This window comes from Methanoregula sp. (assembly GCA_041645435.1).
Lineage (GTDB): Archaea > Halobacteriota > Methanomicrobia > Methanomicrobiales > Methanospirillaceae > Methanoregula.
Genome location: JBAZQB010000005.1, coordinates 170,122 through 227,792, shown reverse-complemented (window position 1 = coordinate 227,792; position 57,671 = coordinate 170,122). Strand labels below are relative to the sequence as shown.

56 protein-coding genes (2 of these 56 only partly in view) are annotated in these 57,671 nt (G+C 44.6%); 19 read left to right on the top strand and 37 right to left on the bottom strand.

Translation table 11 applies throughout. The features are described 5' to 3' along the window. The 3 genes from neuC to WC593_12095 form a co-directional block, all read right to left on the bottom strand. Window positions 1-430 carry the start of a UDP-N-acetylglucosamine 2-epimerase gene (neuC, locus tag WC593_12105; GenBank protein ID MFA4825885.1) on the bottom strand. 713 nt of this gene lie to the left of the window's left edge, so only the first 430 of its 1,143 coding nucleotides appear in the window; its start codon is at window positions 428-430; the stop codon falls past the left edge of the window. Further along, a complete protein-coding gene (gene neuB, locus WC593_12100; protein ID MFA4825884.1) occupies window positions 427-1,419 on the bottom strand; it encodes an N-acetylneuraminate synthase in 993 nt (330 codons plus the stop codon). Before neuB ends, neuC begins: the two co-directional genes overlap by 4 nt. 156 nt (window positions 1,420-1,575) lie before the next feature. Further along, window positions 1,576-2,721 (bottom strand): methyltransferase domain-containing protein, encoded by a 1,146-nt coding sequence (locus tag WC593_12095; protein MFA4825883.1) that lies wholly within the window; start codon window positions 2,719-2,721, stop codon window positions 1,576-1,578. Window positions 2,722-3,172: 451 nt separating this feature from the next. On the opposite strand from WC593_12095, the gene WC593_12090 reads away from it, so the two are divergent. Genes WC593_12090 through WC593_12080 form a run of 3 tightly spaced genes read left to right on the top strand, consistent with a single transcriptional unit; the run spans window position 3,173 to window position 5,751 of the window. Beyond that, window positions 3,173-3,928 carry an imidazole glycerol phosphate synthase cyclase subunit gene (locus WC593_12090; GenBank protein MFA4825882.1) on the top strand — a complete coding sequence of 252 codons (756 nt, stop codon included), beginning with the start codon at window positions 3,173-3,175 and terminating at the stop codon, window positions 3,926-3,928. Beyond that, a complete protein-coding gene (hisH, locus tag WC593_12085) occupies window positions 3,925-4,524 on the top strand; it encodes an imidazole glycerol phosphate synthase subunit HisH (GenBank protein MFA4825881.1) in 600 nt (199 codons plus the stop codon). The genes WC593_12090 and hisH overlap by 4 nt, the downstream gene beginning before the upstream one ends. A 9-nt stretch (window positions 4,525-4,533) precedes the next feature. Next, window positions 4,534-5,751 carry an N-acetyl sugar amidotransferase gene (locus WC593_12080; protein ID MFA4825880.1) on the top strand — a complete coding sequence of 406 codons (1,218 nt, stop codon included), beginning with the start codon at window positions 4,534-4,536 and terminating at the stop codon, window positions 5,749-5,751. Between the two features lie 6 nt (window positions 5,752-5,757). Here WC593_12080 and WC593_12075 read toward each other — a convergent pair whose 3' ends face one another. After that, window positions 5,758-6,582 (bottom strand): radical SAM protein, encoded by an 825-nt coding sequence (locus tag WC593_12075; GenBank protein ID MFA4825879.1) that lies wholly within the window; start codon window positions 6,580-6,582, stop codon window positions 5,758-5,760. A gap of 453 nt (window positions 6,583-7,035) precedes the next feature. On the opposite strand from WC593_12075, the gene WC593_12070 reads away from it, so the two are divergent. The 3 genes from WC593_12070 to WC593_12060 all read left to right on the top strand — a co-directional run bounded on the left by WC593_12070 (window position 7,036) and on the right by WC593_12060 (window position 11,764). Beyond that, window positions 7,036-7,158 (top strand): hypothetical protein, encoded by a 123-nt coding sequence (locus WC593_12070; protein ID MFA4825878.1) that lies wholly within the window; start codon window positions 7,036-7,038, stop codon window positions 7,156-7,158. Window positions 7,159-8,234: 1,076 nt separating this feature from the next. Continuing rightward, window positions 8,235-10,277 (top strand): radical SAM protein, encoded by a 2,043-nt coding sequence (locus WC593_12065; GenBank protein ID MFA4825877.1) that lies wholly within the window; start codon window positions 8,235-8,237, stop codon window positions 10,275-10,277. 269 nt (window positions 10,278-10,546) lie between these two features. Continuing rightward, window positions 10,547-11,764: a hypothetical protein gene (locus tag WC593_12060; GenBank protein MFA4825876.1), complete on the top strand. Its 1,218-nt coding sequence runs from the start codon at window positions 10,547-10,549 to the stop codon at window positions 11,762-11,764. A 164-nt stretch (window positions 11,765-11,928) separates the two neighbouring features. Here the strand turns inward: WC593_12060 and WC593_12055 are convergent, their stop codons facing one another. The 3 genes from WC593_12055 to WC593_12045 all read right to left on the bottom strand — a co-directional run bounded on the left by WC593_12055 (window position 11,929) and on the right by WC593_12045 (window position 13,587). Next, window positions 11,929-12,069 carry a hypothetical protein gene (locus WC593_12055; protein ID MFA4825875.1) on the bottom strand — a complete coding sequence of 47 codons (141 nt, stop codon included), beginning with the start codon at window positions 12,067-12,069 and terminating at the stop codon, window positions 11,929-11,931. A 178-nt stretch (window positions 12,070-12,247) separates the two neighbouring features. Then, window positions 12,248-12,937, bottom strand: a complete 690-nt coding sequence (locus WC593_12050; GenBank protein MFA4825874.1) for a cyclase family protein — start codon at window positions 12,935-12,937, stop codon at window positions 12,248-12,250. Next, on the bottom strand, window positions 12,934-13,587 hold the full coding sequence (locus WC593_12045) for an HAD-IA family hydrolase (protein MFA4825873.1): 654 nt from the start codon (window positions 13,585-13,587) through the stop codon (window positions 12,934-12,936). Before WC593_12045 ends, WC593_12050 begins: the two co-directional genes overlap by 4 nt. Before the next feature lie 291 nt (window positions 13,588-13,878). Here WC593_12045 and WC593_12040 point away from each other — a divergent pair, with 291 nt between their 5' ends. Then, entirely contained in the window at window positions 13,879-14,733 is an 855-nt protein-coding gene (locus tag WC593_12040; GenBank protein ID MFA4825872.1) for an FkbM family methyltransferase, read from the top strand. 735 nt (window positions 14,734-15,468) lie between these two features. Further along, the gene (locus tag WC593_12035) at window positions 15,469-16,479 is read left to right on the top strand and encodes a radical SAM protein (GenBank protein MFA4825871.1); all 1,011 of its coding nucleotides are present in this window, start codon (window positions 15,469-15,471) and stop codon (window positions 16,477-16,479) included. A 71-nt stretch (window positions 16,480-16,550) separates the two neighbouring features. On the opposite strand, the gene WC593_12030 is transcribed toward WC593_12035, so the two are convergent. Genes WC593_12030 through WC593_12010 form a run of 5 tightly spaced genes read right to left on the bottom strand, consistent with a single transcriptional unit; the run spans window position 16,551 to window position 20,855 of the window. After that, window positions 16,551-17,300, bottom strand: coding sequence for an SDR family NAD(P)-dependent oxidoreductase (locus WC593_12030; GenBank protein ID MFA4825870.1), 750 nt, complete (start codon window positions 17,298-17,300; stop codon window positions 16,551-16,553). Further along, complete coding sequence (locus WC593_12025; GenBank protein ID MFA4825869.1) at window positions 17,293-18,033, bottom strand: hypothetical protein; 741 nt, start codon at window positions 18,031-18,033, stop codon at window positions 17,293-17,295. The genes WC593_12030 and WC593_12025 overlap by 8 nt, the downstream gene beginning before the upstream one ends. Then, complete coding sequence (locus WC593_12020) at window positions 18,030-19,037, bottom strand: radical SAM/SPASM domain-containing protein (protein MFA4825868.1); 1,008 nt, start codon at window positions 19,035-19,037, stop codon at window positions 18,030-18,032. The genes WC593_12025 and WC593_12020 overlap by 4 nt, the downstream gene beginning before the upstream one ends. Then, window positions 19,015-19,926: an NAD(P)-dependent oxidoreductase gene (locus tag WC593_12015; GenBank protein MFA4825867.1), complete on the bottom strand. Its 912-nt coding sequence runs from the start codon at window positions 19,924-19,926 to the stop codon at window positions 19,015-19,017. Before WC593_12015 ends, WC593_12020 begins: the two co-directional genes overlap by 23 nt. Then, window positions 19,923-20,855, bottom strand: a complete 933-nt coding sequence (locus WC593_12010; protein MFA4825866.1) for an NAD(P)-dependent oxidoreductase — start codon at window positions 20,853-20,855, stop codon at window positions 19,923-19,925. Before WC593_12010 ends, WC593_12015 begins: the two co-directional genes overlap by 4 nt. A 105-nt stretch (window positions 20,856-20,960) precedes the next feature. Here WC593_12010 and WC593_12005 point away from each other — a divergent pair, with 105 nt between their 5' ends. Continuing rightward, the gene (locus tag WC593_12005; protein MFA4825865.1) at window positions 20,961-22,784 is read left to right on the top strand and encodes a hypothetical protein; all 1,824 of its coding nucleotides are present in this window, start codon (window positions 20,961-20,963) and stop codon (window positions 22,782-22,784) included. A gap of 866 nt (window positions 22,785-23,650) precedes the next feature. Beyond that, window positions 23,651-24,670, top strand: a complete 1,020-nt coding sequence (locus WC593_12000; protein ID MFA4825864.1) for a glycosyltransferase — start codon at window positions 23,651-23,653, stop codon at window positions 24,668-24,670. Window positions 24,671-25,435: 765 nt separating this feature from the next. On the opposite strand, the gene WC593_11995 is transcribed toward WC593_12000, so the two are convergent. The 6 genes from WC593_11995 to WC593_11970 all read right to left on the bottom strand — a co-directional run bounded on the left by WC593_11995 (window position 25,436) and on the right by WC593_11970 (window position 32,951). Beyond that, window positions 25,436-26,380, bottom strand: coding sequence for an NAD-dependent epimerase/dehydratase family protein (locus WC593_11995; protein ID MFA4825863.1), 945 nt, complete (start codon window positions 26,378-26,380; stop codon window positions 25,436-25,438). Between the two features lie 187 nt (window positions 26,381-26,567). Further along, on the bottom strand, window positions 26,568-27,446 hold the full coding sequence (rfbA, locus tag WC593_11990) for a glucose-1-phosphate thymidylyltransferase RfbA (protein ID MFA4825862.1): 879 nt from the start codon (window positions 27,444-27,446) through the stop codon (window positions 26,568-26,570). 123 nt (window positions 27,447-27,569) lie between these two features. Beyond that, on the bottom strand, window positions 27,570-29,591 hold the full coding sequence (asnB, locus tag WC593_11985; GenBank protein ID MFA4825861.1) for an asparagine synthase (glutamine-hydrolyzing): 2,022 nt from the start codon (window positions 29,589-29,591) through the stop codon (window positions 27,570-27,572). A 26-nt stretch (window positions 29,592-29,617) separates the two neighbouring features. After that, window positions 29,618-30,685: a UDP-N-acetylglucosamine 2-epimerase (non-hydrolyzing) gene (gene wecB, locus WC593_11980; GenBank protein MFA4825860.1), complete on the bottom strand. Its 1,068-nt coding sequence runs from the start codon at window positions 30,683-30,685 to the stop codon at window positions 29,618-29,620. A 107-nt stretch (window positions 30,686-30,792) separates the two neighbouring features. Then, a complete protein-coding gene (locus WC593_11975) occupies window positions 30,793-32,040 on the bottom strand; it encodes a nucleotide sugar dehydrogenase (GenBank protein MFA4825859.1) in 1,248 nt (415 codons plus the stop codon). Next, window positions 32,022-32,951 (bottom strand): SDR family oxidoreductase, encoded by a 930-nt coding sequence (locus tag WC593_11970; GenBank protein ID MFA4825858.1) that lies wholly within the window; start codon window positions 32,949-32,951, stop codon window positions 32,022-32,024. The genes WC593_11975 and WC593_11970 overlap by 19 nt, the downstream gene beginning before the upstream one ends. A 432-nt stretch (window positions 32,952-33,383) precedes the next feature. On the opposite strand from WC593_11970, the gene WC593_11965 reads away from it, so the two are divergent. After that, window positions 33,384-33,572, top strand: a complete 189-nt coding sequence (locus tag WC593_11965; GenBank protein MFA4825857.1) for a CxxC-x17-CxxC domain-containing protein — start codon at window positions 33,384-33,386, stop codon at window positions 33,570-33,572. A gap of 134 nt (window positions 33,573-33,706) precedes the next feature. On the opposite strand, the gene WC593_11960 is transcribed toward WC593_11965, so the two are convergent. Further along, a complete protein-coding gene (locus WC593_11960) occupies window positions 33,707-33,979 on the bottom strand; it encodes a DUF1294 domain-containing protein (protein ID MFA4825856.1) in 273 nt (90 codons plus the stop codon). A 458-nt stretch (window positions 33,980-34,437) separates the two neighbouring features. Further along, the gene (locus tag WC593_11955; GenBank protein MFA4825855.1) at window positions 34,438-34,959 is read right to left on the bottom strand and encodes a YkgJ family cysteine cluster protein; all 522 of its coding nucleotides are present in this window, start codon (window positions 34,957-34,959) and stop codon (window positions 34,438-34,440) included. A 60-nt stretch (window positions 34,960-35,019) separates the two neighbouring features. Between WC593_11955 and WC593_11950 the strand changes: the two genes are divergently transcribed. After that, entirely contained in the window at window positions 35,020-35,547 is a 528-nt protein-coding gene (locus WC593_11950; protein ID MFA4825854.1) for a hypothetical protein, read from the top strand. Between the two features lie 25 nt (window positions 35,548-35,572). On the opposite strand, the gene WC593_11945 is transcribed toward WC593_11950, so the two are convergent. Then, complete coding sequence (locus tag WC593_11945) at window positions 35,573-36,007, bottom strand: tellurite resistance TerB family protein (protein MFA4825853.1); 435 nt, start codon at window positions 36,005-36,007, stop codon at window positions 35,573-35,575. Window positions 36,008-36,131: 124 nt separating this feature from the next. On the opposite strand from WC593_11945, the gene WC593_11940 reads away from it, so the two are divergent. Continuing rightward, window positions 36,132-36,512 (top strand): type II toxin-antitoxin system death-on-curing family toxin, encoded by a 381-nt coding sequence (locus WC593_11940; GenBank protein ID MFA4825852.1) that lies wholly within the window; start codon window positions 36,132-36,134, stop codon window positions 36,510-36,512. Between the two features lie 80 nt (window positions 36,513-36,592). Here WC593_11940 and WC593_11935 read toward each other — a convergent pair whose 3' ends face one another. Together WC593_11935 and WC593_11930 are read right to left on the bottom strand one after the other, a co-directional pair. Next, on the bottom strand, window positions 36,593-37,486 hold the full coding sequence (locus tag WC593_11935; protein MFA4825851.1) for a PhzF family phenazine biosynthesis protein: 894 nt from the start codon (window positions 37,484-37,486) through the stop codon (window positions 36,593-36,595). A gap of 28 nt (window positions 37,487-37,514) precedes the next feature. Then, on the bottom strand, window positions 37,515-37,922 hold the full coding sequence (locus WC593_11930) for a cupin domain-containing protein (GenBank protein ID MFA4825850.1): 408 nt from the start codon (window positions 37,920-37,922) through the stop codon (window positions 37,515-37,517). Between the two features lie 140 nt (window positions 37,923-38,062). Between WC593_11930 and WC593_11925 the strand changes: the two genes are divergently transcribed. Continuing rightward, the gene (locus WC593_11925; protein ID MFA4825849.1) at window positions 38,063-39,316 is read left to right on the top strand and encodes a hypothetical protein; all 1,254 of its coding nucleotides are present in this window, start codon (window positions 38,063-38,065) and stop codon (window positions 39,314-39,316) included. 727 nt (window positions 39,317-40,043) lie between these two features. Here the strand turns inward: WC593_11925 and dinB are convergent. Continuing rightward, window positions 40,044-41,174 carry a DNA polymerase IV gene (gene dinB / locus WC593_11920; GenBank protein MFA4825848.1) on the bottom strand — a complete coding sequence of 377 codons (1,131 nt, stop codon included), beginning with the start codon at window positions 41,172-41,174 and terminating at the stop codon, window positions 40,044-40,046. Window position 41,175: 1 nt separating this feature from the next. Further along, on the bottom strand, window positions 41,176-42,351 hold the full coding sequence (locus WC593_11915) for a hypothetical protein (GenBank protein MFA4825847.1): 1,176 nt from the start codon (window positions 42,349-42,351) through the stop codon (window positions 41,176-41,178). Window positions 42,352-42,512: 161 nt separating this feature from the next. Between WC593_11915 and eif1A the strand changes: the two genes are divergently transcribed. Further along, window positions 42,513-42,842 carry a translation initiation factor eIF-1A gene (gene eif1A / locus WC593_11910; protein ID MFA4825846.1) on the top strand — a complete coding sequence of 110 codons (330 nt, stop codon included), beginning with the start codon at window positions 42,513-42,515 and terminating at the stop codon, window positions 42,840-42,842. 127 nt (window positions 42,843-42,969) lie between these two features. On the opposite strand, the gene WC593_11905 is transcribed toward eif1A, so the two are convergent. The 3 genes from WC593_11905 to WC593_11895 form a co-directional block, all read right to left on the bottom strand. Beyond that, the gene (locus WC593_11905) at window positions 42,970-44,031 is read right to left on the bottom strand and encodes a hypothetical protein (GenBank protein MFA4825845.1); all 1,062 of its coding nucleotides are present in this window, start codon (window positions 44,029-44,031) and stop codon (window positions 42,970-42,972) included. A gap of 598 nt (window positions 44,032-44,629) precedes the next feature. Beyond that, window positions 44,630-46,834 carry a tetratricopeptide repeat protein gene (locus WC593_11900; protein ID MFA4825844.1) on the bottom strand — a complete coding sequence of 735 codons (2,205 nt, stop codon included), beginning with the start codon at window positions 46,832-46,834 and terminating at the stop codon, window positions 44,630-44,632. 75 nt (window positions 46,835-46,909) lie between these two features. Further along, complete coding sequence (locus tag WC593_11895) at window positions 46,910-47,614, bottom strand: hypothetical protein (protein MFA4825843.1); 705 nt, start codon at window positions 47,612-47,614, stop codon at window positions 46,910-46,912. A gap of 103 nt (window positions 47,615-47,717) precedes the next feature. Here WC593_11895 and WC593_11890 point away from each other — a divergent pair, with 103 nt between their 5' ends. After that, window positions 47,718-48,935, top strand: a complete 1,218-nt coding sequence (locus tag WC593_11890; GenBank protein MFA4825842.1) for an MFS transporter — start codon at window positions 47,718-47,720, stop codon at window positions 48,933-48,935. Window positions 48,936-49,284: 349 nt separating this feature from the next. Here the strand turns inward: WC593_11890 and WC593_11885 are convergent, their stop codons facing one another. Beyond that, the gene (locus WC593_11885; protein ID MFA4825841.1) at window positions 49,285-49,896 is read right to left on the bottom strand and encodes a YbhB/YbcL family Raf kinase inhibitor-like protein; all 612 of its coding nucleotides are present in this window, start codon (window positions 49,894-49,896) and stop codon (window positions 49,285-49,287) included. A 160-nt stretch (window positions 49,897-50,056) separates the two neighbouring features. Here WC593_11885 and WC593_11880 point away from each other — a divergent pair, with 160 nt between their 5' ends. Further along, window positions 50,057-51,133 carry a CorA family divalent cation transporter gene (locus WC593_11880; protein MFA4825840.1) on the top strand — a complete coding sequence of 359 codons (1,077 nt, stop codon included), beginning with the start codon at window positions 50,057-50,059 and terminating at the stop codon, window positions 51,131-51,133. Here the strand turns inward: WC593_11880 and WC593_11875 are convergent. Then, a complete protein-coding gene (locus WC593_11875) occupies window positions 51,054-51,644 on the bottom strand; it encodes a ribonuclease III domain-containing protein (GenBank protein ID MFA4825839.1) in 591 nt (196 codons plus the stop codon). The two genes, WC593_11880 and WC593_11875, sit on opposite strands and share 80 nt — an antisense overlap. Before the next feature lie 276 nt (window positions 51,645-51,920). Here WC593_11875 and WC593_11870 point away from each other — a divergent pair, with 276 nt between their 5' ends. Continuing rightward, on the top strand, window positions 51,921-52,376 hold the full coding sequence (locus tag WC593_11870; GenBank protein ID MFA4825838.1) for a ferritin family protein: 456 nt from the start codon (window positions 51,921-51,923) through the stop codon (window positions 52,374-52,376). Window positions 52,377-52,510: 134 nt separating this feature from the next. On the opposite strand, the gene WC593_11865 is transcribed toward WC593_11870, so the two are convergent. The 5 genes from WC593_11865 to WC593_11845 all read right to left on the bottom strand — a co-directional run bounded on the left by WC593_11865 (window position 52,511) and on the right by WC593_11845 (window position 55,751). Continuing rightward, complete coding sequence (locus WC593_11865) at window positions 52,511-53,071, bottom strand: manganese efflux pump MntP family protein (GenBank protein ID MFA4825837.1); 561 nt, start codon at window positions 53,069-53,071, stop codon at window positions 52,511-52,513. 104 nt (window positions 53,072-53,175) lie between these two features. After that, on the bottom strand, window positions 53,176-53,628 hold the full coding sequence (gene msrB, locus WC593_11860; GenBank protein MFA4825836.1) for a peptide-methionine (R)-S-oxide reductase MsrB: 453 nt from the start codon (window positions 53,626-53,628) through the stop codon (window positions 53,176-53,178). A gap of 90 nt (window positions 53,629-53,718) precedes the next feature. Continuing rightward, the gene (locus tag WC593_11855) at window positions 53,719-54,288 is read right to left on the bottom strand and encodes a DUF5698 domain-containing protein (GenBank protein ID MFA4825835.1); all 570 of its coding nucleotides are present in this window, start codon (window positions 54,286-54,288) and stop codon (window positions 53,719-53,721) included. 160 nt (window positions 54,289-54,448) lie between these two features. Continuing rightward, window positions 54,449-55,069: a chemotaxis protein CheC gene (locus WC593_11850; GenBank protein ID MFA4825834.1), complete on the bottom strand. Its 621-nt coding sequence runs from the start codon at window positions 55,067-55,069 to the stop codon at window positions 54,449-54,451. Between the two features lie 292 nt (window positions 55,070-55,361). Beyond that, complete coding sequence (locus tag WC593_11845) at window positions 55,362-55,751, bottom strand: hypothetical protein (protein ID MFA4825833.1); 390 nt, start codon at window positions 55,749-55,751, stop codon at window positions 55,362-55,364. A gap of 235 nt (window positions 55,752-55,986) precedes the next feature. On the opposite strand from WC593_11845, the gene WC593_11840 reads away from it, so the two are divergent. Beyond that, complete coding sequence (locus WC593_11840; protein ID MFA4825832.1) at window positions 55,987-56,634, top strand: DUF5591 domain-containing protein; 648 nt, start codon at window positions 55,987-55,989, stop codon at window positions 56,632-56,634. 509 nt (window positions 56,635-57,143) lie between these two features. Here WC593_11840 and WC593_11835 read toward each other — a convergent pair. Then, complete coding sequence (locus tag WC593_11835) at window positions 57,144-57,470, bottom strand: cupin domain-containing protein (protein MFA4825831.1); 327 nt, start codon at window positions 57,468-57,470, stop codon at window positions 57,144-57,146. After that, window positions 57,470-57,671 carry the final stretch of an isocitrate/isopropylmalate dehydrogenase family protein gene (locus WC593_11830; protein ID MFA4825830.1) on the bottom strand. The gene runs 776 nt beyond the window's last position, so 202 of the gene's 978 nt are visible here — the last part of the coding sequence; its start codon lies off the right edge, out of view; its stop codon occupies window positions 57,470-57,472. Before WC593_11830 ends, WC593_11835 begins: the two co-directional genes overlap by 1 nt.

The window sequence follows — 57,671 nt, the reverse complement described above, 5'->3', positions numbered from 1 at the left end:
CCAGTTTTGTAATTGAATGCCGGATATGTTCATCAATTGTCGAAGTGACGTCGCCACCGCTTACATGTGCGAGAGGTATGGACATATATGAGGCAATAATCGCACCTGCAAGCATCTCTGCCCTGTCTCCTGCAACAAGAATAATATCCGGTTTAATCTGTCGAATAATGTGAGGAGTTTTTTGGAAGAACGATGCCATAAATTTTAGGACGGATTCTGGCGTGTTATCAAACACAGCTTCAATCTCATGAACCCTGAATGAGTTTTGTGTAATCTCTTCACCGGTGAACCCAAAATCCTGCATCAGGTGCATTCCAGTAATAATAATTTCGATCTCAAGATCCGAATGGGTTTGAATCTTTTTCAGAACCGGTTCCATGAATCCATAATCCGCCCGGGTTCCTGATATGTAGAGGATTTTTCGTTTCATTCAACCATGTCCCATGTCAGAAGCGTGTCCTTGTGAATCAAGATTTTTGCTATTCTCCCCTCAATATCCGGATAATATTGTGGTGATATTCCCGTTCCCGGACGCTTACAAGCAATCATATCTGCCGTAATGCTACATCCTTTGGGAATTGAGGCTGTGGAAACGACGCTCCTTCTTGCCACAAGTTTGATTTTTTCTTCTTCGAGAGAGAGTCTTTTGATTCCATCCCCACGAGCAGATTCAATCTGCCGGATACCCTGAACAAGTTCTTTTAATTCATCCTCTTGAAGAGATGCTGCATGATCAGGTCCGGGGAGTGTTTTATCCAAGGTAAAGTGTTTTTCGATAATTGTTGCTCCCATAGCAACTGCAGCAAAGGATGCTATTGTTCCAGGAGAATGGTCGGAAAAACCGACAGGAAGCTTAAATGATGATCTCAGGGTGTGGATCACATTAAGATTCAGGTCGTGATATTGTGCCGGATAACTTGTCACACAATGGAGGAGTGCAATCTGGTTTTTGCCATTTCTACCGAATATAGAAATGGCCTGCTCAATCTCTCCTAGATTCGCCATTCCTGTTGATATGATTACCGGTTTATGTTTCAGAGCAATATGTTTCAATAATGGAATATTCGTTATTTCTCCTGAGGGTATCTTGAATGCGGGGATGTTGAGATTGTCAAGAAGATCTACACTGGAATGATCGAAAGGTGTTGATAAAAAAAAGATTTTTTTTTTCTCTGCGTACCGGGCCAATAACCGGAACTCATTATCGGAAAGTTCAAATTTTTTAATCATATCCAGTTGAGTTTCACCAATAGGCGTGTTTTCTTTCTGGTATTCTGCTTTTGAAGCGTGGGGTATAACCACAGAATCTGAATGAAATGTCTGAAATTTGACTGCATCTGCACCGGCATTATGTGCTGTATCGATCATTTTCTTTGCAAGCCTGAAATCTCCATTATGATTAACCCCGGCTTCCGCTATAATAAAACACGGATTTTTATCTCCAATTTTTTTATTACCGATCCTAAAAGGAATTATTACTCCCCCGTTTCACTATGTATCTATAATTTGAACACATAAACCTTCATGGAAAACATTTTTTTTATTTATGTGCCTTTTTATAAATAAGAATAATTATCACAAGGGGGTCATAGGGAATATATTTTCAGGAGCAATATTATGAAGGGCTTTGATATCCCGTGAAATTTCTGAATAAAATGTTAACGCTGCGATGATAACGGTCTTCATCTCATGATATTGATTATCATCACTTGAAATAATCTGTTTATCAAAAACTGGCAAGAATTTTCCTGTCTTATTGGTGTCACCATCAAACAAAAAAATTCCATTACTCTCATAAAGGGGCCTTAAAAACAAGATATTATTCAGCGCCACACAACATCCATGGATTGCGATCGGACCTTTAGGTCTCCTTTCGGAAAGCAGATTGCTAAAAAAAACTAGATTATCCTCGAGGTGTTCTCCAAAGCACTTCAGAAGGTTTTCTGGTTCTTTCAAGGGGTCATATTCCATTTCCTGATAACGGTTTACCGATTTTGACGGTCGTGCAAGAACAAATAACGTATCCTCACAGCTATGGATTTTTTCAATCTCAAATCCATGAGTGCATAAAAGAAATTTCAATGATTCCGGGGTAAAATACGACATATGCTCATGTACGCAGATTCCCAGATCCCCGGTTTTAAAACCCCTGTAGCAATCAGGAAGGATGATAAAAAAATGGCCCTCAACGGGTAATAAAAACCTCCGCACATCATTAAGATATTGTGATAAATCCGGAATGTGCTCAATATTATTTATTGAAACAATGAGATCAAATGTTTTTTTGTGTGATGAAATAGCGTCATAAGAAAAGTAATCGTTACAGACCGTGATTTTGGGGTTTTTACATGAGGTATGGAGGGCTGGATCGCAAGCGTAAAAACTCCGGGCATCCAGTTCGTTGATTAACCGATTACCTATGTAAAGAGTTCCCGATCCGATTTCAAGAACATCTTTTTGATCAAGGTCACCCACCCAGTTTTTCAAAAAATTAAAATAAAATGCTCCGAGGCGATTGCCCCACGCAGAGGTCCCCGGAGGGGATGAAATAAAAGTATACGTAGCTTTTCCATAATTATCAGAGATTTGGGTAACTTCCTTTTCAGGAAGTTTTAGCCGGATTATTCCCAGTTCGGTAGTGAAAATAAAAGGTAATGTCTCAAAGCCAGGTTTATTCTGGACACCTTTCCATACTGGTAATTCTCCGACAAACAAATCCATAAGACTGATCCAATAGATTTCAATATATGCAATTAAATTACTTTGCAAGAAAGGAGTCACTCTTTGCCCAAGGGGGAATCGGAAAAAAGTGGCATTAGATACTGTGTTGCATATAAATAAGATCGCGCTCCTCTCCGCTTCGGTTTATCCATTTGTGAGGACAAAAAATCTTTATCGTAATACTGGAGCGATGAAGATCGTTTTTTTCTTGGATGAAGCGAGCGTTCGGGTAAACCATTCGAGCCAGTCCTCTCGAAAGCATAATTTGCGAAGTCCGGATAAAATTTCTGTTCTATCATAAAATCATTAAGCAGGATAAAGGGATTGATTGGTTGATTGTTCTGAACGCGAAATGGTGATGAAACAGTGCATCCCACTTCTGCGATTTGTTCAACACAGCATGATATATTAATTTCAAAACTCTTATATTATGCACGATGTGGGGTGTAAAATGAAAATACGCGTTATTGCACGTCTTGACGTAAAACCGCCATATGTTGTAAAGCCTGTCCATTTTGAAGGATTACGTAAAATGGGCAAACCTGAAGAAATGGCCCTCAAATATTATACTCAAGGCGCTGATGAAATCATCTATATCGATATTGTTTCAAGTTTATATCGCAGACCTATACTGTCGAAAATAATTTTAGCTACTGCAAAAAATCTTTTTATCCCGTTTGCAGCCGGGGGAGGGGTTAAAACAATCGAGGATTTTTCCCTTTTGCTTCACAACGGTGTAGATAAAGTTGTAATTAATACTTACGCTCTTCAGGAAGACCCGAAGATAATTGAACGAGCTGCCAAGGTTTTTGGATCACAAGCAGTTGTGGTCCAAGTTGAAGCGAAAAAATGGCAGGACTGGTGGGAGTGCTATAGTGATTGCGGACGTATCCGTAGTAGTAAGGATGTGTTTGAGTGGGTAAAAACCGCAGAGGATCTTGGTGCGGGTGAAATTATCCTCAGTTCCGTGGACCGAGATGGAAGAAAAGCCGGATTTGACATTGAATTAATTAAGGAAGTTGTATCTGAGCTGACGATACCGGTGATAGCAGCAAGCGGAGCCGGGTCCCTTAATGACATTAAAAAGATGATTCAAACTGCGAAACCTGACGCAGTCGCAATTGGTTCACTACTTCATTACAATATAACCACCATCAATGAAATCAAGGAATATCTTCATAACAATGGAATCAAGGTGGCAATATGAAGCCGGTTGTGGGATTGCTGGATTATGGACGATCGGGGAATCAGGCTAGTGTGAAAAATGCTTTAGAAGTATCCGGAGCCTCAGTTAATATTATCTGTAATGGATCCGATTTTGACCATATAGATAAAATAGTTCTTCCCGGGGTAGGGAATTTCAGGGATGCGATGGAACATATCCATCCCTTGCAGGATGTTCTTGTTGAAAATATCCGATCAAAACCGACATTAGGAATTTGTCTGGGCATGCAGATTCTCTGCAAACTTGGGTTTGAGGGGGGCGAGACACGGGGACTTGGAATTATCGACGCTGAAGTAAAAAAGATGGAGGTCAAGGGAAAAGTGCCTCATCTTGGATGGGGGAATCTTGAGATATTGAAATCTTCACCATTACTCGACGGGTTGACCACCCATGACAATTTTTATTTCATGCACTCATATGAAGTCGTAAATTTTACAGATGTTATAGCACTTACGAATTATTGTGATCATAAATATGTATCGCTTATACAGAAGGGCTCTGTATTTGGGGTCCAGTTCCATCCAGAAAAAAGTCGCAATTCCGGAATCCGGTTGATAAAAAATTTTCTTTCTCTGTAGGTAGTGGAAATGACAGACAATTTGGGGATGTATGGTTTACCACTTGAGGTAAAATTCTGTAAAAAGTGCACGATGAGCAATCAGAGGCCGTCATCATCGATAGAATTTAAGAATAAACCCGGGGATAAGAAGAGGCCGATCGCATTTGATGATGATGGCGTTTGCGAAGCCTGCCGGTACGCAGTGAAGAAAAAGACCATCGATTTTGAAAAACGCGAGCAGGATCTCCAGGAGCTCTGCGACAGGTTCCGGAGAAACGACGGGCGCTATGATGTGGTGGTCCCGGGGAGCGGCGGCAAAGACAGTGTCATGGCAGCGCACATGCTGAAGCACAAATACAACATGCACCCGATCCTCATTACATGGCCGCCCCATCTGTATACCCGGGTGGGAAGAAGGAACTTTGATGCATGGCTGAATTCCGGTTATGCCAATTATTCCTACTGGCCCAACCAAAAAGTACATCGTCTTTTGACAAAACTAGCCTTTGAGAACCTCGTTCACCCGTTCCAGCCCTTCATTATCGGGCAAAAGAACCTGGCACCGAAATTATCGATCCAGCTGGATGTCCCGCTGGTGGTTTTCGGTGAAAACGAAGCAGAATATGGAAATCCCACGGTTGACAACCAGAGTGCAAAACGGGATTCTTCCTATTTTTCCATGGAGTACGAACTCGATCAGATATACCTTGGCGGTGTCAATGCCAAAGACCTGATGAAGCAATACCAGTTATCCCTCTCGGATCTCGAAGCATACCTCCCCGTTGAACCCTCGCGGCTGGACACGGTTGGAACTGAAGTCCATTATCTGGGATATTATATCCCATGGCACCCTCAGGAAACCTATTATTATTCAGTTGAAAATAGCGACTTTTTACCGAATGATTTCAGAACTGAAGGAAGTTACAGTAAATATAGTTCCATTGACGATAAGATTGACTGGCTCCACTATTATACGGCGTACATAAAATTCGGGATTGGGAGAGCTACCTATGACTCATGCCAGGAGATCCGGAATGGCGACATCACCCGTGATGACGGGGTCCGCCTGGTAAAGCGGTTCGATGGGGAGTTCCCCCGGTTGTACCTTAATGACTGTCTGAACTACATGGGAATTGACGAGAAACGGTTCACTGAAATTATAGACCAGGCACGACCCCCGCATATCTGGAACCATAAAAACGGCAAATGGGAACTGAAGAATAAGATCTGGGAAACACAATCATAAAAATAATTATTTTTTATAATGCCGTGCCCCACGAAAGGAATTCTCTCCTTTGAAGTACAACCGGTAAAAATCATCGATTAACTTATTTGCCGCAGCCATATCCTTTGAGGTATGTTCGTAATAATCGAGTATCAGGTCCTTATTCGCTGCGAACAGTAGTTCGTAAAATTTTTGTTCGGGAATTTCCGTAAAATTAACCAGTAACAGATCCGAATTCTTGAATCTTTTAAAGAAATCATCAGGGCCATCGAGCAAACCTCTCTTGATCGCCTCATAGTAGAGATCACATCCGGGATACGGGGTTACCGGCCGTATGGTACGTATGTAATCGTAGGTGGTATATTTTTTTATCAGCGCGGTGTTGTTCTTCAGGGACTCTGCTGTATCCCCGATATTTCCCCATATGAAGTTTAATCCAAGTCCGATTTTTTCACTCTTTGCGATTTCAGCGGCCCGTATATTTTCTTCCACAGTTGTGTGCTTATTCATTAGATCGAGAACCTTTTGGTCGGAGGATTCCATGCCGAAATTCAGGAACTGGCATCCGGTCTCTTTCAAACACTGGGTAACTTCTTTATCAAAGACATCAACCCGGGCATTGCAGATAAACTTTATTTTTATGCCGGTTTTTTCCAGTTCATCCTTGAATTCAAAGATCCGCTTTTTGGGATAGACGAACAGCTCATCATTCATCAGGAAATAATTGATGCCATACCGCTCATTCAGCAGCTCGATCTCCTGGACGACATTTTTTACGCTTCTGAACCGGATCCCCTTTTCCATGCGGTAACAGAAATTGCACCGGTTGATGCAGCCCCGGCTCGTGAGCATTCCAAAACATCGGTCCGTAGATTTATATCTGAATAATTTTAGGCCTTTAATATACTGTTCTATCGGGAATAAAGACCATTCGGGGAAGGGTATTGAATCCAGATTGTGTACTGGTTTTCGCCGCTGGGTGTTTTTCACAATCCCCTCATCCATATAAGCGATACCATGTATTTTTGCAGGATCTCCCTGTTCCAGTTTACATTTCAACAACTCGGGGAGTGACTCCTCCCCCTCTCCTAAAACGATGACATCTGCATGGGTTTGCTCCAGAACATATTCCGGGATGGGTGTCGGGCCATGTCCTCCTAAAACCAGCCATGCGGATTTTTTGTGTTTATTGATACATGTACAGAGATCCAGAACGGTTTCTTTGAACCGGGCTGCCAGAAAACCGACGCAGATTAAATCATAATCATTCTTTTTAAGAAATTCTGATAATTCTGCATTTGTGTAATGGAATATATCCTGGCAATATACATCGACATCGACATTTTTTTTCTTGAGAACTGCTGCCAGATATCCAATACCCAATGGAAAATGATTGTCTTCCTGATACAAATCATGGATTATGAATAATACTTTACCATTATGGATCATGAATTTTGGCACCTCGTATGAAAAAGATTTACTGAATGAAAACGTTTGGTAATTATTTATTTTTCTATTATGTGTATTTATAATGCGTTAAGTCCGCTTGACCAGCTGGCAGCACGAGCTCTCGAAAAAGTGGGGAAAGTACGGATCTTCGATGAGGATTGCCGAAATGCTATAGGGTGATCTCCACGACTTCTGAAAGAGTTCCTATTATTAGCGGAGGCTTTCAACCGTCGCCTTGCCCAGCGAAGCCCCGACGAGGCGGCTGATAGTGACCCTCAAGGGATGGGGGGACCTCGTGCACTGAAAGCGTGCGGGGGCGGGGGTCTTGGCTCATATAGACTAATTGATACTTTGTGTATTTGGGATGATTTGAATGAATAGGGTCACCTCACTGAAGTAATTTAGAATTCATCCTAAATTAAAGCGATATCATCGGCTTTGTTGGAATTTTATTTCCTCTCTCCGGGATAAAGAAAACATTGAGATTTACAAAAAAGGTTATGATGAAAAAACTGCTCTGTAATTGGAGTTAGGCAAAATACGATGATGCATCAGGATTTGACAATCCAGGATTTTTATTATTTTGGAAATGTCAATAAAAATCAATTGTCGAAACGGTTGAACTGCGTAAGTCCTACTCGATAAAAAACCGTGTAGAAAAGTTGTCAAAATCCAAACGCAAAGGAATTTATGTTTTTGCAATTAACGAAACGACGGACAGTCCAGAGAAGAAAACAGAAATACATAAACAAATCGCACAACTTGAAAGTCAAGGAGGAAAACCGTTGTTGATATCAATCAGAACGATGACAAGACCTAATAATCTTGAGACGGTGTAGTTATGAATGATTGCTTGTTGAGTGGATCTGGCTAAAGCATGTCAGCAACTTTGTTTCATGATCTCAGTTATCGTCGGGCGATCAATGAGCAGTATCTTTTTCGATGAGTTTAAATGTCATTGATTATATGGATAAAATAGATATAAGTCGGGGTTGCAGAATTTACTGTTTAATTTTTACACTACCAATAAAAAGAATAGTAACTGGAGATTTTAGATGAAAAATAAAGAGAAAAAAGTCATTTTGGGTTATCTCAATCATCGCACAATTGGAAGGCAAAACACATTCATGCCATTAGGTATTGGACTTATTGCCGCGTATTCTCAATCGCGTTTTGAAAATGATATAAATATTCAGTTATTTGATGATTCAAATGCGATTTTTAAAGAAATTCCACGTATTCAACCAGATGTTGTTGGGTTAACTAATTTTTGTTGGAATAGTGAAATAAACCGGTTAGTGTTTAAAAAAGCGAAAAAAATTAATCCGTCAGTTGTTTGTATTGCTGGGGGGCCTGAATTTCCCACCGATTTAAAAGAGTGTAAAGAATATTTGGTTAATCGACCAGAAATAGATTTTTATTGTTATGGAGAAGGTGAGATTGCTTTTTCTAATTTATTAGAGAAAATTCTCGAGAATGTCTCGCTGGATCTATTAAAAAGCGTCCCCCATGAAAATATGATGTCAATCAATCCTTCAAATGGGGAACTTGTAAAAGGAAATTATGAACAAATACAAGATTTGAATATCGTCCCTTCGCCTTATATTGCTGGTATAATGGATCAATGGTTCACAGGAGAGTATTCCCCCTCTATACAAACAACGAGAGGTTGCCCTTTTAAGTGTGCATACTGTTGGGAAGGAAACCAAACCGAAAAAGACCAAAAGAAACTGAAAACCTATGATCTTGAACGAATAAAACGGGAACTGGAATATATTGCGGTCCGTATGCAAAAAAATCCATTCGTGCTTCTTTCAATTGTCGATTCGAATTTTGGTATGTATGAACGCGATGAAGAAATTGCGGAATATATTCGTGGATTATGGAAAAAATATGACTGGCCTAATGCTTTTGATATAACCCTAGGAAAAACTAACTATGACAGGATCTTGAGAGTGTCTGAAAAATTAAATAAGAGGATTCAGGTTTCCTGTTCATTACAATCAATGAATCTAAAAACACTGGCTGCAATTAAACGAAAAAACATTCCCCACGACGTTTATGTAAACCTCCAAACCGAAATAAAAAAGCGAGGGATGGTGTCAGGAACTGAACTAATTGTCCCCCTCCCTTATGAGACAAAAGAATCCTTTATTGAGGGGATGAAATTTGTTCTCAATAACGATGTTAAGCTGGTACCATATACCCTTATGTTATTGAAAGGGACGGACATTGCATCCCAAGAGACTAGAAATAAACATCAGATGGTTACAAAATTCAGACTGATACCACATCAATTTGGAGAATATGACCGGCAGAAATGCTTTGAAATTGAGGAGGTCTGTGTCGGGACTGATACAATAACATTTGAGGAATATTGTGAAATACGGGGTTTATGTTTTATCATGGCGCTCTATTCCCTTAAGCAATATGATGTAGTATTCCGTCTAATCACCGAATCCGGTGCTTTAATGTCTGATTCCCTCCTATGCCTCTGGGATTTGATAAAGAGCGGTAAAACTGGATTATCTGATCTGTATTTCCAATATTTAGGAGAAGTGAAATCAGAATTGTGGGAAAGTCCTGAAGATATTAAAGCTTTTTATTCAAAGGAAGAAAATTATAAAAAACTCCTTACTGGTGAACTTGGAGGGAACCTCATTCGGAAATATTCCATTAAAGCAATTCTCGAAAAATTTCATGAATCTTTGGACCTAGCATTCCATACACTTCCCATTATTACAAATCATCCGCTGACGGATGAAATGGATGAGGCAGTTGGTTCAGCAGTGGAATGGATGATTGCAACGAGAAATATCGGCGGTATTCTTAATAATGAAGATAAATGGAAATCTGAAGAACTAATTAACCTTCCGTTTGATGTTAATCAATGGTATGAGGCAGGATCGGACTCAAAACCGCTGGTAACTTATAAAAGGAAGATCAAGTATCAAATCTTTTATAACTCTACAAGAATGGATAATATCTTTATCCAAGTGAAAAAAATCTGGGGTACGGATAATACATTCGCGATTGGCAAACTGCTGAACAACTACCCGGTGCAGGATCTCTGGAAAATATGCAAACCTGCATCATGACTCAAGCAATGATTCTTTACTACTTTTTGTGGGTATAGCCTCTAAATCGTCCATTTCGAAAACATTTTTTTACGGCATATCTCATGCCAGACGGGTGAAACTATGTAGCGCATGAAAAGAACCCCGGCAATGATGGAAGGCATTGTTGATCATAAGATCACTTAGTCAATTTTTTGCATTCAACAATTAAGTATGTCCAGTTAGGACAATGCCCGATGCCAAAATGTCTATACAACCATAATTTATACTTTTAAATAAAAAACATATCAATGAATTGTAGTGTCGAACGCATCATCGTAATTATTGAATCGCCCCTTAATAAAAGAGATTATGAGCGATTTGGCATTCAAACCCTTTTAAGTGAAGGTTTTAAAGTGGAAGTCTGGGATATTACACCCTACATGCGTGGAACCGCTTATAAGACACTGGTAATCAATGAACCAATCAATTGCTCAGGATTGCGTCAATTTGAAAAGAAACGCGACATTATTCAATCTTTATCGACATTAGACGAAAATTGTTTGGTGATATTTTTTTATAGTTACAATATTAAAACGCTTTTCATATATCATACACTTTCAAAAAAGAATATTAAATATTTCGTGCAACAACTATGTCTATATCCCCTTCCGGTTAAATCTCGGGGAAATAACCCACCTTCATTGAAACAAATGTTGAAAAAAATCTCACTATTACTTGTGAGAGGAGACATCTACCGAAATTATTTCAACGCAATCTTATTAAAATATTATAAGATATTTGGCATCAAATCCGCAACCATTGTAGCCTTATCAGGGACAAAAGCAACTGATCAATTCGATTATCCAATCGATAACAATACGAAGTTATTATGGTTACATCAACTTGATTATGATATTTATTTGCAACAACTTCAGGAAGAGGACAGATATCCCGGAAAATATGCAGTTTTTCTCGATGAATACCTCCCATTTCATCCAGATTATAATTATTTAGGGATTGATCATCCCATTTCAGCAGATGAATATTATCCAAAACTCTGTAAATTCTTTGATTTCTTGGAAAAGAAATTTGATTTATCCGTAATTATTGCCGCTCACCCCCGATCAAATTATGATACTGCCGATGATTATTTTGGTGGCAGAACAATAATCCGGGGAAATACCGCTCGACTTGTAAAGAGCTCAAAGTTTGTCATTGCCCATGATAGCTTGTCCATCAATTTCGCAGTATTATATCAGAAATCTATTATCTTCATCACTACTGACGAAATAGCCAAGAGATCTCCAAAAACAGTATTCTTTGCAGTAGCTATCGATACTTGTGCATCCGAATTCAGAAAAAAACCAGTTAATATCGATAATCTTTCCAATATAAATTGGGAAGATGAGATGAAAATCGATTATGCTGTATATCATGATTATAAGAATTCATACATAAAAAAAGAAGGAACACCAGAGCTCCCTTTCTGGGTATTTTTTTCCCATTATATCAAGGAAAATTTTTAACTGCATTTGAATTTTTAATGAATTATCGGCTCTGTTGTACGGTCCTGAAATAATTTCTCATAGATCTTTGCTTGAGAGAACTTGAACGTTTCATCAGCTCACCAACCAAACACTCTTGATACCAATACCGAGGATAGCCTCTTGAGGCAATATTCCCCAGAACGCTAGTTCTGGAGATTCGAGATGATCGAAATCCAGACTACCTGACGTCGGTTATTGTACCAGACAATAAATTCATCGAGAGAATTGAACTCGTATCGGAACCGTTTGTATGCATGGAACCATTTTTGGATCTTTGCTATCACTACGGAGGATTCTGTCTTTTCCTTCTGACGGATTATCCACCGTATCTTCTTCCGGTCAACTTCATTGTTGAGCTTGTTTTCGGCTCTACTTCTGATGTAGGAAATACTTTCGGGACTCTACAACTTCTTCAGGATAATCCGGATCTATTTCAGAGTAACCACCAAGTGAATTTGTGTGTTAGGATAGAAACTCTGGCACGCTATTTTTAATTTCCACAGCCGCAATAACCGGAACGCCATCAATATGTTCAATCATAAAAGGATAAATATGAAGCCGAAAGGACCCTTTAATCTGGAAATCCGAAAGATTGAGGTCCTCTAACAAAAGAATCGATTTTTCCTCACAAAGAAATTTCCGGTGACATGCATGTCCTTCAGCCCGATGAAGAACAGAAGACACCGAAATCTGGTCAATCCCAAAAAGACGCAAGTGAGGGCAATTTTCCCGGAGGAATGCCGGAACTTCCGGTGAGACCCATGGATGATCATTACTATACCGTTCAGGATCATCAGATCGTATTGTATGCCAGCCGGTCCTGATCAGGATTGCCTCTGCATCTTGCACCTGAGAGATACTTCCTGCCAGATTACTTACGGTGATCTCTTCACTATCCCGTTTGGGCACATTGATACAATACGCAGGAAAAAACGTGGTATCCAATGTGAGACAATCTGCAATGGTTTTCCCCTGCTTACAGAAATGACGGGGTGCGTCTATATGCGTTCCGGAATGGGTCGAAAAGGTGATCGCACTGGTATTCGCACTGTCCCCGAGTTCCATAGATCGGAGGGAGGAGATGACCGGTGCCGGAGTGTTCGGGTAGAGCGGGGTCTTTGCAGTGAGCGGATATGAGATAGAAATGATCATTGGTGCACCTCAATATATCGCGCGAGTTCATGCAGGTCAGGAATTACTGCTTCAACACCGATTAATCCGGAAAATCGGTTTTCGTCTCCTTTCTTAACCCTGCCGATAAAGAGAACCCCCGCTGCCCGTGCTGCCTCAAAGTCATTTTTTGCATCCCCAACAAATATTACGGATTCTGGTGGAGATACGGTGAGTTTTACAATCTCATTGATGCATTCTGATTTTTTTCGTGGTGCTCCGAACACCATTCTGAAGTAATGAGACATTTTCCTTTCACGGATAATCTGTATGAGCTCCTCTTCTGGGGTAGCGGAGACAACATATAAGGGAATTTTCGTATGATAAGTTTCCAGGAATTCGTGCGCCCCGGGAACAAAGGGTGCTTTGATCACTTCTTTGAAAACGATCGCTGCAAATTTTTCTGAAAGTTCTTCGAATTTCTTCTGTGTGAGGTCTTCTTGCAGGATATTTTTATAGATATGCTGAAACTTGTCAAACCGGGACATACCCCCATTATCTTTGTGGAACTGCACTATATCGTCAACATGCTCCGGGACAAAGGAGAAGAGTACTCGAAATGCCTCGGTTTTAACTGAAACGGATTCGAGAATAACGCCATCAAAATCGAGGATTATGGTTTTAAGTACCATGATCACCTTTTTATTGCACTAAGTCTCATGTGAAAAAACAGGTTTGTTTTTTGTAAAAAAAAACTGAAACTGTTTTTTAATTGTTTTGTCACCAGATTCAATTTTTTTAATAGATGGATCGCTAATAATATTAAGTTGCGTTTTACCGATATTCATATCAATTTCCCCGGGAGTGGTTATCTCGCAGATTGAAAATCTTGGATTCTCTAATATACAAGATATATGACAAAGGTGTAAAAAAATTGATATGATCTGGTGTCGATATATGAATACTTTAGTACGGTATTTTTTATGACTATTGGAAAGATATTATTTGAATTTCAAATTTCTGCAATAAAATTTTCTTCTTGGTTATTGGGGAGAGGAAATAAAACCACAATCCTATCCAATTTGGTTGAACAATTAATTCCATTATATTCTCAACATACAAACTATGAGGATATCATTTTCTATTGTTTTGGAGAATTACCCCTTTGGCGTGCAGAAACGTTATTGACGAAAGAACCCGAAACAATCGAATGGATCGATTCTTTTAAAACGGGAGAAATATTGTGGGATATTGGTGCGAACATCGGTTGTTATTCTCTATATGCCGCAAAAAAAGGAAATTCCGTTCTTGCATTTGAACCATCATCTGCCAATTATTTCCTACTCCAGAAAAATATTGAATATAACAAATTGGATAAAAAGATTCAGGCATTCTGTTTAGCATTCAGTGATGTTTCAGAAACGGGATACCTGAATATGTCATCAATACAAATGGGTGGTGCGATCAATAATTTTGGGCATGTCACTAAAACAGTTGAATGCGCTGATGAATCGTATGATGTAAAATTTTCTCAAGGTATGATCAGTTTTTCGATTGATGAATTCATCAAGTATTACCACATCCCCCCACCAAATCATATTAAGATCGATGTTGATGGAATCGAGAATAAAATCGTTCGCGGTGCAAAACACACGCTTAAGGATAAAAATCTAAAGAGTCTGCTTATTGAACTGGACTTTAACCACCAAGAATATAATACAGAGATTATCGGAATTCTCAATGAGTCTGGATTTACATTAATCTCTAAAAATCATTCCCCAATGTTCGATTCAGGTAAATTTTCTTCGATTTATAATTGTATATTTGCCAAGAAATAATTTTTTCAAGATCAAAAGCATTGCATAGAGACATTCCAAATTAATTAAGAGTACAGGTGTGTTTTTAATCGGATGACAGATGACCGAATAAACATAATCTTGGGTTTGTTGGAGAATTTATGCAACACAGCAACATTCCGCAAAATTAGATATATTTCTGAAATTGGGCAAAAATTTTTACCACTCGGATATTATTTCCCTTTTCTCACCACCGGAATATATTTATCGTCACATTCAAGAAATAATGGAGATTGAAAAATGCAAAATTTCAGGGTTTTACTCGTATATCCTAATATGCAGATGGTCAATCTGCTCCCCAGTAACATATCGATCCTTTCTGCCTGTTTAAAAAAATCGGGTTATATTGTTGATCTGTTCGATACTACACTCTATAAAACTGAGGAAATAAGTGTTGATGACAAACGGGTTGAATATCTCCAGCTTCGCCCATTTGATTATTCCAAGTTCGGCATACGGTACAAAGAATCAGATGTTTATGAGGATTTTGTTCGTAAGGTCAAGACGTTCAAACCGGATCTAATAGCAATCACTATTGTTGAGGATACGTTTGATCTGGCCATAAACCTCCTTAAAATGGTGTCCTATCTTAACATTCCGGTTATCGCTGGCGGAGTACAGGCTATTCTCGCTCCGGAAATGGTTATGAGGAATAAAGAGATCGACTTGCTCTGTTATGGGGAGGGGGATGAGGCACTTCCGGAATTGTGCGAAAGAATGGCATCAGGGAAAACCTACGATGACATTAAAAACATCTGGGTTAAACGTGGGGGTCGGGTTATTAAAAATCCCATGCGTCCGTTGGTGAATCTCAATGAGATCCCTTATAATGACTACTCATTGTTTGAGGAAGCACGTTTTTTCAGGCCGATGCAGGGTAAAATTTTCAGGATGATCCCCATCGAGATTGATCGAGGCTGCCCGTATCAATGCACTTTTTGTGCAGCGCCATCATTGCGGGAACTTTATAAGAAGGAAACTTCGGGTACATACCACCGTTTTAAGACAGTTACCCGCATTATCGAAGAACTCATACATCATGTAAAAACTTACAATGCCGAATATATTTATTTTAATTCAGAAACGTTTCTTGCCATGAACGATGAAAAATTCCAGACCTTTGCGGAAGAATATATCAAGTCCATTCATCTCCCGTTCTGGTGTCAGTCGCGGATAGAAACCATTTCAGAGTTTAAGATTGCGCTGCTTAAAAAGATGGGATGCGACCGATTATCTGTAGGTATTGAACATGGAAATGAAGAATTCAGAAAGACCGTATTGAAAAAGAAATTTTCCAATCAACAGGTAATCGATGCTTTTGGCATACTTAAGAAGCACCGGATACCCATAACCGTCAATAATATGCTAGGATTTCCCGGTGAAACCCGTGAGCTGATTTTTGACACCATCCGGCTTAACCGAATGATCAATATCGACAGCACAAATTGTTTTGCCTTCAAACCTTACCATGGCACGCATCTACGGGAGATCGCCATTCGCGAAGGTTACATGAAAGACACAGGGAATGTCCATTCGATTCTTGAATCCTCTTTGGATATGCCGCAACTGTCCAAAAAAGAGATCGAAGGCCTCTTAAGGACATTTCCTCTGTACATCAAGATGCCCGAAAACCGGTTTTCTGAGATAAAGGTTGCTGAAGATGACACTCCTGAAGGAAATGATATGTATTCACGGTTGGCGGAGGAATATAAAAATATGTACTGGTGACCTGTATGATTCCTGCATTGAAAAAACATTCATGCTCTAATAATATTTTCTCGTATGTCAAAGGGAATTAATCAGTCCCCTCCAGTAACGCCATACACCTGCCCGGTAATATAGTCCCCGGCATCGGAAGCAAGGAATACGCAGAGACGAGCGACATCAAGCGGTTTTCCAGCACGTTTCAAAGGAATACTTTTAACCCTTCCTTCTAGCGAGGATCTGCCAATTTTTCTATGGAATTTTGTCTCAATCACACCGGGTTCAATTGCGTTCACCAGAATATTATATTGGGCCCCTTCTCTTGCAAGAGTTCGTGTGACAGCTTCAATACCGGCCTTTGCTGCACCATAATGGATAGATGATGTAGACCCCCCATATTTTGCAGCAATGGAACTAATAGAGATGATACGACCGCCGCCACTGGTCATCATATATGAAAAAGCAGACTTTGCCAGAAAAAATGGGGCCTTAAGATTAAGATTCAGTGTTTTATCCCATGACTCATCATTCATCTTTAAGAAATGGGGAGTTCCGATGATAGACCCTGCATTATTAATCAGTATATCAATTCCACCAGTTTTATCAATAAATGTTTGAACGACCCTTTTAGTTTCATCAATATTGAGGAGATCTGCTTTGATCAGAACGGGTGAAGAAAATCGATTACTTATTTCTCTCTCTAATTCTTTTGCATCTTTTTCGTTGGTATTATAGTGAATACCGACAGTCGCACCATAAGATGCAAAAAGCTCCGCAGTACATGCTCCTATACCAGAAGATGCACCGGTAATAAGAACCCTTTTATTCTTGATTTCTTCAAACATCGGACTCATTAAAACCATGTTTTTTCAGCCAGAACTCTACCTGAGGAATCTGCCATTCATAATCCACATCAAGACCACCCCACTGTTTGAGTGGGTAGATATTCCGTCCCATCCATTTCTGGGGTAGCAATCCCTCCTCAAGGTGTTCAAGATTATACGGACGCACAATGGATACTCCCATATCTGCAAACCATACATCTCCTTGTGAATCGCGATCACAGTTCAGGGTCTTTGGATCCCCGAATGCTGTAAATGGGACAAACGGGTGCAGAAGTTTGTCATCTCCTACCTTTCGAGCCCTGAGGGGACTCCACATATTATATGAAGATACACTGACAGCGGAATCATATTCCGGGTGTGATTGAAGGATCTGAATACCTTCATCAATGAGGTCACCGGTTATTGTTGCTGCATTGCACATCAGGAGAACAATCAGATCGATTGGTTCCTTGAGACCCTTTTTTGTTTCGGTATATGCATGAACATACACATCCTCACCAAGCGCCTGTGATGTGCATAGTTCTGGAGGCCGATCGATAATCGTCGCTCCGTATTTTCTACCGATTTGTTTTATTTCTGACGAATCCGTGGAAACAAATATCCTGTCAATAAATTTTGAACAGGTTGCTGCAATGAGGGGATATTCCATCAGAGGTCTGCCAAGAACCGGGTATACGTTTTTTCCGGGGAATCCAGAACTTCCACCCCTCCCCATAAGAAATGCAACAATCATACAAACTTTCCTCCACGTATCTTATCGATCTCATTCTCCCGTAATGGGCATCGGTCACAAGCCGGTATTTCATGTGCCTTTCCAGCTTTGTGTTGTTCACGATAATTCAGTTCGGCTGCACTATGCCAAGCCTCTTTGATAGTGGTATCCTCAATTTTCCCGAGTAACATCCATTCATAAATGTCATGGACACAAGGAAGGATTGTGCCCTCCCATGTTATTGTCATTCGCTGGAACAGTTGGGGACAGGCCCAGTTATCGATTATCCCCCTATGATCAGGATTCTCCATCTCATCTTTCATATCAAGATATGCAACTTCATCCGACCTGGTTTCCCAGAAAGCAGCATATTCTTGTTCATGTCTCCGCAATTCTGGCACAAGTACCGTTTGAATTCTGACAAGTGGTTTTTCGACACCAAGCTCTTTTTTTATATCCCGCAGCATTTCGATATTTTTCACAACATGATCAAATGAGGCACCCACCCGGTATTTTTCATAAACCTCTTTAGAATAGCCTTCGAATGAGATGGAGATCCGGTCGAGCCCTGCATCGATCAATTCACGAATCACGGACTCATTGAGTTTGACAGCATTGGTATTGAAATAGACATCCATAATACCTACATCCTTTGCATATCTCACCATTTTCGAAAGGTCTGGATGGAGGAGTGGTTCACCCCGGTAAGTAAATTTAAGCGAGTACAAATTATTTTTCCCACACTCATCGAGAATTTTTTTCCAGGTTCCTTCTTTCATGAATCCCGGTTTGTATCGGTTATACGTAGTTGCACAGAAAGGGCAACGGAGATTACAGGTATTTGTGGGCTCAATATCAAGGTGAAGAGGGAACTCACCATATGTAAAATGAACGGACCAGTCTTCCCATTTCTTCCGGTACTCACGATAGCGAGCATCCGCACGATCTACAACACTCTTACCAGCAAGAATATGAAAGTTTGAATTTACCTGAATCGTCGATTCACTCTTGAACATTTTTGTCATTGTCCAACTCCTTTTTTACTTGTTTCAGACAATCCAGTATCCCCTCACTAATATCAACATATGTTGAGAGATTCACACGAACCGGCACATCGATGTCGAAAGTGTACGGGGTAATAATATAGTGGGGGTTGTTACCGGAAGGAGTGTAGTGAATCTTAATCTCTGTTCCCAAGATTTCCTGGACCATATCAAAAAATTCTCTCATTTTCATCCTCTGGTGGCCTGTAATGAGGATTGCCTTGTTGGCAAACTGCCGATCACTGGCGATTCGTACCGTCTCCCTGGCTGCATCATTGATGTGGATATATTCCCGGACCGCTTCTGGAGAGCTCGAATAGGTAAATTCGCCGGTTTTCAGCAGGGATTTGCACACTCCATAAATGAAGTTCCAGTGATTGGGTTCCCTACCATACAGGCTACCGTATCGGAGGACCGTATATTCAAGCCCGAATTCTTCATGGTATGTCTTGCATAGAGATTCACACGTCTGTTTTGAGAGCCGGTAAAATGAGCCCCGATTACCAGAGACATATACCGTGCTTGCGAAAAGAAAACGTTTTACACCCGCCTCCCGAGCGGCGTCTAGGCAGTTCGTTGTACCTATAACATTCACTTCCATAGTTTTTCTCGGGATTTTCCGTGCCTGATCCACATCAGCGATTGCGGCAGTATGGAAAACATAGTCACAGCCCTGCATTGCGTCTGTGATTTTTTCGTAGTCAAGCACATCACCCTGGATGTATGTGCAGAGTGAACGAATATTTCCTCCAGCAGGAATTCCTGATGGTTCACAGATATCGTAAATAATGGTTTCAATGCGTTGTTTTACCAGTTCTTTTGCAAGGTGATGTCCGAGAAAACCAGATCCTCCGGTAAGAAACGCTTTCATTGTGTTATTCTCCTTTTTGCATCAATGGTATGTTCAACCGCTTCCATTTCCATCTGCTGACGAGATTCAATGGTATTGGAAGCCACATGCGGTGTAACTATTACCTGAGAATATTTAAGCAGTTCACCCCTATAGGGTTCTGTCGAAAAAACATCCAGACCTGCAGCTGTTACGATACCTGCATCCAAAGCATCAGCGAGTGCACGTTCATCGATCAATGATCCGCGTGCCGTGTTGATCACGATGATTCCTTTTTTGCACTGTACGAAAATCCTGCTATCAAAAACCGCAGTTCCCTCTTTTTGCGGGGTAGTATGGAGAGAAACGATTTGAACGGAACTCACAAGGTTTTCCAGCGATGATACTGAAATCCATTCAGAGGGGGGACTAATTCGTGTATACGGGTCATAATAATAGATAGTACATCCGAGCGCGGCAAGCATTGTTGCCACACGATAACCGATCCTTCCTAGACCAACTATACCTACAGTTTTTCCACATAATATTTGACCCGGTTCGACTGCGTAATTACCCATCCTCATTTGGTTATTGTATTTTTGGATATTTTTTAATATGGTTAGTAGGAGGGCAAGTGTATGCTCGGCAACAGCAAGTACCGGTGATTCGGGTGTATTCAGGATGTAAATATTATGTTTTTCTGCAGCAGTAATATCGACGTTATCAATCCCTACTCCAACCCTTGATATCACTTTAAGATTTGTCGAAGCATCGAGAACTTTTTTTGAAAATATTTCGGTTCCAGCAATTACATACTCAGCATTTTGAATGGCAGAAATTAGATCATCTTCAGATAACCGTAAACCAGTAGAATTAACGTACACGATTTCAAATTCATCGTTTAGCTTTTTCATTGCCCGACCGTATTGATCAAAAGAGCGTATTGTAATTGCAACGGAGGGTCTTTTCATAAGGCATCACACAAGTGCTGGTCTATTAATATTCTGACAATAACTAATAATAGTATAGCAAAAACAGGAAATTTATCATTACATAGAGAATCGGAATTATTCAATATGCCAATAAAGAATCGAAAGAAAATTGTAATGGTTCGTGCAAAACCAGAGAGTGCTGTCAAATTTTTTTGTACTAAAACCAGCAATGAATTGGATTATTGGATATATCTAGGAAAAGATTTCATGATCTTTTCTGAGATAGAAAACATCATTGGAGACAGGATTGAAAGAATAGATACTAGTGAGATCCTACAGGAAACTGCATGCACTTTGCGAAAACCCTATATCGATTCTGTCGGTAATTTTGCCAATAATAAGAATAAAAATGCATGGATTCTTACTTCTGTATCTGAAAAAAATACATATGAGTCAGATCTCTTTCTGATGCTATGCTATCTTAAAACGCTAGACCAGATAATTAAAAAATATCTCGGAAATATTTGTGTTTTTTGTGAGGAATCAGCATTAATCCGTACTATCCAGAAAAACTTTGAGAATCAGGTAAAGATAGAATTATTTGATGTTGATCCTATATCAAAGACAATTCCTCAATTAATTCGGGAGAAGATCAAGTTCACATATAACAAAGTATTATTTTTTCGCTATTTTTTCTTGAGAATTTTTTTCGCGAGATTGTTACAAATTCGAAAAGTATCAGGACACGAAATTGTCACGAAAGAACCTGTTATTGCGATACATTCCTGGACAGATCAGCGTTCCTTTACTATTGAAGGGTCCTTTTCTGAGACATATTTTGGTAATCTCGGAAAAATACTGGAAAAAAATAATAAATTGTATATGATTGATGTACTAGGAACTATTTCCTATCTTGAAGCGTTACAAAAATTGTCCAGATTAAATTTTCAATGGAGATTATTTGAAGATTTTTTAGAGTTTTCCGATATAATACGTGCATGGCAGCTCGCGCAGTGCAGAAAAACTAATAAAACGCTCGATATATTTTTTTTAGGGCACGAAATTTCTGATCTGCTCAATGAAGAATATACAAGGGATAAGTATAGTAATCGGGCCGAACAATGTGCTCTTTATTATTTCGCTGCACAAAGAATGGCACGGCAATTTTCTGTAAAAACGTTCATCTACACTTTTGAAAATCATATCTGGGAAAAGATGACTATTGAAGGAATTCGTAAATTTTCACCTAGTACAAAGATAGTTGGATACGCTTCATCAAGAGTGGATAAGATGTATTTGTGCTATTCTCTATCATTACAAGAAAAAAAATTGATTCCAATTCCAGATGTCATCCTTGTTAATGGGCTTCAGGCAAAGGAAATACTTCTAGAATCCGGTTTTGAAGATGCGGATATTCAAATAATTGGATCTTTACGATACGGGAATTTAACACTTATAGATAAATGGCAACAATCAGATAGAAAATCCAAGATTCTCGTCGTATTATCTGGAGATATTGATAGGTCACTTGAGATGATCTTTAAATGTGTGTATGCATTCAGTGATATTGAAGATTTATCAATTACTTTTAAACCGCACCCTGTTATGGACAGTGAACGGATGATGAAGTCAATTAAAAGTCTACCCAAAATATTCTCTTTCTCATCAAAGCCCATAAGCACCTTATTTGAAACAACGGATCTGGTGATTTATAGCGATTCAACAGCTTCTGTAGAAGCAGCCTCTCTGGGAATCCCATTGCTTCACATTAAATCAGATTTTACCATTGACATGAATATTTTCGAAGATGCTAAAATCATACCATCTGTAAGTACCCCCCAGCAGATACGAATTCAATCTTACAAAATTCTGAATGGCGAATATCCATCAACTGAAGAGATTCAAACATATGTCAAGCAAATTTTTTCACCTGTTGATGAACAAAAGATAGTGGAGATTATTTCTTAAATTGGAGAATCATGGATTTATAGGAATTTATAATATGAACGATTCATGACATGGATTTGTACAATCTTGAAATTATTTTTGGGGATTACTGAATAAAAGCCACCCGAGAATACTCATAGATACATTTCACTAAATAATCATCAAGATCGTGATGACGGTGATTGTATCGAGATTCTAATTCTTTGAGGTAGTGGGGGAATTACCTGAGATTCATACCACGATATTTCATCAGTCGTTCTTTGGTAAAAGACCAGAATCCCTCGATACTATTGATGTAGAATTTGCCGTTGACGAATTGTTTACCATAATCGATTCTCATATGGCAAAATCATATCAGACGAGACTGTTATCACTTCGGAATTTATCAGTGTAAATAAGACTTCCTCGGTTCACCATCCTGATCGCCATGATAACCCAGCACAGGAGTAAAAGGCACTATCGGGTCCTTCAGGGTATCATCCTGATATCGATGATCTGGACAGATAGAACAGCGATTGTTCCCATTGATTTACATCAAAGACAAATGTCGATCCATTTAACTTTCGGATTCCGCGGGATATGGGAGTTCAACATACCAGCAGCAGGTGAAGATACCAAATCACTAACAAACGTATGAAAAAAGACAAATGAATAACAGTTGTTTAACGAATTGAAAGATGAATAGAGATTTCCCCGGGCCACATGTTGTTTTCTAGTCCAGATCCTGCATGAATTTATTTAAGACAACTATGGCAACTTCAGGAACGATACCCAAAGTTCTCAGTGGGAATGGGTCAGGCGTACGATATGGCGAGCTCTTCCAACTATCCAAATGATTGAAATGCTCTATCAATCCACTTAGGTACATCAATTATTCAGGTGATTAATTGGAAATAGACGAATCCTCACTGGTGTCGATTTGTATTCCGACTTATAACCGTGCTGAAATGGTTAGTAAAGCAATAGACAGCGCTCTTTCGCAATCATATCCGAATATTGAAGTCATTGTTGTGGATAACGCATCTTCTGATAATATTGAGTCCGTAATTGCAAGATACAAAGACACCCCGTTAAAATTTTTTAAAAACAAGACAAATCTAGGCCTCTTCGGTAATTTCAACAGATGCATCGAACTTGCAACAGGGAAATATATCCATATCCTCCATTCCGATGATTATATCGATACCAATTTTACAAAAACCTGTGTGAAATTTATGGAGTCCCACCCTTCCGTTGCGATGACATTTACCTCGGTCCAGGTTTTATTCAATGACAGACAAAAAAAGATTGGAGTATCCGATCATGATATTGTTTTTTCTGCACCTGAAGGTTTCAGAATGATATTGGAAACTGGAAATCCAATTGATTGTCCTTCGGTGATTATGAAAAGAGAGGTATATGACTCCGTGGGATTGTTTTCTTATGAATTTCCCTATGCCGGAGATTATTATCAGTGGCTAAAAATTGCCCGCCGTTTTGATATTGCTTTTGTTGCAGATGCCCTGCTTTTTTACCGACAGGGGGAACATTCTGAATCGACTCAACGCCTTTTTAAAAATCCTTCCGGGTATATTGACAATATTAATATTTTTATCCGGATTATCAGCGAATTGGGGGATGACGTTTCCGATTATCGCCGGGAATTGAATGCTGCGATACGCGGACATATGCGATTATGCCTTTTTGCTGGTATAATACGATCAGATTTGATGACCTCGTATTCACCTCTTGTTTTTATAGGGTTTGCTCTGAATACTTGGACTTTGATTCATTGCAAGTCGTTTGGCGACAAAATAAGAAAATGTGCAGAGTTCTTCGCAATCCTTATCCTTGGTTGTGGACTCATTGTACCTGGAGGGCGAAATTGTTTAAGAAAAATTTTTCGATTAAAAAATGAGATGTATTGAGATTGTAAGAATTTGCTGAACATCTTCTGATCTTTTTGAGATCTACTTTCAACCACTAAAACTCGATGAAAAATGTAGGGTAATATACTAGTTTAGCACCTATACTTTGCTAATTTTAACGACTTTAATTTCGAAAAATTTTCGTAACCAAAAATGAGAAAAAAATAGTAACAACGGTTCAAAGACATCATTAGAACCCTGTATCACTATCAATCGCTTCTTTGATTTTTTTTGCTCTGAAGAAAAACTTCACTATGAGAAATTGTAAGAATCTGTGAAAGTTACAGACAATTTTTTTTAATTTCAGTGTTATTAGATTCAATATTCATTGGTATTGTCCCTATACTGTGCTTATTTTAGCACTTCAATTCATATAGATTATCTCAGTCTACAGATAAACACCGGGCCCTCGTTCACATAACATATACCGGGAAAAATGGGGATATTGCCGAAGCCCCCATGAACGTGAAAAACATTGATCCAAGTATTCATTTTGAGGTTTACCTATGAAAATCGTGTTCTCAAGATATGATAATGGGGGTTGAGACCCCCATACCCCCGGCAATGATGAACGTCGCCGCCCCCGACGGGGCGCCCCCGCGGCGTTTGAGGACTAAATATTCTAAAACCTCCTTGCCCCGCCGTGCCTGAAGAGAGGCCCTGAGGCGGGGGAATATCACAAACATGATTTTCATGGTTCGGGTGTGAACTCCCGTTCATGCCTGTTTCTATAGAGCGGAAAAATATATTCTGTCAATGGTCACGTTAAATAAAACAGGTCGATATCCAGTTCCAGGTTTTCTTAATACTTTCATTTAATCCGGTCGAAGGGACCCATCCGGTTTCCTGATGGATCTTGGAAATGTCCAGTACGTTCTTTGAAATATATTTCTTATGTTCAGTGATAAATTCGGGATGTATTTCTTTTCCAGTAACCTCTCTCATGATATCAATTAATTTCAAAAGGGTTGTTGCCTCTCCACTTCCAACATTGAAGACGGTTTCTTTTGTCCTGCTGTCCAACACGGCGAGGGTTGCGTCAATGCAATCCTTGATATAAATATAATCCCTTGTTGCAGTTCCATTCCCGAAGATCAATGGGGGTTCATTGTGCAATATTTTGTACAGAAATTGAGGAATTACACCCTGCCTGCCCAGTGGATTTTGTCGCTCGCCAAAAGGATTGGAATACCGGAACACGGTATATTTCATACCATAGGTATGGTGAAAATATTCAAGATATCTTTCGGTAGTCAATTTCGATATCGCATAAGGGTCGATAGGATTTTTTGCAGAACTCTCAGTAATCGGCTCTCCATTTGTTTCTCCATAGATTGTCCCCCCCGATGAGGGGTATACAATTCTTTTTACATCATTTTCAAGCGCAGCCTGAAAGAGTTTCACAGAACCGATTACATTTGTTTCTATATCGAAAACAGGATTTCGGGCAATTGTAGCAGGATTGGTAGTCGATATGTAATGAAACAGCACATCAACATCTTTCAGTGCAGAAGAAACATCCCGCGGATTCAGAAAATCCCCTTTAATAAGTTCTACATTATCGATAAAATTTGTAAGATTTCCTGTACCGTTCTGGAATGTGCCAAATATTTTTACTTCATATTTTCTCCTGACCAGTTCTTCTGCAAGATGGGAACCGATAAAGCCACTACCCCCGAAGATTATGCACGTATCCATTTCAACAACCATTTACAGGATTATTATGCTTTTTATTTATATGGCTTTCATGAGACTACCATAATTTTTTTTTACATTTTATCAAGATTTCAATGTGATCAGGCTCAATATTTTCCTATATCCAGAGATTTTTTCGGGATATATTTTTAGATCATGGAGATTATTATCAAAAAGTGTTTACCTATTACCGGGAATCCTGTTATTTTCTCTCCTCAAGCCCCGCAACGATTCGAAGATATCTGCCGTAATCGGTGTTATTCATTTTCTTACTTATCTCAATGAGCTGATCCCTGTTGATATACCCCATATGATAGGCGATCTCTTCAATGCAGGCGATATACAACCCCTGTCGTTTCTGAATCGTTCCAACAAAATTGGATGCTTCAAGGAGCCCGTCATACGTTCCAGTATCAAGCCATGCAAAACCCCGTCCTAACAGCCTCACATTTAACTTCCCCATAATAAGATATTCCCGGTTTAGATCAGTGATCTCAAGCTCCCCGCGAGCAGAGGGTTTCAACTGCTTTGCAATAGCAACTACGGATTCATCATAGAAATACAGTCCCGGAATGGCATAATTTGATCTAGGCTTATCAGGTTTCTCTTCAAGAGAAAGGACAGCACCATTATTATCAAACTCAACAATACCGAACTCCTGCGGATTCCGAACATAATATCCGAATACAACCGCACCTTTAGTTAATGATGCAGCTTCCTGCAATAATGGCGTAAAACTCTGACCATAGAAGACATTGTCACCTAAAATCAGTGCGACTTTGTCACCGGCAATGAATGTCTCCCCTACAAGAAACGCATCAGCAAGTCCACGTGGCCGATCCTGGATAGCATATGAGATATTGAGGCCCAGACACGTACCATCTCCGAGCATTTTTTTATAGAGATCGATATGTTCAGGGGTTGATATGATGAGGATCTCCCGTATCCCCGCCAGCATAAGTACTGAAAGTGGGTAGTAGATCATCGGCTTATCATAAATCGGGAGAAGGTGTTTACTCAGTGAAAGAGTGATCGGGTAGAGTCGTGAACCATTTCCCCCTGCAAGTATGATTCCTTTCATATTAGCGCCTCGTTTTTCTTTGCAACACACATAATATTTCAACTGTGGATAATAAGGAGGTTGTGGGAAATCACGAAACCCCAGTACTTCACTAATTTTTATATCCCTTACTTATCCTGATTATCATACCGAATTTGCATCCACCTTAAAAACCTTCATCCATCTCCCGAAGCATATCACTCTCCATATCATGGAAGAATACGGCGTTTTTCCCTCGATCATGGAATTCAATTGAGCAAGCGATTCTTTTTTAATGATACCCTTGGAACATTCGATAGAGTCTTTGAGCAGATCCTGAAAGTGTTCGGGCATTTTTATCGTTACCCAGTTTTCTTCGGCAGTGACAAAGCCCATTTTGTCTTTACGCAGCCGGACTTTTTCCGGTAAAATGTTCCCCATACACTCTCTAAAGACTTTCTTGGTAATCCCATCCTGGATTTTATATTCATCAGGCAGATTAAATATAAATTCGACAAGCCGATAGTCAAGGAAAGGAACACGCGACTCAACGGAATGGGCCATGGAATCCCTATCCTCCCAGTGAAGGAGCAGGGGAAGACTTGTGTAAAAAAGTTGAGAATAGGTAGTTTTTTGTATGTAGCTGGATGTAGCAAATCCGTGGCAGCCGGTGATGTCAGAATGGTGATTTGCATTCCTGTCATCAAACCATGAAAGATTAATAGAGGCCTTTTTTGACATTCTGAAAAAGAACTTTCTGAAAACTGGCGGAAGAATCTGGATGCCTACCAGACTGATTGATTTCGGTAAGGAAATGCCGAGGTTTTTTTTCGCCGAATCCATTTCATGAAGCATTTTCCCCCATTTTAATTTCACCAGTAAATCGGCCAGTCTGGCTCCTGAGAAAATATGATAGCCGCATAATTGTTCATCAGCTCCCTGACCATCGAGAAGCACCTTTATCCCCTGATCTGCCGCTAGCTTGAATACAAGCCACTGTGCGAAAATACTGGTAGTTCCGAATGGTTCATCCTGATGCCAGATTATACTGTCCAGCAGCTCTGATAGTTTTTCCGGGGTAGGTACGATATAATGAGCATCCAGGTTTCTGTCAGAAACAACTTCATTAATAAACTCCCGCTCATCGAATTTTTTCACATCTGAAATCGCAGAAAATGTCTTTTGTAATTCCTCTTTTTTTTCCTGTTTGAGAAGATCATTTGCAATGCAAACAATTGCGGATGAGTCAAGGCCTCCGGAAAGGCAGGATCCAACAGGAACATCAGCATGCAGGCGCAATCGGACAGAATCCGTAAAAAGATACCTGAACTCATCAGCAGCTTGTGCAAAGGTTCCCTGAAAAGGTTTTTTTTCCAGTTGATACCAGCGATATATCTGAAGGGTATTCTTGAGATCATCGGAGAGGTGAAATTCGACCGCATGCCCACCCGGGATCTGGTATACACCGTGAAAAAGGGTTTCGGGAGTATGGTCCATCAGATCCATTATAAGATAATCATAAGCACATTCTTTATTCAGAAAAGGTTTCCATCCGGGCAGGGCGGTAAATTGTTTGATTTCTGATGCGAAGGCAAGCATTCCATCCGGAGATAACCAGTAGTAGAGGGGTTTGACGCCGAATCGGTCACGGGAAGCGAAAATCTTCGATTCTTTTGTATCAAAAATGACGAAAGCCCACATACCATTCAGATGGTGCAGACAATTGGTTCCCCACTGTACATACGCTGCTAATAGTACCTCCGTATCAGTATGGGAAATAAACCGGTGACCGAGTTTTTTCAGTGCATCACGCAATTCATGATGATTGTAAATCTCTCCATTATACACAATCCAGTACCGCTGATTTCCATAACACATCGGCTGATGCCCATTTGGTGAAAGATCAACAATTGATAAACGCCTGTGACCGAATGCTACGGAGAATTTTTCTGACGCCAAACGGGTTATGGAATATTTTGGAGAGTAGGGAAAATCCCCGTCAATCACATTTTTCGGAGTATTCGCACCATAACAGGGAGTAATTTTATTGATTTCTCCACACCCGGAGAAAACCACATAACCCTCGTCATCAGGTCCGCGATGTCTGACTAATTCAGTCATCTGAAAAATGAGAGAATTTACTTGAAATTTCGATTTCGTATCAATTATTACGGAGATTCCACACATACGTAATGGTCCTGATAATTCCTGAACTACTGCATTGCCATTTCAAGCAATCGTGCGATTTTCTTCGAGGCTCCGTAAGGATAGTGATTATATCGTTTTGAGGGATCGGGTTTTATATTAACAATTGCGTCCCGGATTTTATCTGTATTCGCTCCGGTCAGGACATTCCAGTTCCCTTCCAGGGTCTCAATCCACTCTGTATTCTCTCTCAGGGTAATACAGGGAATCTCCAAAATATATGCCTCTTTCTGTATACCTCCGGAATCGGTTATTATCTTTTCAGCATGACGCATGAGCTGGATCATGTCTAAATACCCCAGAGGTTCAGTTAGGATGATATTTGAGGGCATTATATCCCAAATCCCATGGTCCTGCAAGAATTTTCGCGTTCTTGGATGTACGGGAAAAACAGTTGGCTTTCCTGATTTGCGGATTGCATCAAGGATGCAGGACATGTTTTTTTTATTATCTGTGTTTGATGGACGGTGTACGGTTAAAACAAGATAGGAATGTTCTTCCAGTCCAAACATTTTAAGAACACTGGATTTCTCTTCTGCAAGAACGCGATTATATTCCAACGCATCTGCCATTACATCTCCGGTGAGATGTACCCCCTTATTGATTCCTTCCTTTTCGAGATTATCTGCAGCGGCTTGTGTCGGGCAGAAGAGCAGATCTGAAATATGATCCGTCAGGACCCGGTTAATCTCCTCCGGCATCGTGCGATCAAAACTACGGAGACCGGCCTCGACATGGGCAACCGGAAGGTGCAGTTTTGTCGCAGCAAGAGCTCCTGCGAGCGTTGAGTTCGTGTCCCCGTAAACCAGTACGAAATCGGGGTGCTCAGTTTCCAGTATCTTTTCAATTCCTATTACCATTTTTCCGGTTTGTTCCCCGTGGGATCCGGAACCAATTCCGAGATTATAATCCGGTTTCGGAATTTCCAGTTCCTGGAAAAAGATAGCGGACATGTCCGGGTCATAGTGTTGCCCCGTATGAACGAGAGTTTCTGTATGATCCTTGCGTATCTCCCGGGAAACCGGAGCGCATTTAACGAATTGGGGTCTGGCACCGACAATGGAAACGATCTTCAAAATGTTCACCGGGATATGATCTTATTAAATAAAATATGGAGATGTATTCCCAATATAAAACTGCTTACATTGAGGATATGTGTTATGTTTTTGTGCTGGAATTTATTTTAAAGACGATTATAAACTATTCCCTGTTTCACTGCAGTCGTGCGGTCCACCATTCCCCGGACATCTACAAGCACCGGTTTTTCACCCATTAGATTCCGGAGTGTTTCAACAGACATATCCCTGAACTGAGAATGCGCTACCGCAATGATCACCGCATCAACCTTCATATCTAAGTTAGGGAGTGGTTTTGCGCCAAACCGCTCGATCACTTCATCGGGAAGCAATGGATCATAGCCATACACATCCACCTTGAACTCCTTAAGTTCATGAACAATCTCTTCAACGGGCGACTCACGGGTATCCGGAACATCTTCTTTGTACGTAAGTCCCATGATCAGGACTTTGGAGCCATTGATCACCTTGCCCACTTCATTGAGCCCCTTGATCGCCAGACCTGCCACGTGTTTTGGCATAGAGTCATTTATTGCTCGCCCGGCAAGTATCACCTGAGGGTGATACCCGATCTCTTCAGCCTTCATCACAAGGTAATAGGGATCAACCGGAATGCAGTGACCGCCTACAAGCCCCGGGCGGTACGGGTGGAAGTTCCATTTGGTCCCGGCAGCATCGAGCACTGCCTGGGTATCAAGGCCCATGCGCTCAAAGATAAGTGCCAGCTCATTCATCAGTGCGATATTCAGATCACGCTGAATGTTCTCGATCACTTTTGCGGCTTCTGCGGTTTTGATATCCGGCGCACGGTAGACCTTGGTGATATGACTGTACAGTTCGACGAGCCTGTCTGCGGTCTTTTCATCCATACCGGCAACGATCTTGGTGATTTTATCGAGAGTATGTGCATCATCATTGGGATTGATCCGTTCTGGTGAATAACCGACAAAGAAATCCTTCCCGCACTTCAGGCCGGATTCCCGCTCAAGAAGGGGGATTACGATCTCTTCAGTAACTCCGGGATACACGGTGGATTCAAGCACTACAATCGCATTTCGTTTCAGGTTCCTGCCAACGGTTGTGGTTGCCGATCTGACCGGCCCGAGATCCGGGTCTTTGGCTTTTGTCACCGGTGTTGGAACGCAGATCATGACAAAATCTGCATCTTTTATTGCAGCCGGAACGGTCGTTGCCAGGATTTTTGACCCGGATTGGACAAGCGAATCAATTTTACCCTGATCAATATCGAACCCAATGGTCGGAAGATGGTCAGCAAATGCCTCTGCAAGGGGCGTACCAACATAACCAAGCCCCACAACACAAACCGTTTGTCCCGTTAGTGGTTTTTGTACCATGCGATCGTCTCCTCAAGACCAGTTGTGACCGAATATTCCGGTGCATACCCGAAGGCTTTCTGTGCTGCAGAGATATCTGCAAGAGAATCGTGGATATCTCCCGATCGCCCGTCTTCATATTTGAGAGGAAGTGCCTCACCAAATGCATCCATAATCGTTTGTGCGAGCTTGATCAAGGTGATGCGGTTTCCGTATGCAACATTGAAAACACCCTGCGCGTCACGCTCCATTGCCCGGATATTGGCCTGCACAACATCTTTCACAAACGTAAAGTCCCGGGTCTGCGATCCGTCCCCATAGATTACCGGTGATTCGTGACGCAGGACTTTTGTGATAAATTTCGGAATAACTGCTGAATATTCAGAATTGGGATCCTGCCGTGGCCCAAAGACATTGAAATATCGCAGCGAAACCGTATTCATTCCATAAAGTTCATGAAAGACGTTCAGATAGTATTCACCGGTCATTTTTGTGATCGCATACGGGGACTTTGGATTTGGCACCATATCCTCCCTTTTGGGGAGTGTGGGCATATCCCCATAAACTGAGGAGGAGGATGCGTAGACGATCTTTTTTATTCCACATTTTTGAGCGGAAACCAGAACATTCAGGGTTCCTGACACATTTGCTTCATTTGAAGCAAGAGGATCTTTTACGGATCGCGGAACTGAAGTGATTGCAGCTTCATGAAATATGCCATCCGCACCATTACAGGCTTTTAAAAGAAGTGCCTGATCAGTAACACTGCCATTTACAAAAGTTACCGTCGGTGCATTCAATAACCCCCGAATATTTTCCATCCTGCCGGAAAAGAGGTTATCAAGAATAACGACCTCATCCCCACGATTGGCAAGTGCATCGGCAATATGGGAGCCAATAAAACCCGCTCCCCCAGTCACAACAAATCGCATTCTGTCATATCCTCATACTAATGCTATGGATGGTTTTTTTATCCATCAGTATGCAAATTAATTATTTATTGTGTTTTGAAACATTAAAACACCGGTTTATCCGAATCGGGATTTTGGGTTTCCTCGCGATGAGCTGACCAGATGCCATGAATCATCAGTTCCAGTACAAAATCTCATTGTACACGACCCTGAATTACCCACGAGTCCACGGGAAAAAGCCTTCCAGGGGGCAAAAATGAGCTGAAGTAAACAACCATGCCATGCTCCTGTGATAAGGAAAAGGGGGTTCACGATATAACGGAAATACGTTTTTTTGAGATCCCAGGGTTTTCCCGGATTCCAAGGAGTGGGGGTAGGTAGTATCGCACTTTTTATAAACAATTACGACATATATTGTAGCACAGTTATTCAAATGACTGTTTGAGAACTATCATGTTTGGAGATAATAAATTCGGCGGCCAGAGAAATTTTGGCGGCGCAAGAGACCAGGGCCCACGAGAAATGACAAAGACAACCTGTTCAGACTGTGGGAAGGAATGCGAAGTACCCTTTAAGCCAACCGAGGGCAGGCCCGTATACTGCAGGGACTGCCTCCCGAAACACCGGAAACCCCGGTTCTAATTTCATTAATTTTTTTCCATTTTCTGCAATTGTTTATTGTACGTTTTTTAACCCGATACGGATACGTGTCGGTTTATCCACGAGCACAAGGACTCTGTCAGTATCCCCTGTAGATCCAGAACACATCGGGAAAATCATCGTAACAAGATGATGATTAGCACAACGTGGACTATCAGAAATACCGGCACAAGGTAAAATTTTAGTTTCTGGGTCTTATGCCGGAACATCCGCATTGCTGCATATGCACCGAAAGGACCAAGCGCAGCAACTGCCAGCAGCAGATTCTCAGGGGTCCGCCATGTATTAACTTTTGCTTTCCGCTTGTCATTTGCATAAAGAAGAAACGCTATGATATTGAGAACGGTGTAGATAGCCAGAAAAAGAACCGGTAAGGAAAGAGCAGTCACCCTTTTTGTTTCGCGAAACGGAGTTATTGTTTTTTCGTTGTGAGTCCTTTGCTTCGGGTATCAGACCCTGTTGATCCTTTATCCCGTTGTGAGCGGGTGCAGTATAACTGCTGAATTCAGGGCAGAAATTATTGCCGTGCTTCTCACTATTTTTAGTGGGTAAATCAGGATTATGAGTCATCAAAGAGATGGGGACTGATGCCACCATACCCCAAAATACGATGAATGCCGCCGCCCCCGCGGCGGTTCAATTGGTTTAAAGTAGGGGGAATTACTTCCCGGCCCAGCGGCGACCCGTTGAGGCATCGCCGCGACCCAATCAGGGGGGAAATCTCATAAGTAAATTGCTTTTAACGATAATCCATTTGCATCCCTCAATGATGAGGTGTGTACTTTTTTGGCGCCTCGAAGAACATGCGAGAATTGTTTTTGAGATTTGATAATGCTGAATGCCACAATTATTGCCTTACAATATAACCCGCCCGCGTGAGAATTTGGGCAACTTCCTTATCCCAGACTGCATCATCATCCTCCTGCAACGGATCGATGCATTCCTCCCAGATCCGGTCTAAAAGGGCATCATCGGTGACAAGCGAGCGCCGGAACATGACACGCCCAACCCGCCGCCCGGTATGATTGAGAATCAACAGCCGCCAGCAGGAGAAGTCCTGGCAGATATCCGGCCGTGTTAAGTGGACCGTGCAGTATGCCTTCTCGCTGCCGGGCATATGCCGGAAAAACGGGCATGCCTCGGGAAGTTTTGCAAAGATGCTCTTGTCCAGGAAAAGTTCGTGCTTATCGGCATCGATGGTTACTTCGGTTTCATCCGAAGTATACTGGTTGAACACAATAAAGTGAAAATTCCCCAGATCTTTTCGTATGCTGTGAACAAGCCCCAGATGGGAACAGCACTCCCCGCACTGGTGGCACTCAAACCCCATATCACCGGCTCCTGGTACCGTAATGATTGCCCGGACCATAAAAAAAGGCACCGTGTCCGCAGCTGATATATCCGTGCCACACCATACTCTCCCTGATACATGGCAAAAACCATTTCACCCGGTTGTGAGCAAACTGGCAACGGTAATGCACCTGCATGCAGGTATGCACGGGAATCGGATGCAATCCAGCGGTTTTTCCTGCGCCCGTTCTTTCTGAGCCTGACGATCGGCGTTCCGTTCTGCATCTATAAGATGATCTTTGGTATCAGCATCCTCCGTGCAGGAGCGGCAGGGGGATCAGTGTTTGCAGCAGCCGGATGGCTGATCATCATCTGGGCAATTGCAGACCTTTTTATGAACAGTGCATACGCGCTCCAGGACCTGTTGCACCTCCCGGCAAGGTTTGAGTGCTGCACGTTAGCCCAGGCAGGACGATTTTTCTTACGGCCTATGGTATTTCTTGCTCTCGACACCCTTCTTTCGTTCTCGATCATATGCCTGATGCTGTGGTCAGGCTGGATTGCGACACTCTCACCGTTAGAGAGTCTGCTCTGGTATGCCGCGACAACGCTCAATCTCGTGAGCTTATCGGTAGTCTCGCTCTACAACGAGATCCGTAAAGTGTAACAGAAAAAAGGATACAATTGTTTTTTTAAGCAAAGATCGAGAAGTCGTTCTTGATCGCAATTGCTTCGATGATCGGGGTCATCGTTGCTTCAGGGACACCGAACTTGTCCATGTACATCTGAAGGATTGCCTTTTCTTCTCCGGCAAGCACACCATCGGACATGGCAAGATCGCAGAGAATGGCGAGCGTGGCAATCTTCTGCTTCTCGTCAAGGACATTTGCGATCATGTCAATCACACCGGGGAACTTGTTAGCCTTTAATACCTGCATAGCGGTATCAATGGATTTCTGGTCGCCACGGCAGATCTTTGCGAGATCGTTCATCTCGGCCTGGTCGATGACACCATCTGCCGCGATAACGGTGATGGCAGAGAGCACGAGGGCTGATTTCGGGTTGAGCGTTGCAGTCTTTCCGGTTAACTTGTCAAAAATTCCCATAATGAACACCAATTTTTTCATATTATTGGATGCAGGATGACATCACTCTTTCGCCCGTTCAATACAATACGACTATGATGGAAAGTTCCCCGGATTTATATGGCACCGCACATAATCCTTTAAGGAGTAAAACCGGTTGAACGGCATGGACTATCTCACGGTTGAACAGGTCCTCGCCTTCCACGAACAGGTAATGAAAACCGATGGTGGTGATGACCGTCTGTTATCGGAAGCCAGTCTCCACCAGATGGTCTTTTTAGCCAACCGCATTGAAAGCGTTCACCAGCGGGCAGCGCTTGCCTTTTTTTCCCTCTGCGCCTACCCTGTGTTTCGTGAAGGCAACAACCGTACTGCACGGCTTGTTGCAGAAATGATCCTCAACGCCAACGGCTACGTGCTCGAAGAGGGTGATGATGAAATGACCGATCTGGTACAGGGGATTGCATCGTTCACCGTTGAACAGGCAGATGTTGAAGAGTGGCTGCACTCGCACAGTAAAAAAACGTCAAACCCGATATCACTTTAAAATATCCTTACAAACAGGAGTAACGGCTTGTAATGCGAGGAAAAGATTGGGACGTGAGGGGAGCTGGTTTTTGGCAATCCTTATGGAGAGAGAAGATATTCCCCCTCAATCCGCACCACCGCATTGCCACCAAAAAATACACTGCGCTGCACCTTTGACGTATCACTCACCAGCCGGATGATATTCGGGTTCTCCCTGCTCTTCCCCTGCTCAATGGAAATTATACGTCCATCCCAGGTACCCTCTTTGAGCAGGTAATACCCCAGTGCCGCATTGCCCGAACCGGTTGCTGGATCTTCAAGATACCCGAAGATGGGAGCAAATACCCTTGTGCGGTAACTGTTCCCTGCCTTTGAAGTACGGGTTGAGAAAACCAAAATGATCTCGATCCCGTTTGCCAGGCAGAATTCCTTAAGGTACTGCTGATCCGGATGAATGGACAGCAGCAGGTCGAGCGAGTCTATCGGGACGATCAGTGTCGAGAGCCCGGCGTTGATACAAGCGATACGGTCATTTTCTGAAATATCACCGGGTGCGATCCGCAATGCAGCTGCAATCCCGTCTTGGGATACTGAAAGTTTTTCTTCAACAGGTTGGGGCGCACTGATAAAAACCGAATCTGCTGTTGCGATCTCGTTTCTTACGAGGAGTTCCTGCCCACCCACGTGAATACGGGTTACCGGATCGACTGAAAGCACCGGGTCGTTTTTTATGAGATAGTACATGGCCGCGATCGTCCCGTGACCACAGAACGCAACTTCGCGTTCCGCTGAAAAAAACCGCAGGGCAGTATGCCCATCATCCGGATAGAGAAAGACTACCTCGTTTACGCATCCTGCAAGTTCCCGTGCAATCTGTTGCATGTCTTCGGCTGACAGGGCATCTTCCCGCGGCAGGTACACGCATCCAGCCGGGTTACCCGTTGATCGCCCCTGTACAAACGCATCAATTTTTTTAAACCGGTATCGCTGCATACATCACTTCCTCAGGAATTTTATCGAACTACTTTGCTTCCCTGACAATGAACCGGTCATGACCGATATGGGCCGCCGGGCAGACAAAGCATGCAATCATGGGTTCTGAACGGGTATTTTCCAGCCGGTGAACCTGACCCTCCTGTACCGTAAAACAATCCCCGCTTTTGAGATCCACGGATCGGTTCCAGATCACCGTATCATTAAGGGAAGGAAAACCGGTATGGATGATTCCCTCGCCATGTACAATCTGGTAGATCTCGCTGCCGTTCCTGTGATAATGGGCGGTCACCGAACGATGTGCCCCCAGTTCAGCTACATAGAGGCCCATCTGATCATCTCCCGTCACCTTCACGATGCGTATACCCACAGCAGGATCCATCACTGCGGTCTTTAAGTGTTCAATAAAATTTGTGACAGTTGGCGGGGTGCTCATAGAACGTTCATTTCAGCATGGACATCCATCATAGATTTGTCTTCCGGTGCATGCGTGGATAATTTTTTCATAAGCAATCCCTGATTGGGAATTTTTTAAAGACGTACCCTTTTTTAGGAGCGGGTATTACACACACACTTATGAGAACACACATACGTTCACCTTATTTCCTGCTCGCGGTTTTTGCGGCAATTCTCGTTGTTGCTGCTGGCTGTGTCAATCCGCCCGGCACGGTGCCACCTGCGGGGGGAAACCTTTCCGGAGGGGCAATGGGTGGAATTATCGGGCCCAACAACTGTGCCTCCCTTGATGAATGTAATTCTTACTGTTCCGCCCATTATGAGGTCTGTGAACAGTATTGTCAGGATCATACTGATGTGTGCAGCCGCTTAGGCAGTGCTGTGGGCCAGAAACCTACTGGCAGGACAGAAGAGGGGGGGTTCGCTGCGGGTACTGCATGCGACACCCCGGCCTTCAAACAGAAGATGATGACAGAGATCAATAAAATCCTCGTCTCTCCCCCGGAAACCATACGTCCGCCTAACTGGATGACCAAGATCCTGCCGGCAGGCAATCCCTACCCGGGTTATTATTATGATCTCTCCACAGCGTTTGGCCCTGCTATAGATTCCCAGAAAACTGCATGGACGGGGGTGGGGGAACCGCCACGCACCCCCGGACTCGACTATTACACGGTAGGGTACTGGGAAGAAAAACCGAAAGGTATGGGGGGGCACATGGGCGAGATAGTACCGGATTCAATGGATTTCTCGCAGTACCAGCTTGCGGTGTTTTACACAAACGTTACCGGAAAATCGCAGTCTGCGATGATCAATGCGTTACCCGATCTTACCATGAGCGAATCAGAAGCAAAGGCGTTTTTTGCCTCAAAAATTAAAAAATCGTTCATCAACCTTGACAATAAAGCACTCACCCGTTCCGGTAACCAGAAGATGTATGAGGTGATCTGGCATGACTCTGACAACACGCAGGACTACTGGGATGTCCAGATCGGCGTCGGGTATATCGCCATCGGACAGGGTAAAGTATATACTGCAGAATCCCAGCTCCAGGGCGATCCCGGTACGATCTGGAAGTATCATGCATGCAAACCGTGTGAGAACTGCGAGAACTGGGCTGTGGAAAAAGCGTTCAATAAAGACTGCTCACGGGATAGTGACTGTCTCGGAGGACTGTCCTGCAATGCAGGCTATTGTATGAAACCGGGTTCGGGACAGGTTCAGCCGCAGCAGAGTCCGGGGCAGGTTACCTCACCGGGACCCGGATCAACGGGGGGTAACGGTCCCGGGTCTGCGTGTAAAACAACCGGCGATTGCGCTTCGGGTCTTTCCTGCACAAACGGTGCGTGTTCAATTCCCGGCGGAAAACCCTGATCCCTTCCATTTCCTTTTTTCGTCCCGATTGAAGTTATCAGTGCCAGTGACATTCGATCTGTTCCGGAAAACCGGAATGCGGCGGACCTGACAGATGCTGGCACCTGTTGCTGCAGGTAACTTGCTTCATTCCGGGACATCGGCAGCAGATGAATCATCTGACGTGTAAGGTTGGACCATATTGAAATTTCACCGAATGTAATCCAAGTAAAAAACCTGAACATAAAACAATCCTCCAAAAAATGGGACTTTTGGGCACAGTACAGATGAACATGTCACCTTAATATCTGGCGATATCCTGGCTTTCGGTTTATTTACAGAGCGAAATAATCTTTTTTCGCATAAAAGACCATTTATTGTTTATGCGAATGCTGAACAATTTGAAATTCTGAGTTATTACTCAAAAAATATGTTTAAATACTATAAAAGATAATTAAAAAATATCCCCATAAACGGAGGTGGTTTGATTTTATTCCGGGTTAATTCTCATGTACCGCATCACCCAAAGTACACATCCTCAATCTGCTGTAGGTTAGAACAGCAGATGAACAGCCTCCAGTCCCATAACAATATCAGATAAAAATCTTTTTTCTTGTATGTTCCTCACCTTTCCTTGTGGATAAGGGACATGTATTCCAGAGCGGTAAATCTCACAGCCGACAGGTGTCGTGCTATACCAAAAACAGTATTGTGAGGACGGCCTTTATCAACCGGGTGGACCTTGCGGTTATACCGTTAGTATCATCTGCCGGGCATCACGTTTCTCAAAAGAGGACAACCGTATGCCGAGAAGACGGATCGGACGGCCATCAAAAATTTCCCGTAGCAGGGAGTGTGCAGTAGAACGCACAGTAGTTGGATCATCCGTATAATGTGAGAGTGTTCGGGCTTTTGTCCGGGTCACAAAACCGGTGTATCGCACTTTGACCGTAACGGTCCTGCATCGCAGGGATTCATCAACAAGATTCCGGCATACATCCCGTGCAAGTGCATCAATGGTTGCCGCAGTTACCTGCTCATCTTTGGTATCTTCAGGAAAGGTTGTCTCGCGGGAGACCGACTTCACACCGTCCCGCTCTTCTACCATGTCATCATCGATGCCGGCGGGGATTGCCTGAAGGGCGATGGCAGAACGGCCGAACCGGGCGATCAGCACCTGGACATCATATTCTGCAAGATCCTTGATCGTCCTGATACCCATCTCAAAGAGCTCTGCTTCTGATTTCCTGCCAATTCCGGGAATCTTCCGTACCGGCATCGGGGCAAGGAATGAGAACAGGCCCTCTGGTTCAACAACCGTGAGACCATCGGGTTTATTGACATCTGACGCGATCTTTGCCACCACTTTTGTCGGTGCAATACCAATCGAGCAGGTCAGCCCGAGCTGTGTGTGGATATCGTGCCTTATCCGGACTGCAAGATCTCGTGCAGAAGAGAAAATTCCCAGCGAACTCACATCCAGAAATGCCTCATCGATACTTACCTGCTGGAACGGCAGATCATGGGATTTTAAGATCATCATCACTTCAGCAGAGGCTTTGGCATACCGGGGAAAATGAGGAGGGATAAATATGGCGTGAGGACAGAGAACAAAAGCCTGCGAGATGGGCATTGCAGACCGTATGCCAAATGCCCGCGCCTCGTACGAACAGGTACTGACAACTCCCCGACCTGTGCCTTGCCGGGGATCCGCGCCAATGACGACGGGTTTTCCTTTCAGATCCGGGTTCTCCCGCATCTCAACAGAGGCATAGAAACTGTCCATGTCGAGATGCAGGATGATCCTCTGGGGCTCCCTGCTCGTTGCACCCCGGGCAAAATTCCCGCAACTGCATTTCAGTACTATGCTGTTTGTCATATCAGTTCGCAACCAATGCAAAATCACTGAGCCTGCACTGCCGCTGCCGGATTGTTTCCCGCAGCAATGCACCTTCCTCGATAAACCGGGTTATCGGCAGGGAAAACGATTCGGAGATATGGGAGAGGGCGGACCGGATATCTTCAAACTCCTGTGCCGGCTGCCGCATTGCTCCCCGGACATTCTCACGGACATTGAAGACGCCCATAGGTACATAACCCCGGTGTGCTTCCCTGAGAATAATCGCACCTGCCTGCTCCTGTTGCCGGGCAAGGGCTTCGAGCACGGCCATCTTGCAGGAGTAATAGCACCCCCCGAGATGAGAGTATTCAGTCTTTTTCTTGTACCCTTCATGATCTGAAAATACCAGCTCCTCGTTGCCCAGCACTTTCAGAAACGCTTCCGACCATTCGTACTGCCAGCCGGTGGGCATCAGGATCACCGCGTAATTGTTGTGAAGGCTTGAGAACTGGTGAACCCGCCAGGTGTCGATCACCGGGTTTTTCTTCACTTCAGTCAGGAGTTGATCACCAATCATGGTATCGCACGCGGTGATCGACCAGCGGGTGGGAACCAGGTGACGGTTCCGGTCCATCCCCATGGTTCCGACAGAAAATGCTTTCTGGATGCTGGAGAACGGGACCCCCTGCCGGTGCAGGCCGGTGACTGCCTCGGCAGATCTCAGGTCCGTGTCATAGAACACCTTTTCGAGATGGTAATCCCATCTCCCGCTCTCGATCTCAAACCGCTCGATCCCTGCACTCGGGCCAAACGGGGTATACTCTTCGGAGAATGTTGTACCGGTTGGAATTGTCGAGAATGCAACTTCGCTTTCTATGGATGTGGTGGATAAGGATATCTCCTGGAGTTTCTCTACAAACCGCGAGCTGAGATCCGCAGCATTCACCATGGATTTCCCCCTGACAAGATTGAGCCGGTACCCGATGATCTCTTCCTGCGTGCGGTTTTGGGCAATCCATGACTCGGGCTGGTCCATGATCGCGGTATCACCATGCTGGGGAGCAATCATCGGGCCGGCATACACATCCGGGTAATTCCAGCTGCCGATAAACACTGACGGGGGAGAACTTCCCTCCATCTCTTTTTCCACCTCAACCGATTTCATCTGCATTGTGGAAGCAGTCAGTTGTTTGAGATATGCACCTTTGCCGATCATCAGATTGAAAAAGAGGTGAGTGGGTGGAGTAATAAGGGTTAGAGTGGGCGGGGAGAAAGTGTAAGCGACAAGTAAGTTTTATGAGATGTCTCACCACCATTTATACAATACATACCTTCATTGGCCTAGAACGTCATACATATACCAAAGGAGTTGTCTGAATTAGACCGAATAATAACGATGATATAGATCCAAACGCAGTAAACGCGGACGGAACGCCGGTCGTCCGGGTTCGCCTGCCCAAGAAATGGGCCAATGAGCAGTTCGCATTCGCAGATCTCATGATGGGTGCAAATCATATCCGGGTCCGGTGTTACGATGGTGTCACCCGGATGGGCAGGATCAAGGGAAAGATCAAGAAGCGCGCATGGATACGCGAAGGTGACATCCTGATTGTCACCCCCTGGAGTTTCCAGGATGAGAAATGCGATATCATCTACCGTTACCTGCCACCCCAGGCTGACTGGCTGCGCAAGAACCGGTATCTCTGATACTTTTTTTAATATGAAAATGGCTGGGCCATTTTCATGTACCTGCATACCTGTTGTAATAGGAACCAGGTGACTTTTTTTCAGGTGTGCTTATCGAAACACGCAGAAATTTTAAAAAAAAAACTATTTACGATATACTCTGCCAGATGGCAAGTACGAACTCAAGAGCGATCAGGATGATGATCACCCATTCGAGGAAATTTGAGTGCTGGATGCGCACTTCATCTGAAAGCATTGAATAGTTCTCCCGGATCACATCGATCTTCCGGGTCACGCTCTCACTCCACTGGCCACTGCGCAGCACTTTGAGGGCGGTAGCATACACCCGGGCATAATAGATATCTTCAGTCACTTTGATCAGGTTGTCAACTTTTTCAATGATCTCAGAGATCTCTGCATACATCTCCATCTGGGCGGCCATGATCGCGTGATACTTTCGGCTCCGGCGGAACTGTGACAGCCGGTCGGCATGTTCAATATCATCGTACATCTTCTCCATCCCGCGGGTGAGCTCCCTGTCATAGTACCGGAGTTCAAGCACCTGCACGTTGGCAAACTCGATCAGGTCAATAATATCTGTCGGGGTTTCAGGATTGCAGATAAGTGCAGAGTCCCACGAGAGCATGACGAGATCATCAATCGTATAACTCAGCGAGTTCTTTACAACCTCCTGACGCATCTGGGGGGAGATCTTTGCGGTTTCCCCGGTCAGGAGCGGTATTGGGTCGATCGAATCGTCCCGGCGGTCGGTCACGTAGATCGTGTAATCCTCAAAAAACTCGGGATCAATCGCGAAATTCTTGATATGCGGTTTAATGATCTCACCAAGGGTCTTGAGATACTGGACATAATACTCAGAAAGCCCCTCCTGCCCTGCAAACAGGAACGCGAGATTCTCCAGTTCGTTATAATCAGCATCCCGGTCATCATGCACAAAACAGAAACTGATCGCACCGATATCAAACACCCGCGCAACCACCGAAAACTCAAATGACCTGCCCTCACGCTCCACCCGGATCGGGTGCATCTGGATCATGAGGGGCGGGTCTTCCATCATGATGGACTTTGGTTTGACCCGGACAAAACTGGTCCGTGCCGTGAAATAATTTTGAGCGAGCGCACGCTCGAGCCAGTCGATGTCGATCTCTCTGCCGATATCGTAGATCCGGTACAGGCGCAGTGATATCATATGGGTATGCCCCCGTCAAAGCCCGGGAGGCTCCAGGAATCGGACTCGTACTGCATACTGGACAACTCTCTATGAGAAAGTGACTTTAATACCATAAAGGGATATGCCAAAAAGAGGGGGCGGGCTTATCAATCTCATCAATTCAGGATTTTCGGATGCCGTTTGTAAAAAAATCTGTTCTGTAGAAATCATTTAGAAAACACTGACCGCTCTCGGGGGCTTCGCCCCCGCCACTGGGGCACCCCCCATTGCGATGACGATGTATTACCTGTAACCGGATTCGGGCTATCGCGCTGCGCCCGTCTCCCAACGGGGGACTGGTGGCGCAAAAGGGGGGCAATATATTATGTAAAAAAAAAGGTTTTCCTATGAAAATCATATTATTCGGAAAAATGGAGATGTATCCTTTTTACAACTGCGATAAACGCCGCCGCACCAAAAAGGGACGCCCCCGCGGCGGTTTTAATGAATAAGCGGTTGAAACCTCTTTGTCCCGCCGTGCCTAAAGAGAGGCCCTGAGGCGGGGGAACATCACAAAACGATTTTCATGCTTCTGGTGTGAACTCCCGTTCATGCACGTTTCTACAGAGCAAAAAAATCAGGAAACCCCGGCTTTGAGTGATGCGTAATGTTTCCGGTTGAGGGAACGGGGATCGCCGGGTTTTAAGGCCAGTGCCGTATCGAAAGCCCCTGCAGCCTCCGCATATCGTTTCTGGTCGAGCAGTACAAGCCCGAGATTGTACCAGCCATGGAAATATTTTTTATCGAGCTCAAGTGCCTTATGAAACGATGTGAGTGCGGCTTCGGGTTGTCCCAGTCGCCGGTGAATAAGTCCTTTGTTGTTCCAGCACTGTTTATTTGCAGGATCAAAACGGAGTGCATGACCGTAGGCTTCGAGTGCTTCCTGGTACCTCCCGAGATCCGCCGCAGCGCGTCCGATATAATACCAGCTGCGTGAACTGGAAGGGTCAATTGCCAGTACCCGGTGAAATGCACCAATGGCCTCTTCGTTGCGGTGATTCCGGTAGAGATCGATACCAGTCGAATACCATGCAAGCGATGCGTCATGAGGGGCCTTCCGTTTTTTATCCAGGAAGGCTACATAATTGCGGCCCCTCCGTGTCAGGAAGAGCGCACCCCCATAATTCCTCCGCATGAGCGAGAGCTGCTCTGCCACCTGGTTTGCCCGGATATAGGCCTTTTTGCCTGCACCCGACCTCCCGATATTGATTAAGACAAAACTTTTCCCCACCCATGCGAGCGCATGCAGGGGTTCAAGAGAGAGAACCAGATCATATGCCTGCAGTGCAAGTTCATAGGATCCTTCCCGGCTGTGGAATACAGCCTTGTTGAACCATGCCCGAACCAGCCCGTTATCCAGAGAAATTGCTTTTTCAAACGCAACAAGAGCCTCCTGGTTACGGTTCAGCTGCCAGAGCGACACACCCTTGTTATACCACGCTACTGCGATTACCGGGTCTATAGCAAGGGCTGCATCGTATGCTGCAAGCTCTTCTTCGAACCGGAAGAGCCGGAAGAACGCAAGACCTTTGTTCACCCAGATAATGGCAGCCGTCTTATCAAGTGCCAGTGCATGATCAAAATTGATGATTGCCTCTGCAAACTGCCCGAGATCGACTTCTGCAAGACCCTTATTGTACCATGCGGCCATCATGGCGGGATCAGCATTGAGAGCGTTTTCATAGGAGTGTATCGCTTCTTCCGACCTGCCAAGTGTATCAAGTGCCACTCCGCGGTTATACCAGAGGGGGGCTGAATGGAAATCAGTCCGAAGTTCGTTATCGTACTCCTGCACGGCTTCTTCCATGAGGCCGGCCAGTGTTTTTTCAAACGCCCGGCTGCCCCATGCTTCCGAACTGTGCGGATTGACCGGGGGCATGCGGGATGTAACCAGTATACGATCTTCGGTGCTGGAGACAAACCGGAATATTTTTCCCTCAGTATACCAGACCGCTGCACAGTCGGGGTTGAGCAGAAGCGCCCGATCAAACGCCTGCATTGCATCGCTGTTCTTCCCCAGTTTTCCCAATACCATTCCCTTGCCGGTCCAGGCATCCGGCATCGCGGGATTTAAGGAAAGGGCATTGTCAAATACCTCGAGCGCTTCAGGAAACCGGCCCAGTTCTGCAAGTGCTACCCCTTTACCTGCATAGGCAGATTCACTGTGCTCATCGAGTTTTATCGCTTGCTCATACACGGCAATTGCTTCTTCGTATAACCTCAGCTCAATGAGAGCAGATCCTAGTGTAACCCGTGCAAGGATATTGTCTGGCTCAAGCGCGATCGTCTTTTCTGATAATTCCTGCGCCTTTGCATAATCCCCCAGTACAAAATAAACAAGGCTCTTTCCGATCAGGGCTGCTGAAGTATCGGGAGCATCCCGCAGGGCCTGGTCATAAGCCTCGATCGCACTATCATACCGTTCAAGTGCGACCAGGGCATCACCCCGGCCCGTCCATGCAGGAAGGTAATCCGGTTTTAATTTAAGTGCATGATCAAAGGATTGCACTGCATCTTCATTACGCCCCAGCAGGTGCAGGGCGATACCACGGCTGTACCAGACAAATTCATTGTCTTTTCCCAGCGTCAGGGCACGGTCGAATGCCTGGATAGCTTCGGCGTTTTCAAAAAGATGGGCTAGCGCCATTCCCTTGCCATTCCATGCGCCTGCATTATCCAGATCAAGAGCAAGCGACTGCTCGAATGCAAGGAGCGCTTCCTGATGCCGATTCTCCGCCTGAAGAGACAGACCTGATATGTAGAAGGATCGTGCATCATCCATGTGCAGGCGTCTTGTTTCTGGAATGATGAACTTTTCCGCCCTAAGTCATGCAGGAAAACAGCAGAAGAAAAATGATTAGTGTGTCTTTCGCATGCAGAAGGCAGCACAGCACCCGCTGATCACAAGCGCACCTGCGGTAACTTCAACGGGCAGGGGGGATTTTGCCGTGGTGGCTGCAGCGGGAGCAGCAGTTTTCGCAGCCTCGGGGGTGGCAACGGGAGCTGTCAACTGGAACGTAAGCTTGGTGTATATGTCGTCTTGTCCGGGCAGATTAAAAGCAGCGGAAAGCGCCTGGGCTGCTGCTGCATCCTGCACACTACCGACTCCCGTGAAATTGAAGATCATCGCATTGGTCTTTGTGTTGACGACCTGCCCGGAATATATGCCGGCATCAATCAGATCGATATTGAATGTCCCATCAGGGCCCGGGCTCTGGACAAAGACATAGTACATTGCCGGGGGAAGTCCCGTTGTCGGGTAGGTTTTGGAGAATGTCCCGTCTGCATTGACCGGGACGGTTGTTGCATTGATATAATTCCCGGCAAATATCCATATCTGGACACCTGAGGCAAGGTTCGCACCGGTTGCTACACCACTGATGGTGACGGGGTCGCCGACTGTGGGTGCTACCGATGAAACGGTTGCACTGATGAAAGGTTTTGCCGGAGAGGTTGTTGTCGCAGCTGATGAATCGACCGCACCGGAAACCGGAAGCACAAGGAGTGCTGCCAGCACCACAAGAGTAAGGACTGCAAATCCAGAGGATACAGATTTCTTCATACGGAGTTTTTAGGGAGTGATCACTATTAGCATTATTGTTTTATTCCTTAACCACCGGTACCAGAATTCTTATTCCTGATCGCCACGAATGCCAATCATAACCATGATACACCCGATTATTCCACCAGGAATACGATTCTCTCCGGATCGCAGGATGATGTACTACCTCTTCCTGCTCGGGTTCTTTGCAATTTTTTCCACCACGATCTCGAAAAACCCGGTGCTCCCCCTCTTCTCGCAGGCTATCGGGGCAAATGACGCGGTGATCGGGTTAGTGGCGGCGGTTTCTCCCCTGGCCGGCATCCTGTTCTCGTTCCCGGTTGGTGTATTGTCTGATCATATCGGGCGGAGAAAACTGCTCATTACTTCGGGATTAGTGTTTTTGTCTGCCCCGCTTCTCTACCTGCTCATCTTCGATCCGCTCTGGCTGATTCCGGTCCGGTTCTTTCACGGTACCGCCACTGCAATTCTCGGGCCGGTCATATCTGCAGTGATCGCCGAACGATTTCCGGAGAACAAGGGGGCAATGCTCGGGCAGTACTCATCGGCGACACTCATCGGGAGGACAATTGCACCGCTCGCAGGAGGAATCATCATCTCCTCATTCATGATGTACCCGGGGTTGCTGCCCTATCGGATGGTATATGTTGCTGCAGCTCTCTCTGCAGTGCCAGTATTCATCATGACCCTCATGTATCGCGAAGACCGCCCTGCACCGTTAACCCTGCTCCCGATCTCAACATTCCATGAGAGTTTTACCGCATTTTTCTCCAATACCCGGCTCCGTGCTACCGCACTCGTTGATATGGCAACTTACTTTACGTTCGGGGCATTCGAGACATTCCTCCCCCTCATCCTTGTATCACGGGGCATCAGCCCTTACCTGATTGGCATCATCTTTGCAGTGCAGGTACTGATCATTGCAGGGACCAAACCGTTCTTTGGAACACTCGCTGATCGTTTCGACAAACGCATCCAGATCTCAGCAGGTCTCATCATCCTTGCAGGTTCAGCGGTTTGCATTCCTTTCGTATCGGATTTTTCTACGGTCATTCTGGTGAGTGCTGTATTTGGCCTTGGTATGTCTCTGTCTACTGTTGCAACCAGCGCATATATCGCTGATGTTGCGAGAAAAGAACAGATCGGGGCATCGATGGGGGCGTTATCATCAACCATGGACATTGGACATGCGGCAGGTCCGCTTGTCACGGGTATTGTCGTTATGGCAGCTGGCTATGCATATGGTTTTTTTGCCAGTTTTCTGCTCACGATTGCAGTTGCAATTATCTTTGCGGTATCCGTCCGGAACAGGTCCGGATAATTAAAAAAGGTGATTCATCATTTGGTGCCACCAACCTTTAATGTCAGATATCAAATCAACAAATAGTTAACATTTTGTTGTCTGTAGTAAGCCTATTTTGATAATACCATACCCCCCTCTTGCGCCACCTGTCCCCCGAGGGGGACAGGGCGCATTGTGATTGGATGAGGTGGGTTACAGGTAATACGTCGTTATCGCAATCCGGGGGATGCCACAGTGGCGGGGGCGGAGGTGGAACCAAAGCCCCCAAGAACATCTGATAAGTTTTCTCTTGGAGATGGCTTCTTAAAAAAACTGAAACAAAATCTTAATTGGTGGCTCTAATTAACGAATCACCTTAAAAAATATATCATCGTGTGAACGTTGTTAAAAATTCGGTCTTTGCGAGGGTGTGCCCTTGTAACGCCCAGTCAATTGACTCCCGGTCTGCAGTCGGCTGGGTGATATCCATGTCAACGGCATATAACCGGAATATGTACCTGTGTGTTGTCCCGATTGGGGGGCAGGGAGGATAATATCCCCTTGACCCGGCACTGGTGTCAGCCTGCTGCGCTCCGTCTGCCAGCACCTTCTGGGGGGTCTGGCCTCCGGGTATGCTACCGGTTTTCGGGGGAATGTTATAGACAAGCCAGTGGGTGAATGTCCCGGCCGGTGCATCAGGATCTTCAAGGATCAGGACGAGACTTTTCGTCCCGGCAGGAATACCATCCCATGAAACGGGAGGAGATTCGCCTGCACCTTTGCAGCTATAGATATCCGGAAGAGCCAAACCCGATGCAAGTGCGTCGATATTGAGAGTAAAAGATCCTGAGCGTGCAGGGGAGGGCGCCGGTTGATAAACGGGTTGTCCCTGAACGGGAGATGCGGGGACCTTCGGGGATGGGGTTATTGAGGTACACCCACAGGAGATGAAAAGTAAGATGAGGATTACTGCAGAAAGTATGGACCAGCGATTATCCATAACCGAAAAAGAGCATCCGGGATAATAAGTGTTCCGATAACCCACATCTGGATCTTAACAATAATCACCAACAAATGGCAGCCACTTATATACACTTCCGGTATCAATAAATCGTACAACATACGGCACAGATACCCGCCGGATGGAGTGAGGTGCCATCATGAAAATGCAGAGTACTCCCCAGACACCCCAGATCTCCGGGCCCATCCCTTTGAGTTTCTGTATCATCCTCTACAAAGATGGCAGGATTGACCGGCTGGTGGACCGTCCTCTTGAAGAATACCTTACGGCAATCCGCGATGCCAGTATCGCCTGGATCGATTGTAGTACCAGTGATGATGATAAAGAGATCGAGCAGATCGCTCAGGTAACCGGTTTCTCCAAGATCCCAATCCCGAAACTGTCCACGGGTTTTTACTCAGCCTACGAAGATTACGACACCGAATTGGGCATCATGCTCCCTTCGGTAACCGTTAAGGCAGAGAAGATGACCGTTCACCCCCTCTTTGTCCTTCTCCGCGACAATTTCATCATAACCGTTCACAGTCAGGAGATCAACCGGCTCCTGAGATTCTCCCGGTATGCCCCCCCGTTTTTCAAAAAGATTGCGGAGGAGCCGCTTATCGACAAGATCACCCTCGTTCTCGAGCGGATCATCGATGAGAACAATGACCGCAACTTCGAGTACCTCCGCGAGATCGAGATGCATGGCGACCAGATCAGCAAATCACTGATTGAAGAGAACTTAGCCAAGAGAAAGATCGCCCACGATATCTACCGGATGAAACATGTGCTGATCGATTACCTGAACGTGCTCTGGGCGACAAAGGATGTGGTCGATTCGCTGCGGTACGGGGATGCGGACCTGATCACAAACGAAGAAAAACTTTTAGGCAGGATCGGCATCCTGTCGGATAACATCGACCGGCACATCGAGCTCTCGGAACAGATGTCAACGGTACTCGCTTCAGGGCTTGAAGTGATGCAGAGCATCTACAATAACCAGCTCCAGAGTTTGAACAACCGGTTCGCGCTCGTCACCGCGTACCTCACGGTGCTCGGCACGGCATTTCTGGTTCCCAATACGATCGCCACCATCGCAGGGAGCGGAATCATGGACGGGACAATGGCAGCACAATGGTGGTATGTACCGCTCCTCATCCTCTCCACGGTGATCGCGACACTGGGTTCTTACCTCTGGGTGCTCCACGTCTGGAAGATGAAAGGGGACGACTGATAAGCGGGATTTCTGCCGGCTTTGTTACCGCCCCTTTTTTGATCTTCTTGAGTTCGGGTTCGAACCAGAGCCCGATGCACTGCTTTACGATGCCAAAACCTGCATCGCTGTCAAGGAATATGGCACCGATCAGAGCTTCTACGGTGTCGGCAAGGATTGTTTCTTCCCCATGCCTCATCAGCTCTTTCTCCCCGCGCCCAAGGCGGATGAACCGTTTGATCTTTAACCGTTTGCCGACTTTTGCCAGGGTCTCGTTCTTCTCAACCGGTTCTTTGTTTACCGTGATCTCACCTTTGGTCTCGAGACCTTTTTCCATGAGATAGAGGATCAGCCCCGTCTTGAGCACGGCATCTCCGAGCGTGCTGTAGGCTTCCTGGTCCATGCACCGTTTGTTCTGCTGGAGCAGTTCGTGGGCACAGGCAGGATGCGTGAGTGCCCGTATCAGGTGCTGCGGTTCAAAGAAATGATAGCCGAGAATCTGTTCGATCTCTGCACGGTCATCTGCGTCCATGTCTATGTAGTGTTCACGGGAGTATCTGATAAAACAAACGGCATGAAATACAAACTGCACTTCGTTTTTCATACTCGTTCTCCATCCACCCAGGAGATGAACAACACCAGAAGACAGGGGAGTATTCTCAAATATTTATAAAAACAAGAGCACGCTGGCTAAACCGGTTGATCCTCAGACGAAAACCTGCCAGATGGGAGTATTCACATAATTTGAGAAGAGACACTAGTTTTTTATATATGTTGAGTAGTATTTAAAAAAAAAAGGTGTGAAAACATGAAGACAGACGATGCAAAGAAGATCATTTCTACAGCAATTGACAGGGAAGTCGAAGCATACACATTTTACCGTGGCGTTGCTGACAAGGTTAAGGACAAGGCATTAAAGTCACTGTTTACCGAGCTTGCCGGTGAAGAGAAGAAACACCGCGAGTTCCTGCAGGGAATGCTCACAAAGGATGTTGCAAAGATGCACTTTGATGCATCGCATGACTACAAAGTCGGAGATTCTCTTCCGACTCCCGCTCTGTCAGTAGACATGAAACCCCTTGAGGGCATTGTCATCTCTATTAAGAAAGAGCTTGAAGCAATGCAGATGTATACACAGCTGGCCAACCTGTCAAAGGACATCGAGACGCAGCTGCTCTTTTCCCAGCTGGCAAACATGGAACGCGGCCACAAAGCCCGGCTCGAAGATCTCTACACAAACATGGCGTTCCCAGAATCCTGGTAAGCTGACGACCCTGTGTGGCAGGGATGCGTAAAAAGCATCCAATCTTTTTTTTATTTTATCGTTTCAATACAACGATTCAGTACACATTCCACAATACGGCGTTCCGGTATGACCATCCGGGAAAAACCTGGTTTTTACCAGAACTGGTGTTCACCAATGATATTTATTCCGATCAGAATGAGGATAACACCGCCGATTATCTCCATTTTGTTGCCAAGAATATCTTCAAGCCGCTCGCCCAGCATCACACCGGCAAACGAGATCGCAAAACAGACCGCCCCGATGATAATGGCAGGTATGAGCACTGCGGTCTGAAGTACCCCGAAACTGACACCAACAGCAAGGGCATCGATGCTGGTTGCAAGAGATAAAACGATCACCGGGACCAGCTGGACAACCTCGATACGGGCCTCCTCTTCGCCTCCGCATACACCCTCCCATATCATCTTCCCGCCAACTATGGCAAGCAGGATAAACGCAATCCAGTGATCCCAGGCAGAAATGAATCTGATAATGGATGACCCGGCCAGCCATCCTATGACGGTCATACCTGCCTGGAACACACCAAAAAATACCGCGATGATTACCGCAGCGAAAATCAGCCGGGTTTTTGTTGTCGTACCGATGGCAAGCGACACGGCAAAACAGTCCATAGAAAGGCCAATGCCAATCACGGCCGGTATCAGAAGATCCATTTGTCTTAATATACTGGGTCGGGAAATCTGATAAGATCACGCATTGGAGGTTTTTCTTATGACGTGACGGGGATTATCACGGGCAGGATATTATGTCCGGGAAGTTATGGCCGTTTAAGGAAATCCAACGCCGCCGAGTTCATGCAATAGCGTTTGCCCGTAGGGGCAGGACCGTCGTCAAAGACGTGCCCCAGGTGAGCCCCGCACCGGGAACAGAGCACTTCGGTGCGTCTCATCCCGCCAGAGTTATCCGTGTGGGTGCGGATGTTGAGTTCCGATACGGGAGCAGAGAAGCTGGGCCAACCGGTGCCGGAATCGAATTTGGAAGCCGATTCGAACAGGTCGGTACCGCAACAGGCACAGGTGAAGATGCCATGCTCTTTGAATGCATGATATTTACCGGTAAATGGGTATTCCGTGCCCTTTTTTCGCGCCACGTCATACTGTTCCGTGGTGAGAAGTGCCCGCCATTCTGCATCGGTTTTTACCACCGGAGGTACATCTTCTGTTCTTCCCGTGCGGGCATTGTAAATGGGAATTTTATCTCTACCGTTCATCGCACGTCATCCCCGAACACCCCATAACGAGTTACGTGGATGGGACAGAACATAGAACTTTTGTTTGAGGAAAAAGAAGGCGCTAAAGATTCAGAGCCCGAAAAATCCGAGTATCCGGCTCTTTGCATCCTTGTGGAAGATCTTCGCACCTTCCTTGATATTGCGCACATCTTCTACGGTATAAAGAATTTCAGGATATTCCCGCGAGAGTATGCCCATCAGCCGTCCGAGTTCTGAACGGGGCACAATCATGAAGACAATCGTCACCGTAGATGAGAAACTGCCCGTTCCCTCGATCCGGGTCATACCATACCCGAGGGTAGCGAGCTCGGTTATGAGCGGTTGGGGATCAGCCGGGATAAAGAGCCGGACGATCACATACCCAAGGGAGATCATCTTCTCGATCTCCATGCCGAGCAGAGTCCCGAGACCATAGCCGGCAAGATAGGCAAAGAGATTCAGGTAATCCGACAGGTTGGTGAGCACCAGACCGGTAGAGAGCAGCCAGATGCCGGTTTTTATTATGCCAATACAGGCAGCAAGGTTTGCATGCCCCCGGTTGATGTAGATCGTCCTGACCGTTTCAAGACTGGTCTCAACGATCCGTGCGATCAGGATAATGAAGGGTAATACCAATCCACCCAGAACAACCGATTCCATCCCACACCACACTCTTGATCGTAATACTCTTACGGGGGGTCTTGAATAGATTGCGGAATGATACGGAAATTCCCTGTCCGGGCAGGGTGTAATCTCCATGAAGAAAAGGTCGATGGAAAATGGATATTTGTCCGGCAGGTGTATCCCGGGTAAACTGTGCTTAAGCAGTCATTTCACTTTTCGTCATGGCTTCGAGACGTAACGCGATCTGCTGGAGCGTGTTGACTTCGAGGAAGATGAGAATATTTCCGGCAATTTTGTGTTCATCTGAGGTCAGCTGGACACGAAAAAGGATCACATCATCCACTTCTACGGTCATCTGGGCAACAAGAGAAGTGATGGCCGCGTGCGCCATATCAACAACAAGAACCGGGGGGGAAGGGAGCATAACCATGCCGATGAGATCGGAAGTTGCGCTTAAAAAAGATGAGATCATAATGTTGCCGACTTCGAGGATCGCACTCTGGTCCATCTCACTGAACGAGTGGTCGAATTCCGAAGTCCCCTCCATGATATTTGCGGTGCGTTTGGCAGAGTCGCGGGGAAAATGCAGGATTAAATATCCCCCGTGCGGGATATCCCCCTGGAGCTCAAAGATGACCATAGTGGTCAATTCATCCGTAACGAATTCTCCCACTTTTGAGATATCGATAACATCTATCTTAGGCACACTCATGCCGATGTTGGTGTTAAGCATCTGCGATAGTGTAGTAGCCGAATGTGCAGAACCAATATTGGCGAGTTCCTGCAACGCATCCATCTGAACAGCAGTAAATTCCATGGTACACTTTTAAGGGATTAACACCAGAAGGCAGGTCCTGGCCGGTTCCCCTTCCATCTGCCCGTATCCCCGGCTGCATCAACCGGATACTTCAGGTATTGAGGGGATGCTATTTCTGATCATTTATACTTTTGTGATAATTGCCGGAACAACAGGGCCCGGTGTATCGGGTTTTGTATCCACTCCGGTCATCGTTGCTGTGAGTGTAGGGGGGGGTCCATTATCCATGACTGGATTTAAACGAATTTCTCAGGCACTTCGGGTTTGTCGTGCAGGATGAAGGGCAGCCGGATCATAACCGCCTGCGCCGTTTTGCAAAGGTAATCTTTTCTTCGAGGGCTTTTTGTTTCTCTTTGATGACCCCCGGGGGGGCGCGATCAACTTTTAATGCCGCAATTTCCGCAAAGTCCGTGATCATGTCCAGTTCTTCTTCGCGGGTAAAATCTTCATGGGACAATCGTTCCAGGAACTCTTCTTCTCCCTCGATTGCCCTTTTGGGAACAGGATAGTCCACCCGGTATTTTGCCTTGCAGTACCGGCAGCGGGTGTGATATTCACCGTTATTCCGCTGCTCTTTTAAGATGAGTTTGAAATTAAGTCCTTCGCATTTGGGGCATTTCCATTCGAGAGTGAGCCCTTTTAAGACGCCGCTTGTATCGTGTTCAAAGAATTGCTCGAACATTTTTGTGCCCGTGTTTCTGCTAAAATACTGGTTTACCGTTGATCCTGATTAATGCTATGGACGGGGAAATTCCTGAACATCGCAGATTAATGACAGGAAATACAGTCATCATCTTAAAAAAAGGAGTGAAACGATTCGCGATGAGGGATTACCGAGCAGGGATACCTGATCAATACCTGTTACGACCGGGCGCTTGATTCTTGTATTCTTAAAACCGATCTGGTAGGGAACAGCTATGGGAAACCAGGAAGACCTGAAGATACCGGATAAGGACGAACATCCCCTCCTTACGGATCCCCCCTTTTATCTTCCTGAGTTTGAGAAGTCATACCGTTATATCATCGACGAATACGAGGTGGCACCGAAAGATATTGCGATCTTCATGCCCTGTGCGGTGCGGAAACCCTACAGTGCGAGCCCGAGCCACCAGTTGATCCGGATGATCATCTCGCAGGTGCTGGAACCATCGCAGTACCATATCGTGATCTTCGGGACCTGCGGGATTGTGCCTGCCGAACTTGAGACCATGTACCCATATGCCCATTACAAGTACATGCTCGGGAAATGCAATGACGACAAGGTAAAGGACGATTTTCTCCGCATAGAGACCGAACGGGTTGCCGGCTATCTCGATAAGACCCGGAATGTGTACAAATATCGCATTGGTTACAGTATCGGGCTCTTTAGGGAAGCACTGATCCGGGGATCAGAAAAGGCCGGAGTGCCAATAGACCTGCTCCTTCCCACCCGGGACATTATCAACAAGGTAATTGAGGAAGGGGACTGCTCATTCCAGGAAGGCAGCCTCTCGATGGAGAAGTACCTGGGTGAGTTCTGCGATGCGCTGATCCGGTTCCGGAATGAGCGGCTGGAAAAGAAGTAGATAGAGAAATTCTGCTCTGTAGAAACGGGCATGAACGATTAAGTTCACACCCAAACCATGAAAATCGTTTTATGATTCTTCCCCGCCTCAGGACCTCTCTTTAGGCACGGAGGGGCAATGAGGTTTCAACAGATTATTCATCAAAACCACCGCGGGGGCGTCCCTTTTTGGTGCGGCGGGGTTCATCGCAGTTGTAGAAAGGATACATCTCCATTTTTTCCAAATAATCTGATTTTCATGAGAAACATTGAGAAAACTCTGACGCTACTATGGATAAGTCATATCCATGGCCACCTGTAGCCCAAAGGGCCATGAATAACTCCCGGGGGCTTTGCCCCCGCCACTGGGGCACTCCCCCATTGCGAGGACAACGTATTACCTGTAACCTTCTCGGGCTATCGCACTGCGCCCGTCCCCCAGCGGGGGACAGGTGGCGCGAAGAGGGGGGCAATATATTACGTGAAAAAAGGTTTTTTTACAATGCAAGAAATTCTAACCATAATAAACCGCTATCCCGGCAGGTAGTCATCCCTGACCGGAGAGAATACCTCGACTGCTACCGAATCAGCAACTATCCTTGCCCGGTGCTCCACATTCCCCGGAATCATCCAGCTGTCACCGGGCCGCACCTCCTGCACCGTGTCTCCGATCGTGAGGAACATATGACCGGAAACCAGGTACCCGGTCTGTTCCTGCGGGTGCTGGTGAGCGGGGAGAACTGCATCCTTTTTCAGTACGAATTCGGTCATAAGGGTATTTTTGCCGTGGACCAGCGTTTTTCTGGCGATTCCCTCAGTAACCGGTATATACCCGGAACCCTGTTTTTGTGCAAACATCAGGCACCCCTGCCTGTCTGCTCCAGCATGCGGAGCACCGCCTCCCCAAATTCCTTCGTTCCCGCTGAACCGCCGAGATCCCGGGTCTTTATACCCTGTGCAAGCACAGCCCGTATCGCCGATTCAATATGATTCTCTCCCTCTGCATCCCCGATATAGGTCAGGAGCATCCCCGCACTCCGCAGGGCAGCAATGGGATTG

Excerpts from the sequence above, each read along its gene's own strand:
- WC593_12095 (MFA4825883.1), bottom strand. The coding sequence starts at position 2,721 with ATGGATTTGTTTGTCGGAGAATTACCAGTATGGAAAGGTGTCCAGAAT.
- WC593_12090 (MFA4825882.1), top strand. The coding sequence starts at position 3,173 with ATGAAAATACGCGTTATTGCACGTCTTGACGTAAAACCGCCATATGTT.
- hisH (MFA4825881.1), top strand. The coding sequence starts at position 3,925 with ATGAAGCCGGTTGTGGGATTGCTGGATTATGGACGATCGGGGAATCAG.
- WC593_12080 (MFA4825880.1), top strand. The coding sequence starts at position 4,534 with ATGACAGACAATTTGGGGATGTATGGTTTACCACTTGAGGTAAAATTC.
- WC593_12075 (MFA4825879.1), bottom strand. The coding sequence starts at position 6,582 with ATGCTCACGAGCCGGGGCTGCATCAACCGGTGCAATTTCTGTTACCGC.
- WC593_12070 (MFA4825878.1), top strand. The coding sequence starts at position 7,036 with ATGGAATATATCCTGGCAATATACATCGACATCGACATTTTTTTTCTT.
- WC593_12065 (MFA4825877.1), top strand. The coding sequence starts at position 8,235 with ATGAAAAATAAAGAGAAAAAAGTCATTTTGGGTTATCTCAATCATCGC.
- WC593_12060 (MFA4825876.1), top strand. The coding sequence starts at position 10,547 with ATGAATTGTAGTGTCGAACGCATCATCGTAATTATTGAATCGCCCCTT.
- WC593_12050 (MFA4825874.1), bottom strand. The coding sequence starts at position 12,937 with ATGATCATTTCTATCTCATATCCGCTCACTGCAAAGACCCCGCTCTAC.
- WC593_12045 (MFA4825873.1), bottom strand. The coding sequence starts at position 13,587 with ATGGTACTTAAAACCATAATCCTCGATTTTGATGGCGTTATTCTCGAA.
- WC593_12040 (MFA4825872.1), top strand. The coding sequence starts at position 13,879 with ATGACTATTGGAAAGATATTATTTGAATTTCAAATTTCTGCAATAAAA.
- WC593_12035 (MFA4825871.1), top strand. The coding sequence starts at position 15,469 with ATGGCATCAGGGAAAACCTACGATGACATTAAAAACATCTGGGTTAAA.
- WC593_12030 (MFA4825870.1), bottom strand. The coding sequence starts at position 17,300 with ATGTTTGAAGAAATCAAGAATAAAAGGGTTCTTATTACCGGTGCATCT.
- WC593_12025 (MFA4825869.1), bottom strand. The coding sequence starts at position 18,033 with ATGATTGTTGCATTTCTTATGGGGAGGGGTGGAAGTTCTGGATTCCCC.
- WC593_12020 (MFA4825868.1), bottom strand. The coding sequence starts at position 19,037 with ATGACAAAAATGTTCAAGAGTGAATCGACGATTCAGGTAAATTCAAAC.
- WC593_12015 (MFA4825867.1), bottom strand. The coding sequence starts at position 19,926 with ATGAAAGCGTTTCTTACCGGAGGATCTGGTTTTCTCGGACATCACCTT.
- WC593_12010 (MFA4825866.1), bottom strand. The coding sequence starts at position 20,855 with ATGAAAAGACCCTCCGTTGCAATTACAATACGCTCTTTTGATCAATAC.
- WC593_12005 (MFA4825865.1), top strand. The coding sequence starts at position 20,961 with ATGCCAATAAAGAATCGAAAGAAAATTGTAATGGTTCGTGCAAAACCA.
- WC593_11995 (MFA4825863.1), bottom strand. The coding sequence starts at position 26,380 with ATGGTTGTTGAAATGGATACGTGCATAATCTTCGGGGGTAGTGGCTTT.
- rfbA (MFA4825862.1), bottom strand. The coding sequence starts at position 27,446 with ATGAAAGGAATCATACTTGCAGGGGGAAATGGTTCACGACTCTACCCG.
- asnB (MFA4825861.1), bottom strand. The coding sequence starts at position 29,591 with ATGTGTGGAATCTCCGTAATAATTGATACGAAATCGAAATTTCAAGTA.
- WC593_11975 (MFA4825859.1), bottom strand. The coding sequence starts at position 32,040 with ATGGTACAAAAACCACTAACGGGACAAACGGTTTGTGTTGTGGGGCTT.
- WC593_11970 (MFA4825858.1), bottom strand. The coding sequence starts at position 32,951 with ATGCGATTTGTTGTGACTGGGGGAGCGGGTTTTATTGGCTCCCATATT.
- WC593_11965 (MFA4825857.1), top strand. The coding sequence starts at position 33,384 with ATGTTTGGAGATAATAAATTCGGCGGCCAGAGAAATTTTGGCGGCGCA.
- WC593_11955 (MFA4825855.1), bottom strand. The coding sequence starts at position 34,959 with ATGGTCCGGGCAATCATTACGGTACCAGGAGCCGGTGATATGGGGTTT.
- WC593_11950 (MFA4825854.1), top strand. The coding sequence starts at position 35,020 with ATGGCAAAAACCATTTCACCCGGTTGTGAGCAAACTGGCAACGGTAAT.
- WC593_11945 (MFA4825853.1), bottom strand. The coding sequence starts at position 36,007 with ATGAAAAAATTGGTGTTCATTATGGGAATTTTTGACAAGTTAACCGGA.
- WC593_11940 (MFA4825852.1), top strand. The coding sequence starts at position 36,132 with ATGGACTATCTCACGGTTGAACAGGTCCTCGCCTTCCACGAACAGGTA.
- WC593_11935 (MFA4825851.1), bottom strand. The coding sequence starts at position 37,486 with ATGCAGCGATACCGGTTTAAAAAAATTGATGCGTTTGTACAGGGGCGA.
- WC593_11930 (MFA4825850.1), bottom strand. The coding sequence starts at position 37,922 with ATGAGCACCCCGCCAACTGTCACAAATTTTATTGAACACTTAAAGACC.
- WC593_11925 (MFA4825849.1), top strand. The coding sequence starts at position 38,063 with ATGAGAACACACATACGTTCACCTTATTTCCTGCTCGCGGTTTTTGCG.
- dinB (MFA4825848.1), bottom strand. The coding sequence starts at position 41,174 with ATGACAAACAGCATAGTACTGAAATGCAGTTGCGGGAATTTTGCCCGG.
- WC593_11915 (MFA4825847.1), bottom strand. The coding sequence starts at position 42,351 with ATGATCGGCAAAGGTGCATATCTCAAACAACTGACTGCTTCCACAATG.
- WC593_11905 (MFA4825845.1), bottom strand. The coding sequence starts at position 44,031 with ATGATATCACTGCGCCTGTACCGGATCTACGATATCGGCAGAGAGATC.
- WC593_11900 (MFA4825844.1), bottom strand. The coding sequence starts at position 46,834 with ATGGATGATGCACGATCCTTCTACATATCAGGTCTGTCTCTTCAGGCG.
- WC593_11895 (MFA4825843.1), bottom strand. The coding sequence starts at position 47,614 with ATGAAGAAATCTGTATCCTCTGGATTTGCAGTCCTTACTCTTGTGGTG.
- WC593_11890 (MFA4825842.1), top strand. The coding sequence starts at position 47,718 with ATGATACACCCGATTATTCCACCAGGAATACGATTCTCTCCGGATCGC.
- WC593_11885 (MFA4825841.1), bottom strand. The coding sequence starts at position 49,896 with ATGGATAATCGCTGGTCCATACTTTCTGCAGTAATCCTCATCTTACTT.
- WC593_11880 (MFA4825840.1), top strand. The coding sequence starts at position 50,057 with ATGAAAATGCAGAGTACTCCCCAGACACCCCAGATCTCCGGGCCCATC.
- WC593_11875 (MFA4825839.1), bottom strand. The coding sequence starts at position 51,644 with ATGGACGCAGATGACCGTGCAGAGATCGAACAGATTCTCGGCTATCAT.
- WC593_11870 (MFA4825838.1), top strand. The coding sequence starts at position 51,921 with ATGAAGACAGACGATGCAAAGAAGATCATTTCTACAGCAATTGACAGG.
- WC593_11865 (MFA4825837.1), bottom strand. The coding sequence starts at position 53,071 with ATGGATCTTCTGATACCGGCCGTGATTGGCATTGGCCTTTCTATGGAC.
- msrB (MFA4825836.1), bottom strand. The coding sequence starts at position 53,628 with ATGAACGGTAGAGATAAAATTCCCATTTACAATGCCCGCACGGGAAGA.
- WC593_11855 (MFA4825835.1), bottom strand. The coding sequence starts at position 54,288 with ATGGAATCGGTTGTTCTGGGTGGATTGGTATTACCCTTCATTATCCTG.
- WC593_11850 (MFA4825834.1), bottom strand. The coding sequence starts at position 55,069 with ATGGAATTTACTGCTGTTCAGATGGATGCGTTGCAGGAACTCGCCAAT.
- WC593_11845 (MFA4825833.1), bottom strand. The coding sequence starts at position 55,751 with ATGTTCGAGCAATTCTTTGAACACGATACAAGCGGCGTCTTAAAAGGG.
- WC593_11840 (MFA4825832.1), top strand. The coding sequence starts at position 55,987 with ATGGGAAACCAGGAAGACCTGAAGATACCGGATAAGGACGAACATCCC.
- WC593_11835 (MFA4825831.1), bottom strand. The coding sequence starts at position 57,470 with ATGTTTGCACAAAAACAGGGTTCCGGGTATATACCGGTTACTGAGGGA.